At 63.2% G+C, this 56418-nt stretch carries 57 protein-coding genes (2 of these 57 only partly in view); 14 read left to right on the top strand and 43 right to left on the bottom strand.

Annotated features, from left to right (window positions below):
- From GEV02_RS33170 to GEV02_RS26365, 3 genes are all read right to left on the bottom strand, one after another.
- Positions 1 to 3076 carry part of the coding region annotated (locus GEV02_RS33170; RefSeq protein WP_217433162.1) for a two-partner secretion domain-containing protein on the bottom strand (this coding region is incomplete at its 3' end). Its footprint begins 2352 nt before the window's first position, so 3076 of the 5428 annotated nt are shown.
- Between the two features lie 253 nt (positions 3077 to 3329).
- Positions 3330 to 5609, bottom strand: coding sequence for a CHASE2 domain-containing protein (locus GEV02_RS26370; protein WP_328595920.1), 2280 nt, complete (start codon positions 5607 to 5609; stop codon positions 3330 to 3332).
- A gap of 18 nt (positions 5610 to 5627) precedes the next feature.
- Positions 5628 to 7253: an HD family phosphohydrolase gene (locus GEV02_RS26365; RefSeq protein ID WP_152840871.1), complete on the bottom strand. Its 1626-nt coding sequence runs from the start codon at positions 7251 to 7253 to the stop codon at positions 5628 to 5630.
- A 208-nt stretch (positions 7254 to 7461) separates the two neighbouring features.
- Between GEV02_RS26365 and GEV02_RS26360 the strand changes: the two genes are divergently transcribed.
- Together GEV02_RS26360 and GEV02_RS26355 are read left to right on the top strand one after the other, a co-directional pair.
- Positions 7462 to 8358 (top strand): MBL fold metallo-hydrolase, encoded by an 897-nt coding sequence (locus tag GEV02_RS26360; RefSeq protein ID WP_152840870.1) that lies wholly within the window; start codon positions 7462 to 7464, stop codon positions 8356 to 8358.
- An 11-nt stretch (positions 8359 to 8369) separates the two neighbouring features.
- Entirely contained in the window at positions 8370 to 10727 is a 2358-nt protein-coding gene (locus tag GEV02_RS26355; protein WP_152840869.1) for a GspE/PulE family protein, read from the top strand.
- On the opposite strand, the gene GEV02_RS26350 is transcribed toward GEV02_RS26355, so the two are convergent.
- The 3 genes from GEV02_RS26350 to GEV02_RS26340 all read right to left on the bottom strand — a co-directional run bounded on the left by GEV02_RS26350 (position 10610) and on the right by GEV02_RS26340 (position 12620).
- Positions 10610 to 11203, bottom strand: coding sequence for a hypothetical protein (locus GEV02_RS26350; RefSeq protein ID WP_152840868.1), 594 nt, complete (start codon positions 11201 to 11203; stop codon positions 10610 to 10612). The two genes, GEV02_RS26355 and GEV02_RS26350, sit on opposite strands and share 118 nt — an antisense overlap.
- Before the next feature lie 138 nt (positions 11204 to 11341).
- A complete protein-coding gene (locus GEV02_RS26345; protein ID WP_152802650.1) occupies positions 11342 to 11809 on the bottom strand; it encodes a GNAT family N-acetyltransferase in 468 nt (155 codons plus the stop codon).
- 10 nt (positions 11810 to 11819) lie between these two features.
- On the bottom strand, positions 11820 to 12620 hold the full coding sequence (locus GEV02_RS26340; RefSeq protein WP_328595919.1) for a metallophosphoesterase: 801 nt from the start codon (positions 12618 to 12620) through the stop codon (positions 11820 to 11822).
- Positions 12621 to 12751: 131 nt separating this feature from the next.
- On the opposite strand from GEV02_RS26340, the gene GEV02_RS26335 reads away from it, so the two are divergent.
- Together GEV02_RS26335 and GEV02_RS26330 are read left to right on the top strand one after the other, a co-directional pair.
- Entirely contained in the window at positions 12752 to 12988 is a 237-nt protein-coding gene (locus GEV02_RS26335; RefSeq protein ID WP_328595921.1) for an antitoxin, read from the top strand.
- A complete protein-coding gene (locus GEV02_RS26330; RefSeq protein ID WP_152840866.1) occupies positions 12988 to 13389 on the top strand; it encodes a type II toxin-antitoxin system VapC family toxin in 402 nt (133 codons plus the stop codon). Before GEV02_RS26335 ends, GEV02_RS26330 begins: the two co-directional genes overlap by 1 nt.
- Before the next feature lie 12 nt (positions 13390 to 13401).
- Here the strand turns inward: GEV02_RS26330 and GEV02_RS26325 are convergent, their stop codons facing one another.
- Positions 13402 to 13857: a nuclear transport factor 2 family protein gene (locus tag GEV02_RS26325; RefSeq protein WP_152840865.1), complete on the bottom strand. Its 456-nt coding sequence runs from the start codon at positions 13855 to 13857 to the stop codon at positions 13402 to 13404.
- Positions 13858 to 13929: 72 nt separating this feature from the next.
- Between GEV02_RS26325 and GEV02_RS26320 the strand changes: the two genes are divergently transcribed.
- A complete protein-coding gene (locus GEV02_RS26320; RefSeq protein WP_152840864.1) occupies positions 13930 to 14529 on the top strand; it encodes a TetR/AcrR family transcriptional regulator in 600 nt (199 codons plus the stop codon).
- Here the strand turns inward: GEV02_RS26320 and GEV02_RS26315 are convergent.
- Positions 14506 to 14892: a hypothetical protein gene (locus tag GEV02_RS26315; protein WP_174999350.1), complete on the bottom strand. Its 387-nt coding sequence runs from the start codon at positions 14890 to 14892 to the stop codon at positions 14506 to 14508. The two genes, GEV02_RS26320 and GEV02_RS26315, sit on opposite strands and share 24 nt — an antisense overlap.
- A 102-nt stretch (positions 14893 to 14994) precedes the next feature.
- Between GEV02_RS26315 and GEV02_RS26310 the strand changes: the two genes are divergently transcribed.
- Both GEV02_RS26310 and GEV02_RS26305 read left to right on the top strand, forming a co-directional pair.
- A complete protein-coding gene (locus GEV02_RS26310) occupies positions 14995 to 15405 on the top strand; it encodes a hypothetical protein (RefSeq protein WP_152840863.1) in 411 nt (136 codons plus the stop codon).
- Entirely contained in the window at positions 15402 to 15665 is a 264-nt protein-coding gene (locus GEV02_RS26305) for a hypothetical protein (protein WP_152840862.1), read from the top strand. The genes GEV02_RS26310 and GEV02_RS26305 overlap by 4 nt, the downstream gene beginning before the upstream one ends.
- A 69-nt stretch (positions 15666 to 15734) precedes the next feature.
- On the opposite strand, the gene GEV02_RS26300 is transcribed toward GEV02_RS26305, so the two are convergent.
- The 7 genes from GEV02_RS26300 to rpsF all read right to left on the bottom strand — a co-directional run bounded on the left by GEV02_RS26300 (position 15735) and on the right by rpsF (position 20464).
- The gene (locus tag GEV02_RS26300) at positions 15735 to 16745 is read right to left on the bottom strand and encodes an inorganic phosphate transporter (protein ID WP_152840861.1); all 1011 of its coding nucleotides are present in this window, start codon (positions 16743 to 16745) and stop codon (positions 15735 to 15737) included.
- A gap of 21 nt (positions 16746 to 16766) precedes the next feature.
- The gene (locus GEV02_RS26295; RefSeq protein WP_070272676.1) at positions 16767 to 17393 is read right to left on the bottom strand and encodes a DUF47 domain-containing protein; all 627 of its coding nucleotides are present in this window, start codon (positions 17391 to 17393) and stop codon (positions 16767 to 16769) included.
- A 60-nt stretch (positions 17394 to 17453) separates the two neighbouring features.
- Entirely contained in the window at positions 17454 to 18839 is a 1386-nt protein-coding gene (locus GEV02_RS26290; RefSeq protein ID WP_008450937.1) for a replicative DNA helicase, read from the bottom strand.
- Between the two features lie 121 nt (positions 18840 to 18960).
- Positions 18961 to 19413: a 50S ribosomal protein L9 gene (gene rplI, locus GEV02_RS26285; protein ID WP_008450939.1), complete on the bottom strand. Its 453-nt coding sequence runs from the start codon at positions 19411 to 19413 to the stop codon at positions 18961 to 18963.
- Between the two features lie 34 nt (positions 19414 to 19447).
- Positions 19448 to 19738: a 30S ribosomal protein S18 gene (gene rpsR / locus GEV02_RS26280; protein WP_008450941.1), complete on the bottom strand. Its 291-nt coding sequence runs from the start codon at positions 19736 to 19738 to the stop codon at positions 19448 to 19450.
- Between the two features lie 15 nt (positions 19739 to 19753).
- On the bottom strand, positions 19754 to 20059 hold the full coding sequence (gene priB, locus GEV02_RS26275) for a primosomal replication protein N (RefSeq protein ID WP_152840879.1): 306 nt from the start codon (positions 20057 to 20059) through the stop codon (positions 19754 to 19756).
- An 18-nt stretch (positions 20060 to 20077) separates the two neighbouring features.
- A complete protein-coding gene (gene rpsF / locus GEV02_RS26270) occupies positions 20078 to 20464 on the bottom strand; it encodes a 30S ribosomal protein S6 (protein ID WP_008450943.1) in 387 nt (128 codons plus the stop codon).
- A 290-nt stretch (positions 20465 to 20754) separates the two neighbouring features.
- Between rpsF and lexA the strand changes: the two genes are divergently transcribed.
- Positions 20755 to 21393 (top strand): transcriptional repressor LexA, encoded by a 639-nt coding sequence (lexA, locus tag GEV02_RS26265; protein WP_008450946.1) that lies wholly within the window; start codon positions 20755 to 20757, stop codon positions 21391 to 21393.
- 3 nt (positions 21394 to 21396) lie between these two features.
- Here the strand turns inward: lexA and GEV02_RS26260 are convergent, their stop codons facing one another.
- From GEV02_RS26260 to GEV02_RS26155, 22 genes are all read right to left on the bottom strand, one after another.
- Positions 21397 to 22512 carry a serine hydrolase domain-containing protein gene (locus tag GEV02_RS26260; RefSeq protein ID WP_152840860.1) on the bottom strand — a complete coding sequence of 372 codons (1116 nt, stop codon included), beginning with the start codon at positions 22510 to 22512 and terminating at the stop codon, positions 21397 to 21399.
- Positions 22513 to 22583: 71 nt separating this feature from the next.
- Entirely contained in the window at positions 22584 to 23078 is a 495-nt protein-coding gene (locus GEV02_RS26255) for a hypothetical protein (RefSeq protein WP_152840859.1), read from the bottom strand.
- Between the two features lie 60 nt (positions 23079 to 23138).
- A complete protein-coding gene (locus GEV02_RS26250; RefSeq protein ID WP_152840858.1) occupies positions 23139 to 24383 on the bottom strand; it encodes a cystathionine gamma-synthase family protein in 1245 nt (414 codons plus the stop codon).
- A gap of 97 nt (positions 24384 to 24480) precedes the next feature.
- Positions 24481 to 26004 (bottom strand): amidophosphoribosyltransferase, encoded by a 1524-nt coding sequence (gene purF / locus GEV02_RS26245; RefSeq protein WP_008450955.1) that lies wholly within the window; start codon positions 26002 to 26004, stop codon positions 24481 to 24483.
- Between the two features lie 39 nt (positions 26005 to 26043).
- Positions 26044 to 26532, bottom strand: coding sequence for a CvpA family protein (locus GEV02_RS26240; protein WP_008450958.1), 489 nt, complete (start codon positions 26530 to 26532; stop codon positions 26044 to 26046).
- 18 nt (positions 26533 to 26550) lie between these two features.
- A complete protein-coding gene (locus GEV02_RS26235) occupies positions 26551 to 27621 on the bottom strand; it encodes an SPOR domain-containing protein (RefSeq protein ID WP_152840857.1) in 1071 nt (356 codons plus the stop codon).
- A gap of 22 nt (positions 27622 to 27643) precedes the next feature.
- Positions 27644 to 28933, bottom strand: coding sequence for a bifunctional tetrahydrofolate synthase/dihydrofolate synthase (gene folC / locus GEV02_RS26230; RefSeq protein WP_152840856.1), 1290 nt, complete (start codon positions 28931 to 28933; stop codon positions 27644 to 27646).
- Between the two features lie 83 nt (positions 28934 to 29016).
- Positions 29017 to 29889: an acetyl-CoA carboxylase, carboxyltransferase subunit beta gene (gene accD, locus GEV02_RS26225; protein ID WP_008450964.1), complete on the bottom strand. Its 873-nt coding sequence runs from the start codon at positions 29887 to 29889 to the stop codon at positions 29017 to 29019.
- 122 nt (positions 29890 to 30011) lie between these two features.
- Positions 30012 to 30287 (bottom strand): antitoxin, encoded by a 276-nt coding sequence (locus GEV02_RS33030; RefSeq protein WP_174999349.1) that lies wholly within the window; start codon positions 30285 to 30287, stop codon positions 30012 to 30014.
- Positions 30288 to 30297: 10 nt separating this feature from the next.
- Positions 30298 to 30564 (bottom strand): BrnT family toxin, encoded by a 267-nt coding sequence (locus GEV02_RS26215; RefSeq protein ID WP_328595918.1) that lies wholly within the window; start codon positions 30562 to 30564, stop codon positions 30298 to 30300.
- A 69-nt stretch (positions 30565 to 30633) separates the two neighbouring features.
- Positions 30634 to 31431: a tryptophan synthase subunit alpha gene (trpA, locus tag GEV02_RS26210; RefSeq protein ID WP_152840855.1), complete on the bottom strand. Its 798-nt coding sequence runs from the start codon at positions 31429 to 31431 to the stop codon at positions 30634 to 30636.
- Positions 31432 to 31441: 10 nt separating this feature from the next.
- Entirely contained in the window at positions 31442 to 32677 is a 1236-nt protein-coding gene (gene trpB / locus GEV02_RS26205; RefSeq protein WP_152840854.1) for a tryptophan synthase subunit beta, read from the bottom strand.
- Complete coding sequence (locus GEV02_RS26200; RefSeq protein ID WP_152840853.1) at positions 32640 to 33353, bottom strand: phosphoribosylanthranilate isomerase; 714 nt, start codon at positions 33351 to 33353, stop codon at positions 32640 to 32642. The genes trpB and GEV02_RS26200 overlap by 38 nt, the downstream gene beginning before the upstream one ends.
- 9 nt (positions 33354 to 33362) lie before the next feature.
- A complete protein-coding gene (gene truA / locus GEV02_RS26195; RefSeq protein ID WP_152840852.1) occupies positions 33363 to 34166 on the bottom strand; it encodes a tRNA pseudouridine(38-40) synthase TruA in 804 nt (267 codons plus the stop codon).
- Positions 34167 to 34214: 48 nt separating this feature from the next.
- Positions 34215 to 37001 carry a FimV/HubP family polar landmark protein gene (locus GEV02_RS26190; RefSeq protein WP_152840851.1) on the bottom strand — a complete coding sequence of 929 codons (2787 nt, stop codon included), beginning with the start codon at positions 36999 to 37001 and terminating at the stop codon, positions 34215 to 34217.
- A 216-nt stretch (positions 37002 to 37217) separates the two neighbouring features.
- Complete coding sequence (asd, locus tag GEV02_RS26185; protein ID WP_152840850.1) at positions 37218 to 38345, bottom strand: aspartate-semialdehyde dehydrogenase; 1128 nt, start codon at positions 38343 to 38345, stop codon at positions 37218 to 37220.
- A gap of 43 nt (positions 38346 to 38388) precedes the next feature.
- Entirely contained in the window at positions 38389 to 39459 is a 1071-nt protein-coding gene (gene leuB, locus GEV02_RS26180; RefSeq protein WP_152840849.1) for a 3-isopropylmalate dehydrogenase, read from the bottom strand.
- A 13-nt stretch (positions 39460 to 39472) separates the two neighbouring features.
- Entirely contained in the window at positions 39473 to 40120 is a 648-nt protein-coding gene (leuD, locus tag GEV02_RS26175) for a 3-isopropylmalate dehydratase small subunit (protein ID WP_152840848.1), read from the bottom strand.
- A 54-nt stretch (positions 40121 to 40174) separates the two neighbouring features.
- On the bottom strand, positions 40175 to 40297 hold the full coding sequence (locus tag GEV02_RS26170) for an entericidin A/B family lipoprotein (RefSeq protein ID WP_152840847.1): 123 nt from the start codon (positions 40295 to 40297) through the stop codon (positions 40175 to 40177).
- Positions 40298 to 40329: 32 nt separating this feature from the next.
- Complete coding sequence (leuC, locus tag GEV02_RS26165; protein WP_152840846.1) at positions 40330 to 41733, bottom strand: 3-isopropylmalate dehydratase large subunit; 1404 nt, start codon at positions 41731 to 41733, stop codon at positions 40330 to 40332.
- Positions 41734 to 41974: 241 nt separating this feature from the next.
- Positions 41975 to 43873 (bottom strand): chemotaxis protein CheA, encoded by a 1899-nt coding sequence (locus tag GEV02_RS26160; protein ID WP_152840845.1) that lies wholly within the window; start codon positions 43871 to 43873, stop codon positions 41975 to 41977.
- Positions 43873 to 44700, bottom strand: coding sequence for a protein phosphatase CheZ (locus GEV02_RS26155; protein WP_152840844.1), 828 nt, complete (start codon positions 44698 to 44700; stop codon positions 43873 to 43875). The genes GEV02_RS26160 and GEV02_RS26155 overlap by 1 nt, the downstream gene beginning before the upstream one ends.
- A 390-nt stretch (positions 44701 to 45090) precedes the next feature.
- On the opposite strand from GEV02_RS26155, the gene GEV02_RS26150 reads away from it, so the two are divergent.
- The 6 genes from GEV02_RS26150 to GEV02_RS26125 all read left to right on the top strand — a co-directional run bounded on the left by GEV02_RS26150 (position 45091) and on the right by GEV02_RS26125 (position 49533).
- Positions 45091 to 45558: a universal stress protein gene (locus GEV02_RS26150; protein ID WP_152840843.1), complete on the top strand. Its 468-nt coding sequence runs from the start codon at positions 45091 to 45093 to the stop codon at positions 45556 to 45558.
- Between the two features lie 89 nt (positions 45559 to 45647).
- Positions 45648 to 46292: a response regulator gene (locus tag GEV02_RS26145; protein ID WP_008450985.1), complete on the top strand. Its 645-nt coding sequence runs from the start codon at positions 45648 to 45650 to the stop codon at positions 46290 to 46292.
- 302 nt (positions 46293 to 46594) lie between these two features.
- A complete protein-coding gene (locus tag GEV02_RS26140; protein WP_043482248.1) occupies positions 46595 to 47392 on the top strand; it encodes a Crp/Fnr family transcriptional regulator in 798 nt (265 codons plus the stop codon).
- 186 nt (positions 47393 to 47578) lie between these two features.
- A complete protein-coding gene (gene hemP / locus GEV02_RS26135; RefSeq protein WP_152840842.1) occupies positions 47579 to 47785 on the top strand; it encodes a hemin uptake protein HemP in 207 nt (68 codons plus the stop codon).
- A 106-nt stretch (positions 47786 to 47891) separates the two neighbouring features.
- Positions 47892 to 48224, top strand: a complete 333-nt coding sequence (locus GEV02_RS26130) for a hypothetical protein (protein ID WP_008450988.1) — start codon at positions 47892 to 47894, stop codon at positions 48222 to 48224.
- Between the two features lie 10 nt (positions 48225 to 48234).
- Complete coding sequence (locus GEV02_RS26125; protein ID WP_152840841.1) at positions 48235 to 49533, top strand: DUF2325 domain-containing protein; 1299 nt, start codon at positions 48235 to 48237, stop codon at positions 49531 to 49533.
- Positions 49534 to 49589: 56 nt separating this feature from the next.
- Here the strand turns inward: GEV02_RS26125 and GEV02_RS26120 are convergent, their stop codons facing one another.
- The 6 genes from GEV02_RS26120 to GEV02_RS26095 form a co-directional block, all read right to left on the bottom strand.
- On the bottom strand, positions 49590 to 52334 hold the full coding sequence (locus GEV02_RS26120) for a TonB-dependent receptor (RefSeq protein WP_152840840.1): 2745 nt from the start codon (positions 52332 to 52334) through the stop codon (positions 49590 to 49592).
- A gap of 270 nt (positions 52335 to 52604) precedes the next feature.
- Positions 52605 to 53969: a sulfite reductase subunit alpha gene (locus GEV02_RS26115; protein WP_152840839.1), complete on the bottom strand. Its 1365-nt coding sequence runs from the start codon at positions 53967 to 53969 to the stop codon at positions 52605 to 52607.
- Positions 53966 to 54976 carry an FAD:protein FMN transferase gene (locus GEV02_RS26110; RefSeq protein WP_152840878.1) on the bottom strand — a complete coding sequence of 337 codons (1011 nt, stop codon included), beginning with the start codon at positions 54974 to 54976 and terminating at the stop codon, positions 53966 to 53968. Before GEV02_RS26110 ends, GEV02_RS26115 begins: the two co-directional genes overlap by 4 nt.
- A 7-nt stretch (positions 54977 to 54983) precedes the next feature.
- On the bottom strand, positions 54984 to 55805 hold the full coding sequence (locus tag GEV02_RS26105) for a DUF4198 domain-containing protein (protein ID WP_152840838.1): 822 nt from the start codon (positions 55803 to 55805) through the stop codon (positions 54984 to 54986).
- A 9-nt stretch (positions 55806 to 55814) separates the two neighbouring features.
- Complete coding sequence (locus GEV02_RS26100; RefSeq protein WP_152840837.1) at positions 55815 to 56330, bottom strand: DUF2271 domain-containing protein; 516 nt, start codon at positions 56328 to 56330, stop codon at positions 55815 to 55817.
- A gap of 18 nt (positions 56331 to 56348) precedes the next feature.
- Positions 56349 to 56418, bottom strand: partial view of a PepSY-associated TM helix domain-containing protein gene (locus tag GEV02_RS26095; protein ID WP_235922953.1) — the 3' end only. Its footprint extends 578 nt past the window's final position; the window shows 70 of its 648 coding nt (coding positions 579-648); the start codon falls outside the window, past its right edge — the gene reads right to left on this strand; the stop codon is at positions 56349 to 56351.

Genomic DNA, 56418 nt, shown 5'->3' with positions numbered 1-56418 from the left:
AGAACAGGCCGACATGGTTGCTGGTCGGGCGATAAATGTTCAGGCCGCTGATGGTGTTGTGATTGCCGTTGAAGGTGCCGGAGTAAGAGTGGTCGAGGTCGCCGATCGGCTTGAAGCCGGAAAAGGCCGAGGGACCGGTCTGGTTCCAGTGCGCGGTCTCGCTGGCGTCGATATCGTTGTTCAGCACGTAGGACTGACTGGATCTCGACAGCGAGCCCATGCCCTGCAGGCCATACACGTCGACCAGCTGGAATGGCGAACCGCTGCTGCCGTCGCCGGCGGCCGCGCGCACGAAGTTGCCGCCGCTGCCGATGCGGAAATCGTAGGCGCTGAAGGCAGGCAGGCTGCCGATCTGCGACCAGTTGCCGGCGTCCAGGTTGAATACGCCGTTGACGGTGACGCCTCCGGTGGCGGTGACGTTGCTGCCAGCATGCAGCGTCAGGCCGCCCAGCGTAAGCGCCGCTTGCAGGTCGATGTTGCCGTTTGCAGTCAGCGTCAGCTTGTTGGCCGACGTCATCGGCTGGCTGACGACGATATTGCCGGCGGTGGAAGTGACCAGCAGCGCGCCGTCGCTGGCGTTCACGCTCGCCAGGTCGGCGCTGCTCAGTGCCAGCGTACTGGAGGGACCGTCGGCCAGACCCAGATTGACCGCGTTGGTGGTGTACAGGCTGACGGCAGTGCCGTTCAGTGAACCGTTCGCCAGCGTCATCCGGGCGCCGTTCAGATTGATGTTGGCGGCTGAGGTGACGCTGCCGTTATTGGTGATATGGTGATCGCCGCTGAACGGCGTCTGCAGGCTGATGACGCCGGTGTTGGCGATGGCGGCGCCGTTGTTGATGGTCAGGTCGCCGCCGCCGGTTTGCAGCGTCAGGCTGCCGGCATTCAGGCCGCCGGTCAGATCCAGATTGCCGACCACGGTCAGGCCGCTGGTGCCGTTGCCGGGGCCGCCGGAGCCGCCGCCTACGGTCAGCGAGCCGTTGACCGGCAGGCTGACATTCCTGAGTTCAGTCTGGCTCAGGCCCAGCACCCCGCTGGCATCGGCGGCGCCGACGCCGACTTGAATCTCGGTGGAGGGCGTGTACGGCGTCAGCAGCACACCATGTCCGGTAATGGCAGACAGCGTGCCGTTGAGCGCCATGTTGTCGGCCGTCACGGTGATATTGCCGGCGGAAGAACCCACCGCAACGCCGTTGTTCAGCGTAATCAGGCCGTTGGCCTTGGTCGACGTCAGCGTCATGTCGCCGCCGCTGCTGACGTTGCCGCTGACGGTGAGATCGCCGTTCTTGGCCTTGACCGCCAGCGTGCCGCCGATGTTGCTGTTGCCGAGGTTGACGTTGACCGCCGTCAGTGTCGCGTTGCCATTGGTCGCCTGCAGCGCAGCCGCTCCGCCGATGGTGTTGAATTCGTTGTCCATCTTGATGTCGGTGACGGCCATCGCGTTGAGGCTTTGGATGGTCAGCGCATCGATAGGCTGGGTGGACTGGTCGATGGTGCGGCCCGCGGTCAGCGCCAGGTTGACGCCGGTGCCGGTGATGGGCGCCTTCAGCTTGATATCGCGGTCGGCGTTCAACGACAGCGTGCCGCCGTTGGCGAAGACGAGCGCGCTCGCCACCGTGATATCGCCGCTGCCGGTGCCCTTGACGTTGGCCGTGCTGACCGTGACGGTATTGTTGTTCAACGCAGTTTGAAGCGTCCCCGTCAACAGCAAGGAATCCTGGAACAGACCGATCTCCAGGAAAGGCCCGCTGCCCGACAACGCACCGAAACCGGTCGACACCATCCCCTGGGTGATGGCGTCGCCGCTGCCGGATGCGATAAAGATGTTGGTAGGATCGAGCAGCAGATTGCCGGTGGCGCCCTTCGGCGCGCGGGTATCGACGTTGCCCTGCATGTCCAGGTAGTGGCCCGAGGTTTCGACGAAGCCGCCATTGCCGCCGGCCGCGCCGCCGCGCGCGGAAATGCTGCCGAACATCTGCGTCGCCTTGTCGCTCCAGACGATGACCTTGCCGCCGTCGCCGTAGCCCGTGGCGTCCGCCTTGATGACAGCCTCCTTGCCCACATACGATTGCTGCGCATTCTGCACCGCCGCGTTCTTGCCCTGGTAATCGCCGCCGACCAGCACCGAACCGCCGCCCGCCGCGCCGCTGGCGTCGACCGTGGCATTGCCGGTCAAGCCCACCTGCGCGCCCAGCAGCTGGATATCGCCGCCCGTGTTCAGATTGCTGCCGGTGGCGGTGGTCGTGCTGCCCGCCTCCAGCAGCGTGGTGCCGCTGGACTTCAGGATGATCTGGCCGTTGGCGCCGCGCACCGCGCTGTTGGCGCTGATGCCGCCGCGCTGGCTGACCAGCGCGCCGTACACGCCGACGCGGCCGCCCTGCGCCACGATCTGCCCCAGGTTCAGCGCCATGTCGGCCGGCGCCGACACCACCACCTGCACGTTCGGATCCTTCGAATCGAACAGCTGCACGCTATGTCCCGCCGCCAGCACCACTTCGCCGTTCGGCGACGAGATCACGCCGCTGTTTTCCACCGCCGGCGCAACCAGGAAGATCTGGCCGCCGGACGGCGTGGTGATCGCGCCGGCGTTGCTGACCTTGCCCGCCGTGGCGCTGCCGCTGAAGTTGTTTTTACCGGCCAGGAAATCGGCGTTCGAAATCGCCAGGCTGGACGCGACCAGGCCGTTGACATCCACCCGCGAGCCGGCGCCGAAGATCACGCCGTTCGGATTAATCAGGAACACCTTGCCGTTCGATTGCAGCGAGCCGAGGATGCGCGTCGGATCCTGGCCGGTGATGCGGTTGAGCACCTTGCTGTCGGCGCTCTGCTGGATGAAGCGCGCCATCTCGTCCGAGGCCAGCGAGAAGCTCTGCCAGTTGATGATGGTGTTGGGCGTGTTGGTGATCGAGTAAGTCTTGCCCGTGAGGTTGAAACTGGCCTGCCCCGCCACCACCGATGGGTTGACCGGACCAGCCTGCGCCGTGGAGTAGCACGTGGCCACCAGCACGGCGATCAGTTTGCGGCGCAGCGGCGCGGCGGCGGCGCGGCGTTGTGGGGAGCGGCTGGTCTGGGCTTTCATAACGACATCCTCTATCCGGTGTGGATTCGTGCCCGTGGGCGCCATGATGCCCCGCAGGCGAGTTTTCAGGTTGGTTGTGCAGGAGGGATAAAAGCACCCCGCAAAGTATAGCCACTGGGAAACTAATGTTCCTACCAGTGTAGTCTTCTTTGTCGTGGCCGCCACTTTTTTTGCTGTCCGGAAGACAGTTTTTTTCCCAGCTTGTGGCTAGATTGCGTTTTCTTATTTCGCCATCATCTTTGAGCTTTTTTTACTATTTGGTTTCGAACGTGGTGACGCCGTCCCAGTCCACGCCGGGAGGATGTGCTCGGTAGTAAGTGATGCGCTCAGTATAGAGGGAATAAAGGCTGCGCTCTGGAAATGTTGCCGACAAATCAATGATAATCTGCATTGCCTGATCCCATTGTTGCAAGCGCACCGCAGCGAGGGCCGTATGCCAGCGTTCCAGCTCGCCGCGGGTGGCGGCATCGAGGTCTTTTTCCAGCACAATCGGTTCGAAAATCGCCACCGGTTCGTTCTTGCCTTTGACCCGCACCAGGTCCAGCTCGCGATAAGCGAACTCCGGCGCGGCGGCGCGGGTCGCCTCGCCCACCGCGATGCCGACGCCGTAGACCTTGGTGATGCCTTCCAGCCGCGAGCCCAGGTTCACGGCGTCGCCCATGACGGTGTAGGCGCGGCGGATTTTCGAGCCCATGTCGCCCACGTGCATCAGGCCGGAGTTCAGGCCTATGCCTATCTTCAGCGGCGGCCAGCCGCGCGCCACGAAGTCGTCGTTGAGGCGGTGGGCGGACGCCTGCATCAGCAGCGAGGTGGCCACCGCGCGGCTGGCGTGGTCGGCAAACGCCACCGGCGCGCCCCAGAAGGCCATGACGGCGTCGCCGATGTACTTGTCGAGCGTGCCGCGATGGCTGTCGCGTATGTCTTCCGACATCGCCGTCAGGTAGAGGTTGATGTATTCGCGCAGCTGCTTGGGCGTCAGCCCTTCGGAGATGGTGGTGAAACCGCGCACGTCGACGAACAGCACGGTCAGCTCGCGGCTCTCGCCGTCCATATTGTATTTTTCGGGATCGTCGGCCATCTCGGCCACCAGCTCGGGCGCGACGTATTCGCCGAAGCGCGACACCAGCGCCTGCCCCTTGCGCACCTCGAAGAAATAGCCCCAGGCGACGTTGAGCACGAACACGGCGAAGATCACGATCAGCGGCATGGCCAGGTTGAAGATCAGGTTCAGTTCGCTGTAGGCGTAGTAGTTGACGCCGACCGCCGCGCCCAGCACCAGCGCGCCCAGCAGGATGGAGCGCAGCGGCGACAGCGCCGCCAGCGCCAGGCTCAGCGCCAGCCCCACCAGCAGGATGATGATGCCCTCGATCGCGCCGGCCCAGTCGGGGCGCGACTTGAAGCGCATGTCGAGGATGGACTTGATGATGTTGGCATGGATTTCCACCCCCGGATATTCCGGGTTGACGGGCGTGGCGCGCAAGTCGACCAGGCCGGGCGCGGTGGTGCCGACCAGCACGATGGTCCCCTTGAGCAGCGCTTCCGGCACCCGTCCGGCCAGCACGTCGGCCGCCGACACGTAGCGGAAGGCGCCGCCGCGCGGGCCGCCCTGGCCGCGGAACTGGACCACGGTGGTCATCGCCTCGCCGACCGGAATCACCCGCTGCCGCTTGCCGGGCAGCAGGATCGTGACCGAATCGAAGCCGCCGCTGGACAGCTGGTTTTGCGACAGCTGGTCGACCGTCTGCGACAGGAAGGGCTTGATCGCCAGCGCCTTCAGGTAGACGCCGGCCGTCGCCAAGGACAGCGCCGGGTAGTAGTTGTCGCCGACCTGCTGTATCAGGCCGGCGGTGCGGACGATGCCGTCCAGGTCGGTCACCACGCTGAAGCTGCCGGCGCCGGCGGCCGCGCTTTGCAGCACGCCGATGTTGGCCTCGTAGCCGGGCGCGGAATAGGCCAGCAGTTCGCGCCCGTTCAAATCCTGCTCGGTGATGATGGGGGCCGGCAGCTGGCCCTTGACCTGGTCGGCCGACATATTAAAGCCCAGCACCACCGGCTGCCCCTTGAGCGCGCCGGCGAACAGGCCGTCGTAGTCCATCGCCGGCTTCAGCGTTGCCAGCCGCTGCCTGAGCGCCGGCACATCCTTCAACTCGCCGTTGGACAGCTGCTCCAGCACGCCGTAGCCGGAACTGGTGTCCGGCTCGGGGAATGAGATATCGAAGCCGATGGCGCTGACCTGGTAGCGCTGGGTCAGCTGCGTGACCAGCCGCGCCTGGATGTTGCGGCTCCACGGAAAGCGCCCCACTTCGGTCAGGGCCTTGCCGTCGATGTCGACGATGACGATGCGGGGGTCGAGCACGGGCGCTTCGAGCTTCATGCGCTCGCCGGCCAGCAGGCTGTCGAGGCGGCGCACGGCGTCGATCTCGACCACGCCGGCCGTGTAGGCCACGCCGAACGCCGTCACCAGGATGCCCAGCAGCCAGCGCGGGCCGTACTTCAGCAGGGTCTTGGCCCACTTGGCGGGGAACAGGCGCACGCGCTCTCCTTGCCCGGCTTAAGGCGTGTAACCGGGGATCTGGGCTTCGTCGATGAAATCGATCTGTTTTTCGTCCATGTTCTTGTGGGCGAACTCCAGATAGATCTTGCTGCGGATGAAGATGTCGAACAGGTCGGGATCGATGTGGCCGTTGAGCGAGAAGTTGCCCAAGATGCGCAGCGATTCCGACAGCATCTTGCCCTTCTTGTACGGACGGTCGCGGGCGGTCAGCGCCTCGAAGATGTCGGCGATCGCCATCAACCGCGCCTGCACCGACATCTGCTCCTTGGTCAGGCCGCGCGGATAGCCCTTGCCGTCCATGCGCTCGTGGTGGCCGCCGGCGTATTCCGGCACGTTCTTCAGATGCTTGGGCCACGGCAGCGCCTCCAGCATGCGGATCGACATCGAGATGTGGTTGTTGATGACCTTGCGCTCGGGCTCGGTCAGCGTGCCGAACTTGATGGTCAGGTTCATCACCTCGTCGGCATCGAGGAAGTCGCGTTCGACGCCGTCGGGGCCGGTCCAGCGGCGCTGGGCAATTGCGCGCACGCGCTCCTGGTCGGCCGCCTGCATGCCCTCGCCGCCGACGTTGGCGTCGCGGATGAAGTCGCGCTCGGCGCGCAGCGTGGCTTGCAGTTCAGCCAGCTCCTGGCCGATGGCAGCGACGGCGGCCTGATCACCGCCCGCCGCCAGTTGCCGCTTCAGCGCGGCGATCTCGGCGTCGCGCAGCAGCACTTCGAAGCGGGTGTCGATCAGGGCGATGCGGTCGAAGATGGTTTCCAGCTTGGTGGCCTTGTCGACCACGTGCACCGGCGTGGTGATCTTGCCGCAGTCGTGCAGCAGGCCGGCCAGCCACAGTTCCTTGCGGTCGGCGTCGGTCATGCGGAAATCGGCCATCGGGCCGGTCTCGGCGTTGTGCACGGCCTCGGCCAGCATCATCGTCAGCTCCGGCACGAACTGGCAATGGCGGCCCGTGTATGGCGATTTTTCATCGATGCCGATGTTGATCAGGTTGACCAGGGATTCCAGCAGCTCTTCCAACTGGGCGATCAGGCGCTGGTGCGTCAGCGCGACGGCGGCCTGCGCCGCCAGGGCTTCGATGAAACGCTGGTCGGTCTGGCTGAAGGCGCGGATGGCGCCGCTGTCGTCCTTGGCGTTGATCAGTTGCAGCACGCCGACCAGTTCGCCTTCGTGGTCGCTCATCGGCACCGTCAGGAACGATTGCGAATGATAGTGACGCAACTGGTCGAACTTGACCATGGCGGAGAAGTTGAACACGTCGGCCTTGTAGACATCCTCGATGTTGACCGACAGGCCGAAGTGCGCAGCGTAGGCCGCCACCGAGGCCAGGTTCTTCTCGCCGTTGTCGTCGAACAGCGGCACGCCGGGCGCCGTGATGGCCGCGCCGTTGACGCCGCCCTGGTGGGTCTGCAGCGTGTCGTTGATCAGAATCGTGAAATCGAGGTAACGTTTATCCTCGCTGGGCCGGTACAGCGTGCCGCCGTCGGCGTTGGTCATGCTTTTGGCAACGATCAGGATGCGCTCCAGCAGCGTCTCGGTATCGTGACTGCTGCCCAGCTGGACACTGAGTTCGGTCAGCTGGTCCAGCCGCTGGGCGATCTGCGTTTGATTCAACTCTTGCATGGTTGTTTTTTCAATACCTGTTGGGAAAGCGTTCGCTGCCGCAAGACGCGCAGGGTACTTTGGAAGTGTAGCTCCGGCGCAAGCTGTTGTACATCGGGAAATGGTCCATGACACAAAATTACCTCGGCCAGTGTCGGGTTTTTCCCTGTTACCGTGAAAAAAAGCTATCATCGGCCGTAGCATAGAGCGAAAAAAACAGGGACTTTGTATGAAATTTATTTTTTGGGGAGTGCGCGGTTCCATACCCTCCCCCGGCCCGCGCACTGCGCGTTATGGCGGCAACACCACTTGCATCGAAGTTCGCACCGACAACGACACCCTGATCGTCATCGATGGCGGCACCGGCATATTCTCGCTGGCCCAGTCCCTGCTGCAAAACAAAACAGCGCCCATCCACGCCAACATCTTCATCACCCACAGCCACTGGGACCACATCCACGGCCTGCCCTTCTTCACGCCGCTGTTCGTGCGCGACAGCCGCGTGCGCCTGCATGGCGTGACCGATCCCGTCACCGGCAACGGCATCGAGCATGTGATGGGTGTGCAGCTGCAGAACAGCTACTTCCCGGTCAGCGAAACCCAGATGGACGCCACCATCGAATACCAGACGCTCAACATCGACGAGCCGGTCCAGGTCGGCGACGCGACGGTGCACAACGTGGTGATGAACCATCCGGTGACCGACCTCGGCTATCGTATCGAATGCAACGGCAAGTCCGTGTTCTTCACCGGCGACCATGAGCCGCACTACAACATCCATCCGCCCGGCCACGCGGAGCACGCCGCCTACGAACTGTGGATGGCGGAACGCAACGCCGCCATCGACGCCGTGGTGCAAGGCGTCGACGCGCTGATCGTCGACTGTTCCTACACGCGCGAAGAGTACCCGGCCAAGCAGGGCTGGGGCCACGGCACCTTCGATTCCGCCTTCGCCATGGCGCTGCGCACCGGCGCCAAAGCGCTATACTGCACCCATCATGAACCGACCCGCAGCGACGACGAACTCGAAGCCGTGTTCGCCGATGTCATGGCGCGCCACGCGCCGCTGCTGGGCAACCTGAAGGTCTTCCTCGCTTATGAAGGCATGGAAGTTCTACTGACCTAGCGAAAGCGATCATGAACGACGCCGGCAACCCCAGTCCACGCCCCAGCGATGTCGACCTGCGGCTGGCGTTTTTCCAGAAACTGCAAACGGTAACGACCAAGATCCACGCCACCAGCAACCTGGACGAGATCATGCTCGACCTCGGCATGGAGTTCTGCGACCTGTTCAATTGCGACCGCTTCACGCTGTACGCGATGGACCATGAAAAGGACTACATCGTTTCCAAGGTCAAGACCGGACTGACCTCGTTCCGCGACCTCAAGCTGGCGGTGACGCCGGCCTCCATCGCCGGCTACGTCGCGCTGACCCGCAAGACCGTCAACATCGCCGACGTCTACGACCAGGCCGAGCTGTCGCGCTATTCGCCGGAGCTGCGCTTCCAGCAGGGCGTGGACCAGCGCACCGGCTACCGCACCAAGCAGATGCTGGTGGCGCCGCTGATCTCGGTGCAATCGCGCGAGCTGCTGGGCGTGGTCCAGTTCATCAACAACCGCGACCGCTGCCCCTTCTCCGCCATCGCCGAGGCCGGCGTGAAGGAGCTGTGCGATACGCTGTCGGTGGCCTTCAGCCAGCGCATGAAACCACCGCAGATGGTACGCACCAAATATGACGGACTGGTGACGGACGCGGTGCTGTCGCTGCCGGAGCTGGAACTGGCCACGCGTTCGGCCCGCAAGAAGGAGCTCGATGTCGAGGATGTGCTGATCGATGAATTCCAGGTCAAGCTGGCGGCCATCGGCGCCTCGCTGGAGCGGCACTTCAACGTGCCTTACGAGCATTTCCGGGCCGACCGCGTCAAGCCGGTGGAACTGCTGAAAAACCTCAAGCGCCAGTACGTCGAGGAATCCGGCTGGATGCCGCTGGAGGACAGCAAGGACGGCATGCTGGTGGTGGCGCTGGACCCGGACCGGGTGGCGCACACCCACATCGTCAACCAGATCTTCCCCAAGGCCAAGCCGGTGTACCGCGTCACCAGCAACCGCGAGTTCCGGCAGATGCTGGAGCACTTCTTCGGCGCCACCAGCGACATGGGCAGCGTCGGCGAACTGCTGTCGGGCATGGACGACGACGACGCCGACAGCGAAGGCGGCTCGGTCGAAGTGTCGGAGGCGGTGGAGAACGAGCTGGTCAAGCTGCTCAACAAGATCATCGTCGACGCCTACCGCCAGGGCGTGTCGGACATCCACATCGAGCCCTTGCCCGGCAAGGGCAAGACCGGCATCCGTTTCCGCAAGGATGGCACGCTGGTGCCCTACATCGAGATTCCGGCGTCCTACCGCAGCGCGCTGGTGGCGCGGGTCAAGATCATGTGCGACCTCGACATCTCCGAGCGGCGCAAGCCGCAGGACGGCAAGATCAAGTTCAAGAAGTACGGCCCGCTGGACATCGAGCTGCGGGTGGCGACGATACCGTCGGCCGGCGGCGTCGAGGACATCGTCATGCGGATACTGGCGGCCGGCGAACCGATCCCGCTCGACAAGCTGGGCGTGCTGCCGTTCAACCTGGAGCGCCTGCGCGCCACCATCGAGAAACCGTATGGTCTGTTTTTCGTCTGCGGCCCGACCGGCTCCGGCAAGACCACCACGCTGCACTCGGTGCTGAACTATCTGAACACGCCGGACACCAAGATCTGGACCGCCGAAGACCCGGTCGAGATCACGCAGAAAGGCTTGCGCCAGGTGCAGGTCAACCGCAAGGCGGGGCTGGACTTCGCCACCGTGATGCGGGCTTTCCTGCGCGCCGATCCGGACATCATCATGGTCGGCGAGATGCGCGACAAGGAAACCGTGGGCATGGGCATCGAAGCCTCGCTGACGGGCCACCTGGTATTCGCCACGCTGCACACCAACAGCGCGCCGGAATCCATCGTGCGGCTGCTGGACATGGGCATGGATCCGTTCAACTTCGCCGACGCGCTGCTGGGCATCCTGGCGCAGCGGCTGGCCAAGCGCCTGTGCGGCAAGTGCAAGCAGGCTTACCAGCCCAGCGAGGAAGAACTGAAGCTGCTGTTGACGGAGTTTTGCGAAGAGTTGCTCAACACCGACAGCTTCATCAAGGACGGCGCCGCCGGCCGCGCCGCCGTGCTGGACGGCTGGCGCCAGCGCTATGCCAAGGACGGCAAGTTCACGCTATACCGCGCGGTCGGCTGCGACGAGTGCAACAAGGGCTACAAGGGCCGCGTCGGCTTGCATGAGCTGATGATAGGCAGCGACAAGGTCAAGAAGCTGCTGCAGGAACATGCGCGCGTAGCTCAGCTGCTGGCGGCCGCGCTGGAAGACGGCATGCTGACCTTGAAGATGGACGGCATCGAGAAAGTCTTGTTGGGCATTACCGACATCAAGATGGTGCGCGCAGTCTGCATCAAGTAGCCGCGCTTGCCGTTGCGCGGCATGGTGCGGCGGTCGGCCAGCGCGCGCAGGCGCGTCAGGCCGGCTTGCAGATTGAAGGCGCGGCCGGCCAGTTGGCGGTCCACCAGCTGCGTGGCCATCGCCAGCGCCGGCGCGACGGCGGCCTTGGCCGAATACGGCAGCACCAGGCGGTAGCGTCCGCGCATGTGCGGCACCACGCCGACAAAACCCAGGGTCACTTCATTGAAGGCCAGGCGGCGCAATTCCATCGCCACCTGCTGCACCAGTTGCACCAGCGGCGGCACGTCGGCGCAGCGCTTGCCCACCAGGTTGCGCTGGCGGCGCAGGCCCGGCAGGATCGCTTGCAGACGGCGCTCCAGCGCGCTGATGGCGGCCGGCGTGGGCGTGTCGCGGTCCAGCTCCAGTATGCTGAGCAGGCAGGGTTGGGAGGAATAGCGGTTGTCGCTGGCGAGGTAGCGCTGATCGATGATTTTCATGATAGCCAATGTCTTCTTTAAAATTCAGGCAACATTGTCGCAAGCTTCAGGCCTGCACGTAAGCAGCGCACGGGCCATCTGCGTGTAAGACCAGGCTGACAGCTAACGTGTGCTTAAGGCCGGCGTGCTATCAAGCTGTTACGGCGTGGGCAATTGTTTTTCGAAGCAGACCGCCAGCGGATTGCCGATGTACTTGCCGTAATTGGCGATGCGCTGATAGCCGCGCGCTTCGTAGAAATCGACGGCGCGGCGGTTGACCAGCCGCGTCTCCAGCCACACGGCCTGGTAGCCCATGGCCAGCGCCTCGTCTTCCAGGAAGCGCAGCACGGCGCTGCCGACACCGCTGGTGCCGTGGCGCGCATACATGCGCTTGATCTCGGCCACGCCCGGCTCCAGCGGACGCAGCGCGCCGCAGCCGAGCGCGTGGCCGCTGGCGTCGCGCGCCACGACGAAGCAGCCGGCCGGGCCGTAGACATCGTTGGCGTCGAACGAAGCGTTGCCGCTGTCGCCGGTGATGGCTTCGAGCGCCGTCGACAACTCTTCCATCAACAGCAGCGAGTCGCGCGCGGCGGGATCTTCGGTTTGGAGTTGGATGTCGGTATGCATGGTGTGCAGATTATTGCACAGTACAGATGACCAGTTCCGGATCGGCGTTGATGCGTACCGGAATCCGGCTGCAACCCACGCCACGACTGACGATCAGCTCGCCATTGCCGCGCACCGGGAAGCGCCCATAATGAAAGGGACGCGACAGCGGGCCGGCCGGCAGCACCAGCGGCGTGCCGTCGCGCAGCGCGATCTGGCCGCCGTGCGTGTGGCCGGCGAAGGCGACGTCGTACTGCCGGCCTTCGAGCGACAGCAGGCCGTCCGGCGCGTGCATCAGCAGCACGCGCACGGCGGCGTCGGCGGCGCCGGCAAAGGCTGCTGCGGCGTCGGGCTCGCCGGTCCAGGGATCGTCCAGGCCGCAGATGGCGACGTTGTCGAACGGCGCCGGCAGCGCCAGCGCGCGGTTGACCAGCATCTGCACGCCGGCCGCTTCGAAGCGGCGGCAGATGTCGGCGTCGTCGGTCGACAGGTCGTGGTTGCCCAGCACCGCGAACTTGCCCAGCGGCGGCTGGCAGGCCGCCAATGGCGGGCACATCACGGCAACATTGGCGGACGGGCCGGAGACGTAGTCGCCGCCGAGCAGCAGCACGTCCGGCTGTTCGGTGGCGACGGCGGCAAACAAGTCATGGAAGATGCCCGGATGGGTGGGCGGGCCGGCATGGAAATCCGAGGCAAACGCGATCTTGAGCGGGCGCGGCAGGCGTTTGCCGGCCGGCAGCGCGATCGCATGGCGGGTCACACCGAGGCGGCCGTGCAGGCCGCAGCGGTAACTCAGCGCACTGACCACGCCCCCCATCAGGACGAGATTCACCAACGCCTCCAGCTTGCTCCGGCGCGGTGAAAAGTGCTTGCTGCGGGGAACTATCATGGGGAAAACGATCAAACGGGTAAAGAGGCGGCATGATAGCCTATATTTTGTGGCGGCTTTTTTCGGAGATGAAAATACGTACGACAAAAGCGTTCAAAAACGGGAACTCGCAAGCGGTTCGCATCCCCGCCGAGCTGGCATATGCGCGCACAGATATCACGTTGGAAATCGAACGAATAGGCGACGAACTTCGAATCAGGCCTGTGCGGCGGTCGCTGGCCGGCGTATTGAAAAAATTCGCCAGGTTCTCGCCCGACTTTATGGCTGAAGGTCGCGGGCCACAAGAACAAAGCGAACGCGAGGAGCTGTAATGGTTCTGTACATGTTGGATACCAATATGTGCATCTACCTGATGAAGAATCAACCAGCATCGATCGCGCAGCGCTTTGCCCAATGCTACGTGGGAGACGTGGTGATCTCCGCCATCACATTGGCTGAGCTTGAATATGGCGTACTGGCAAGCAGCGACAGCGTGAACCAGCAACGCCACCTGACTGCGCTCACCAGATCAATTCCTGTCGTGGCGTTTGACGTCACGGCGGCGTCAGCCTACGGGCCAATACGCCAGGCGACCAGAGAGCGCAAAAGAGATCAACTCGACAAGCTGATCGCCGCGCACGCCCGCGCGCTGGGCGTGGTGCTAGTCACGAATAACGTCAAGGATTTTGCTGCCTATCCCGGCATTACCATTCAAAATTGGTTGCTCGACTAAGGAGGCCATTTTTCAGACATCGCTGATCGGCGCTGCGGCGGCTTCGGCGATGCCGGCGGCGGCCATGTGGCGGCAATAGTTCTCCAGTTTCGCCGTATCGCAATGCACTTCCAGCTTGTGCACGCGGCCCCAGCGCAATTCGAATTCATGCACGCCCTGGTTGGCGCCGCTGCTGCCGTCGGGCAGCGTGAAGCGGTCCTTCCACGTCACGGTGGCGACCGTGCGCCACGGCCAGCCGGTGACGGCGATGGCGTCGATGTCGAAGCGCAGGCCGGGCAGCAGCCGCTTCAGGCGCGCATACCATTGCGTCGTCGACGCCATCGTGCGGCGCTCGCCGGCCAAGGGATGATGGCCGTGCATCAGGTGCCGGTGAGCGGCGGAGAACTGCGGCAGCACGCGCTCGTAGGCGCCCGCGTTGATGTCCCTGAACGCCTTCCTCAACTTGCGGCCAACGATGAAGTGGTACATGATCGCCTCCAATCTTTACACAAGAAAGATCTGTATAGTGCGACGATATCTTTCTCATGTCAAGATGACTTTATGAGCGCCAAACCCTACCACCACGGCAATCTGCGCGACAGCCTGCTCGACGCCGCCGCCCAGTTGCTGGCGCAGAACGGCGCGCAGGCGCTGACCTTGCGCGAGGTCGCCAAGGCGGCCGGCGTGTCGCATGCCGCGCCGTATCACCACTTCCCCAGCCGCGAGCATTTGCTGGCCGCCGTGGCGGCGCAAGCCTTCGCCGGGCTGGCCGCGGCGATGGCGGCGGCCGATGCCGATCACGCGCGCAGCCAGGGCGTGCGGCTGATGGATATCTGCGAGGTGTATGTGGAATTCGCCCGCGCGCGGCCGGCGCAGTTCCGGCTGATGTTCGGCCCCTTGCTGGCGCAGAAATCGCGCTACCCCGATTTGAAGCAGGCGGCGGAGGCGGCGTTCCATGTGCTGGTCATGGCGGCCACGGCCTTCGATGCGGAGCGCGGCCCGGAACTGGCGCTGACCGGCTGGAGCCTGGCGCACGGACTGGCGAACCTGGCGATCGACGAGGCGTTCACGGATCTGCCGGTAGCGGTGCCCGCGCCGGCGGTGCTGGCGCGCGCCATGGCGGCGCGCATGCTGGGCTTACAGGGCGGCGTCGACCAGTAAGCCGGGTTGCAGCGCGCGGATGCGCAGCTCGGTAAAGTAGCCGCCCGCCTCGTTGTAGCGCAGGTAGTGGCGGCCGCAGTCCAGGCAGCGGGCCAGCTGGCTGCGGTTGCACGGGTAGTAGCGCGGCGCGATGGGCGCGTCGTCGCTCTCGTAGCGCGTGCCGTGCGGATGGAATTCGGAGAAGGTCGGCTCATCGTACGGATCGTCCATCAGCGTGCCGATCTCTTCGAAGCGATCCAGCTCCAGCGAGGTCGGCAGCCGCTGCCAGGCCGCCAGCGACACCGCATTGCAGCTGCACGGCGCCGTGATGGCGGCGGAAGCCTGAGCCAGTTGCATCAACTCTGGAAAATCAATTTTCTTCATGCTGCGTCCGTCAAAGGGATATCCGATTTTACTGCAATCCAGATCAACTCACGGCAGCCAGAACGGACCTACAGTGGCAATTCCAATTCCCGCTGCGACAACATGGAAACTAGAATTCTTAGCTGGGCATTTCCATGGCTGATGGCCATTCTGGAATTTTTACTACGCCAGAGCATGCACGACGCCGGGGCAACTGCATTCATAGGGCCGACGGTCGGTGGCGCGGCTTTGGGAATGCTGCTCCCTTTTACGCGGGCCAGAGAGATTCAGGGTACAAAACGGCATGCGCCAGGCATCATCTCCTTCGATCGCGACGAAGACTGCTGGGCGCAAAGAGCTAACCTCGCCGTGTGGATAGGCTTAACAGTCTGGGCGGTGAGCCTGTATCTGAGCCTCGCTCGCCGCGACGATCTGTTTACCCAGGCGGATAACGAGCGAATCTCGAATTTAATCGGCGCTATACTTTGGCTGATCGCAGTGCTCTTTGACGTCTTGAGAGGGCTCAAAAAATGAACTGGCCAGTAGTCGTTGATGGATTACTGTACATCGGCTCATGGATGCTAGGTTCGATGACGGTCGCAATTTTCTGCGCCTGGGCAATTCCCCGATTCTTCCCTCGCAAACCTGAAGACGATTACACCTACGTACTCAAGAATAAACACGGTAAAAAAACCACCGTGGTGCTACCGCCGGACCTCCCGGATGCGGAACAACAACAGATTCTCGACGAAGCCTATCGGCGACTCGGCATTAACCCAGAATCAGGGCATTAAGACCGCCCGCCACTGAAGCCTGCCACTGCCTGAACAGGCAAAAAAAAGGGAGCCGAAGCTCCCTTTGTTTTACATGATGTGGTGTCCGACCCAGAACGCCAGCGCGGCGACAAACGCCGAGGCCGGTATCGTGAAGACCCAGGCCCAGACGATGTTGCCCGCCACGCCCCAGCGCACGGCCGACATCTTCTGCGACGAACCCACGCCGACGATGGCGCCGGTGATGGTGTGCGTCGTCGAGACCGGCACGCCGAAGTGCGAGGCGATCAGCAAGGTCATCGCGCCGCCGGTTTCGGCGCAGAAGCCGCCCACCGGTTTGAGCTTGGTGATCTTCTGGCCCATGGTCTTGACGATGCGCCAGCCGCCGAACAGCGTGCCGAACGAGATCGCGCCGTAGCACGAGATCACCACCCACAGCGGCGGCGCCGACGCGTCCACCGGCACCTGGCCGACGGCGATCAGCAGCATCCAGATGATGCCGATGGTTTTTTGCGCATCATTGCCGCCGTGGCCCAGGCTGTACGAAGCGGCCGACACCAGTTGCAGGCGGCGGAACCACTTGTCGACCCGGCGCGGCGTCGAACGCACGAACAGCCACGACACGATCAGCATGATGATGGAGCCGAACACAAAGCCCATCAGCGGCGAAATGATGATCCACTTGACGGTCTTCAGCAGGCCGTCGCCCATCAGCGCGCTGGTGCCGGACTTGGCCACCGCGGCGCCGACCAGGCCGCCGATCAGCGCGTGCGACGACGACGATGGAATGCCGTAGTACCAGGTGAACAGGTTCCACGCGATGGCGCCGACCAGCGCGCCGAAGATCACATACTGATCGACGACGCCGGGATCGATGGTGCCCTTGCCCACCGTGGACGCCACGTGCAGGCCGACCACGAAGATGGCGATGAAGTTGAACAGCGCGGCCATGGCCACCGCCGTCTGCGGCTTGAGCACGCCGGTCGACACCACGGTGGCGATCGCATTGGCGGCGTCATGGAAGCCGTTCATGAAGTCAAACACCAGCGCCAGGGCAATCAACAGGCCCAGCACGTAGATGCTGATTTGTAGGGTATGCATATTGGACGATTCTTTTTGTAGTTATGCGTTTTCGACGATGATGCCTTCGATGATGTTGGCCACATCTTCGCAACGGTCGGTCACGGTTTCCAGGATTTCGTAGATGGCTTTCATCTTGATCAGGTTGCGCACGTCCGGTTCGTCGCGGAACAGCTTGGACATGGCGGCGCGCATCACGTGGTCGGCGTCCGACTCCAGGCGGTCGATCTCTTCGCAGATGGCGACGATCTGGCGCGAGTTGTCCATGTTATGCAGCAGGGCCACGGCTTGCTGGACCTTCTCGGTGCAGGCCAGCACCAGTTCGGCCAGGCGCTTGGCTTCCGGCGTCACCGAATGCAGGTCGTACAGCGACACGGTCTGGCCGGCGTCTTCCAGCAGGTCGAGGATGTCATCCATGCGGGTGATCAGCTTGTGGATGTCGTCGCGGTCGATCGGCGTGATGAAGGTCTTGTGCAGCAGGTCGACGGTGGCGTAGGTGATCTTGTCGGCTTGCTTCTCGATCGATTCGATGGCGTGCACGCGGTTTTCCAGATCGTCGAAATTGGACATCAGGCCCAGCATCTCTTTTGCACCTTTGACGCACAGGTCGGCGTGCTGGTTAAACAGGTCAAAAAATTTGCCCTCGGTGGGCATCAAACGTCCAAACATTTTATTCTCCGTAAATGTGTACTGCAGATCGCCGCCCCGGGGTACGGGACGGCGTAAAGATTAGTCGCCTTGGTACAGCGCCAGATTACCGGCGTAGTTGCCAAACTTCGTGTATTGGCCGATCCAGGTCAGGCGCACCGAGCCGATCGGGCCGTTACGCTGCTTACCGATAATGATCTCGGCCGTTCCCTTATCGGGCGAGTCCGGGTTGTAGACCTCGTCGCGATACAAGAAGATGATGACGTCCGCGTCCTGCTCGATAGCGCCGGATTCGCGCAAGTCGGACATGACGGGACGTTTATTGGGGCGTTGCTCCAGAGAGCGGTTCAGCTGCGACAGCGCGATCACCGGGCACTGCAGCTCTTTGGCTAGGCCTTTGAGCGAGCGCGAGATTTCCGAGATTTCCGAGGCGCGGTTGTCGCCCTGGGTCGAGCCTGTCATCAGCTGCAAGTAGTCGACCACGATCAGGCCGAGCTTGCCGCATTGGCGCGACAGGCGGCGCGCGCGGGCGCGCATTTCGATCGGATTCAGTGCCGGGGTCTCGTCGATGTAGACCTGGGCGTCGTTCATTTTCTGGATGGCGTGCGTCAGGCGCGGCCAATCCTCGTCGTTCAGCTTACCGGTACGCAGGCGGTGCTGGTCCAGCTGGCCGACCGAGCCCAGCATACGCATGGCCAGCTGCACGCCGCCCATCTCCATCGAGAACACGGCGACCGGCAGGCCCTCTTCCACCGCGACGTTCTCGGCGATGTTCATCGAGAACGCGGTCTTGCCCATCGACGGACGGCCGGCGACGACCACCATGTCGCCCGGCTGCAGGCCGGAAGTCATGCGGTCGAGGTCGATCCAGCCGGTCGGCACGCCGGTGATTTCGGACTGGCTTTCGCGCGAGTACAGCTCGTCGATACGCTCGACCACCTGGGTCAGCAGCGGCTGCACCGGTATCCAGCCGGCGGCGCCACGGGCGCCCTGCTCGGCGATGGCGAAGATCTTCGACTCGGCCTCGTCCAGCATCTGCTTGACTTCCTTGCCCTGCGGGCTGAAAGCCTGGCCGGAGATTTCGTCGGCCACCGTGATCAGCTGGCGCAGGATGGAACGATCGCGGACGATCTCGGCATAGCGGCGGATGTTGGCGGCCGATGGCGTGTTTTGCGCCATCGCGTTCAGGTAGGTCAGGCCGCCCACGTCTTCCGCCTTGCCCAGCTGGGACAGGGTTTCAAACACGGTGATGACGTCGGCCGGACGCGAACCGTTGATCATCTTGACGATCTGCTCGAAGATGATGCGGTGGTCGTAGCGGTAGAAGTCCTCGGGGTTCATCATATCCGCAATGCGGTCGAACGCCGCATTATCGCGCAGCAGGCCGCCGATGACGGACTGTTCTGCTTCGATGGAATGCGGCGGGACGCGGAGTGAATCTACTTGCGGATCGGAGGGGGCGTTCATGGCGCGAATTATACCTGCTTGCTTGAGCCGTATTACAAATTTATGACGAGAAAAAAGCCGGGCAAGCCCGGCTTTTTCAATGTGTTGCTATACCGACCAGACGTTGCCGTCCGGTCGAATATCAGGCAGCTTCGCCTACGACAGCAACGGTCACTTCTACCACCACGTCGGTGTGCAGAGCAACGCTTACTGGGTGCTCGCCAACGGTCTTCAGAGGACCGGTAGGCATACGCACAGCAGCTTTTTCAACAGCGAAACCAGCTTTGGTCAGGGCTTCAGCGATGTCGAAGTTGGTGACGGAGCCGAACAGACGGCCGTCAACACCAGCTTTTTGCGAAACGTTCACGGTCATGCCGTTCAGTTTCTCGCCTTGAGCTTGAGCAGCGGCCAGCTTTTCAGCAGCAGCTTTTTCCAGTTCAGCGCGCTTGACTTCGAATTCAGCAACGGCGGACGCGGTAGCGCGGCGGGCCATTTTTTGCGGAATCAGGAAGTTACGTGCGTAACCGTCTTTAACTTTAACGACTTCACCCAGGTTGCCCAGGTTGACGACTTTTTCTAACAGAATGATTTGCATAGTTCTTCTCCAGGATCTTATCTAGACGACGCGATTAAGCGTGGTGCAGATCGGTGTAAGGCAGCAGCGCGAGGTAGCGAGCGCGCTTGATTGCGGTGTCAACTTGGCGCTGGTAGTGCGCTTTGGTACCGGTCAGACGTGCTGGCATGATTTTGCCGTTTTCCTGGACGAAGTCTTTCAGGGTGTCGACGTCTTTGTAGTCAACCTGTTCAACGTTTGCTGCGGTGAAGCGGCAGAACTTCTTACGCTTGAACAGTGGGTTTTGTTGCTTGCGCTTTTCTTTCAGCTTGAGCTTGTTTTTGTCGAACTTTTTACCGAATGCCATTTTAGGCTCCTGTATCTAAATTGAGCTGTCTGGGACAGCACTAAAATCAATGATGTGAAACACCAGGCTTTTGCTATTGCGATTCTTCTTGTTCAGGAACCCGGTGAACTGATACATGCCGGCCAGTGGCGCCTGACTGAAGCGGCCTGAAATCTCGCCCGCGGCAACCGCGGAAATTTCAAACTCGCTCAATCGGGCAATGCCTGCCTCGGTCTGCTGGGATCGGTGCTGGAGTACAGCATTCACGATCGGCATGCCGGCCGGGGTGTAGCGCAAGGCGTCCCGTTCGGCGATCAAGGCAATAAACTGGAGCTGGTTCAGCTCGGTTCCTGGCAACAATTAGGCCGCAGGAGCAGCAGCAACTGCTGGAGCTTCGGTGCGATGCGATTTCGCTGCATCTTCACGTTGTACCGACTTCATCATCGGCGAAGGAGCGGTTTCCGCTTTCTTCATCTTGACGGTCAGGTGACGCAGCACGGCATCATTGAATTTGAAGGCGGTTTCCAGCTCGACCAGGGTCTCGTTGTCGCATTCGATGTTCAGGCAGATGTAGTGTGCTTTAGCCAGTTTCTGGATCGAGTAAGCCATCTGACGACGACCCCAATCTTCAACACGGTGCACGGCGCCGCCGCGGGTGGTAACCGAGGTCTTGTAACGCTCGATCATGGCGGGCACTTGCTCGCTCTGGTCCGGGTGGACGATAAATACTATTTCATAGTGACGCATACAAACTCCCTTAAGGACTGTGAATATAGCCCACCCTGGCGTCAAGACAGGTGTGGGAAGAGGTAAGCCCGCGACTATATCAGCTTTTCCGGCAAAAGACAATCCGGGGTCAAGTCTGACATTTGGACACGAGCTCGACCGCAACGCGGCGCTACGGTCGAGGCCGTGTCCAAATGTCAGACTTGACCCCACCATGAATTTATTTCGCGCAAAGCAACAAATTCCCTTGCATTTCGCTTCACACTGTACAAAAATACAGACTGTCTATATACACAGGCCCAAAGCACTCTATGATCAAGCTCACCGCAAGACAAGAACAAATTCTCAATCTGATCAAGGATGCCATCGAGAACACCGGCTTCCCGCCAACCCGCGCCGAAATCGCCAACGAACTGGGCTTCAAATCCGCCAACGCGGCCGAGGAGCATCTGCAGGCGCTGGCGCGCAAGGGCGCGATCGAGATCGCCGCCGGCACGTCGCGCGGCATCCGCCTGCTGGGCGTGCACGCCGAACCGGCCACGCCGAAAGTACCGGTGTCGCTGATGATGTCGCTGCCGCTGATCGGCCGCGTGGCCGCCGGCTCGCCCATCCTGGCGCAGGAAAACCTGGAAACCAGCTACAGCGTCGACCCGGCCATGTTCTCTTCCCGCCCGGACTACCTGCTCAAGGTGCGCGGCGAGTCGATGCGCGACGCCGGCATCATGGACGGCGACCTGCTGGCCGTGAAAAAGGTGGACAGCGCCAAGAACGGCCAGATCGTCGTGGCCCGCATCGGCAACGACGTCACCGTCAAGCGCTACCGCAAGACCGGCTCCACCGTGGAGCTGCTGCCGGAAAACCCGGACTTCAAGATCATCAAGGTCGATCCTGAAGCGGACGAGTTCGCGCTGGAAGGCCTGGCTGTCGGCCTGATGCGTAGCTGGCACTAAGCTTTACATAGCCATCGGCTTCGGCACGATGAGCGGGAAGGCGCTGTTGAGCGCCCGCCTGGCGATATCGTCCGAGCCCATGTGCGAATTCGACATCAGCACCACGCCCCGCTGCGTGCTGGTGTCGAAGCCGATATACGTACGGTAGCCGCCCGTGCCGCCGTTGTGCCAGACGATGTGCGAGCCATGCTGCTCCAGCACATGCCATCCCAGCGCCACCGACGCGCCTTCCCTGCCCTCGATCGCGTGACGCGGCTGATGCGCGGCCTGCATCGCGCCGTACAGCGGCGTCTTCTGCAATCCCATATTAGCTCCAACAAACTTCAGCATGTCCGCCGTCGACGAGCGCAGCGCGCCCATGCCCGCCAGCGCAGGCATATCCCAGTTGGCCGCCACCACGCCCGGCATGCCGTAGCCGATGGCCAGATGCTGGCGCATGGCCGGCGTCAGCGCGATGGCCGTGCTGTTCATACCCAGCGTGCCGGTGATGCGCCGGCGCACCAGCGCCTCGTAATCGACGCCTGCGCGCAACGTCAGCGCATGACCCAGCAGGCCGACGCCCGTGTTCGAATACTCGTAGCGCTCGCCCGCCGCACGCGTGGGCGCAAAGCCGTGCACAAACTCGTACAACTGCGGCACCGTGTAGTCGGCGAAGGGATTATCGTCATCCTTGGGCGCCAGGTTGGCGGGGATGCTTGGGATGCCGGACACCTGCGACGACAGGTCGCCCAGCGTGATCTGCCGCCCGCCGAACGCCGGCGGCGCGGCAGCCGCCGGCAGGTAGCGCGCCACAGGATCGGCAAGCCCCACTTCGCCGCGCAGGACCATATCGCTCAGGATGGTGGCGGTGAACACCTTGGTGATGGAACCGATCTCGTAGACCGAGTCCGCATCGACAGGCGCCCCGCCCTCGCTCAGGCTGCCGTAGGCCAGCACATGGCCGCCCTTGGCCTCGATGATGCCGATCACCATGCCGGTGCCGGCATGGTCGACATCGACACGGGTTTTCATCATGGCGAGCAGCTCGGCGTCGCTGGCCGGGGTCGCTTGCGCAGCGGCGGCCAACAGCGCGCCGGCAGCCAGCACCAGCAGTTGTTTCAAAGGGAGTGGGGTAGTCATGCCGCGCAGACTAGCAAACTTCCAGTCACGACGAACAGACAATATTGCGTCAATTCCTGCCAGGCGGCCGTTCAGCGCTTGCCGGCCGTCGTCGGCTGATGGGACAACTCGCGCGCGCTCAGCTCGATATCGCCGCGCCGGCCTTCCCACGCGGCCTCCGCCACCGTGACCGCGTCCGCCTGACGCTTGGCGTCATCGGCCACTTGCACGAACACCTGGCTCATCAGCGTTTGCGCGGCGCTCATCTCATCGTCGGTCATCAGGTCAGCAAGGTCGGCAGGGATGCTCTTGCCGACCGGCAGCGCTGCGTTGTAATTGGCAAGGAACCTGTCGTAGCAGGCGCGCCACGCGGCCAGCGCCTGCGCCACCGCTGCGCGGCCGGCCGTGGCCGGGCGCATCGGAATGTAAGGCGGCTGGCAGTCGAAACGGGCCAGGGAAATATCGGCGCCGTCGTAGTGGCTGGTGTAGTACTCGATCTCGGCTTGCCGAGCGAGCCGGCGGGACGGCTCTTCGGCAAAGGCGTTACTCGACAGCACGGTCAAAGCCAGAACCCATGCTGCTCTCATGACGCCTCCCCCGCGCTTAGTAAAATTGAAAGCTTAGATTATCACAACTGGCCGCAGGGATCAGCAAGCTTCCAGTGCGCAGGTGAAATCGTCCAACAGATCGTCGGTATCCTCGATGCCGACCGACACCCGTATCAGCGATTCGGCGATACCCATCGAAGCACGGCGCTCGGCGCCCATCTCGAAGAAGATGGTGTGCGCCACCGGGATGATCAGCGTGCGCGTATCACCCAGGTTGGAGGCCGGGATCGCCAGCTTCAGGCGATTCAGGAAATCGAAGCAGTCGATGCCATCCTTCAGCTCAAAGCTCAGCAGCGAGCCGAAGCTGCGGAACAGTTCGCTGGAGATGGCGTGCTGCGGGTGCGAGGCCAGGCCGGGATAGTAGACAGCCGCCACGCGCTCGTCCGATTCCAGCAGTCGCGCCAGTGCCAGCGCATTGGCGCTGGTGCGTTCCATGCGCAGCGCCAGCGTCTCGGCGCCGACGGCGATGTGGTGGGCCGCTTCCGGCGCCAGCGAGGAGCCGAAGTCGCGCAAGGCCTTGGCGCGGATCTGCGCCAGGCCCCATTGCAGCGGCACGGCTTTCTTGTAGTTCTCGTAGATGTTCGGGAAGCGGGTCCAGTCGTAGGCGCCGGTATCGGTCAGGCTGCCGCCCAGCGCGTTGCCGTGGCCGCCGATCGACTTGGTCAGCGCGTTGACCACCAGCCCGGCACCAACCGACTTCGGACGGAACAGGTAAGGCGTGGTCATCGTGTTGTCGACAATGTAGAGGATGCCGCGTTGCTGGCACAGCTCGCCGATGCGCTTCAGGTCCGCCACTTGCGTGCGCGGGTTGGCGATGGTTTCGACAAACACCACGCGGGTCTGCTCGGTGATGGCGGCGGCGACGTTGGCGACATCGGTGGCGTCGACAAAGGACACGCCCACGCCCTGCGCCATGGTGGTCTGCCACAGGCTGTTGGTGTTACCGAACAAGAACGACGACGACACCACATGATCGCCCGCGCGCAGCAGCGACTGGAACACGGCGCCGATCGCGCCCATGCCGGTGGCGAAGCAGATCGTGCCGACGCCCTGCTCCATCTTGTTGACCTTGTCTTCCAGCGCGGAGATGGTCGGATTGCCCTGGCGGCCGTAGCGGAAGCCCGGCTCCTTGCCCTGGAATACCGAGGCCAGCTGGCGCGCGTCGGCGTAACCGAAGGCGACCGAGGTGTGGATGGGCTTGTGCAGCGAACCGTGCTCGATGCCCTTCTGGCGATCGTTGTGCAGGATGGTGGTGGTGAAGCCGTAGTTTTTCTTGTCGTTCATGTGAGTTCCTGCGTGTCGTTCCCGCGCAGGCGGGAACCCATAGAACGCAAGCACGCAGGCTCAGCATGGATTCCCGCGTGCGCGGGAATGACGAGAGTTAGGCCTCGGTGGCGGCCAGATTCAGATTCAGTTGCGAACGGCCCGCATCTTCGGGGCCGGCGGCCTTCGGATGATGACGCGCATATTCCAGCTTGTCCAGGTAGTCCTTGGAGATGTCGCCGGTGACGTAGACGCCGTCGAAGCACGAAGCCTCGAAGTTCTTCAACGCCGGATTCACGTCCGAGATGGCGCGCTTCAACGCGTCGATATCCTGGTAGACCAGGTGATCGGCGGTGATCTCGCGGCAGACTTCCTCGGTGCTGCGGCCATAGGCGATCAGCTCGTCGCGGGTAGGCATGTCGATGCCGTACACGTTAGGGAAGATCACCGGTGGCGCCGCCGAAGCGAAGATCACTTTCTTGGCGCCGGCTTCGCGCGCCATCTGCACGATCTCGCGGCTGGTGGTGCCGCGCACGATGGAGTCATCCACCAGCAGCACGACCTTGTCCTTGAACTCGGAAGCGATGGCGTTCAGCTTCTGGCGCACCGACTTCTTGCGCGCAGCCTGGCCCGGCATGATGAAGGTACGGCCGATGTAGCGGTTCTTGATGAAGCCTTCGCGGTATTCCACGTTCAGCGCCAGCGCCAGCTGGATCGCCGCAGGACGCGACGAATCCGGAATCGGCATGACGACATCGATCTCGCCATCCTTGAATTCGCGCTTGATCTTCTCGGCCAGGTACTCGCCCATTTTCAGGCGGGTGGCGTAGACGGAAGCGCCATCGATCACCGAATCAGGACGAGCCAGGTAGACGAACTCGAACACGCAAGGGTTGAGCGACGGATTGTCCGCGCACTGGCGCGAATGCAGCTGCTTGTCGGCGTCGATGAAGACGGCCTCGCCCGGCGCGATGTCGCGCACGAAGCGGAATCCCATGCCTTCCAGCGCCACGGACTCGGAAGCGATCAGGTACTCGGCGCCCTGCTCGGTTTCGTTGATGCCCAGGCACAGCGGACGGATGCCGAACGGATCGCGGAAGGCCAGCAGGCCGACGCCGGCGATCTGCGCCACGGCAGCGTAGCCGCCACGCACGCGGCGATGCAGCACGGTCACGGCTTCGAAGATGGTGTCAGCGTCGATCGAGATGCCGGTGGTGGCTTTCTGGATTTCGTGGGCCAGCACGTTCAGCAACACTTCCGAATCGGAATCGGTGTTGATGTGGCGGCGATCGTTCTGGAACATTTCTTTTTTGAGCTGTTCCCAGTTGGTCAGGTTGCCGTTGTGCGCCAGCGTGATGCCGAACGGGGCGTTGACGTAGAACGGTTGCGCTTCTTCCTCGCTCGACGAGCCGGCGGTTGGATAGCGGCAGTGACCGATGCCGGAATTGCCTTGCAGCGTACGCATGTTACGGGTACGGAAAACGTCACGAACGAGGCCATTGGCCTTGTGCATGGCGAACATGCTGCTGTGATTGGTCGCGATACCTGCCGCATCCTGGCCGCGGTGCTGCAGCAGCAGCAATGCGTCATACAGCAGTTGATTGACAGGTTGATGGGATACGACGCCGACGATGCCACACATGATGTTGCTCCTGGACTTGGTGCTACAGATTTAAAGAATTCAAAAATTCACATGCTGCGCCATGGCAGCGGGAAGAAAGGCTTTCACCGTATGCGCTCCGGTCTCCGCAAGCGGACTCAATAGCGCATCCTTCCAGAATGCTTGTTGCGGTATCGACGTCATCCCACACAGGATGACACCGGCCAGCACAATGACAAGGCCGCGGCCGAAGCCGAACACCATGCCCAGCGCGCGATCCACCAGGCTGAGGCCGCCGGCATCGAGCAAGGCGCCCAGCGCCATGGCCAGCAGGCCCATCAAAATCCGTACGCCGATGAACAGCGCGATAAAAGCCAGGATCAGGCGCAACACCTCGCCCGGCACCACCGGCGGCAGCATCTGCGCCAGCGCGGCGGCGTAAGCGTTGGCGACCACGAAGGCCACCACCCAGCTTGCCAATGACAACACTTCCTTCACCAGGCCGCGCATCATGCTGATGATGACCGACGCGACCAATACAAAAATCACCAGGTAATCAAAGATCGTCACGTCGGGCAGCCTGCTGGATCAGACGGTTTCGAGACGGCCGCTCAGGCCCATCGCGGTCAGCTTGGCCCGTACTTTTTCCGCTTCATCCTTGTTGGTGAACGGCCCCACACGCACGCGGGTGATGTCGCCGGACGGCGTCTTCTGCGTGAAGGAGCTGATGCCGGCTTTCTTGAGCTTGTCGCGCAGCTCGTCCACCTTGCCCTGGTCGCTCAGCGCGGCCACTTGCAGTACGAATTTCTGCCCCGCTTCGGCGGCGGCCGCAGGCTTGGCGGCGGCCTTGCCTTCCAGGATGGCCAGCGCGCGCGCATCTTCCGAGCTGCCGGCGGCCGGCTTGACGCTGTCGGCCTGCTTGGCGGCCTTGGCTTCGGCCAGCTTGCGTTCGGTTTCCCTGGCGTCGGCCTTGGCCTTGGCTTCGGCTTTCACCTCAGCCTGCTTGCGTTCGATTTCCGCCTTGTAGTCGGCGTCCTGGCGGGCTTTGGCTTCGTTGTCGGCCTTGTTCCTGGCGATGGCTTCCGCCTTGGCTTCGGCTTTCAGCTTGGCTTCGGCCTTTTGCTCGGCTTCGCGCTTGAGGGCGTCGGCCTTGCTCGTGTCGACCTTGACGGGGGCGATGGCGGGCGGCGTGGCCGGCGCGGCGGCGGCCAGCGCGGCTACCGGAGCGGCGGCGGCCGGCTTGGCCGGTTTGACGTCTTCGACGATTTCTTCCCTGCTGTCCAGCGCGGCGCTCTGGGCTACCGGTGCGGCGGCAGGCGCGGCATCGGCCGGCTTGTCCTTGGCAGGGATTTTGATTTCGATGTCGGACGACAGCGGCTTAGGTTCGGAATCGAGCACCATCGGCAGGCCGATGGCGACGCCCAGCGCCAGCGCGATGGCGCCGACCAGGCGGCGGCGTGCGCGTTTCTTTTCCGGCAACACCGGGTCGTCCGCTTCGCGGTCTTTGCTGCGGCGGGATTTGGCGGAACCATCCGCCGACGAGGCGCGCTTGGAGCGTGCGCGCTCCGTCGCGTCCTGGTCATCTGCGCTGGTGTAATAGCCGCTGTCTTGACCAGCGGTCTCTTGCTTGTTTTTACCGAGTTTCGAGAACAAGCCCATGCGTGATTTCAGTCCTGTGCGTTCAATGGAATGCGGATTTTCGCGCCGCCATGACGCCGGCGACCGTGAGGAAAGATCCAAAGACCACAATTCTATCATTCTCCCCGGCTCGGCTGATCGCATTTGCATATGCAGAGCCCGGATCGTCGAAGATATTGATGGTGCGCTCAGCCTTTTCTTCCTGCACGATCTGCACCTTGGCCGCCAGTTCCGAGGCGCTGGCAGAGCGCGGCGACGGCAGCGTGGCCAGGCACCAGTGGTCCACATGCTCGGACATGGCGGCGATCACGCCGTCGATATCCTTGTCGTGCATGGAGCCGAACACGGCGTAGGTGTACGGGTGGAAGCCCATGTTGCCGAGGTTCTGGTTCAGCGCCGAGGCCGCGTGCGGATTGTGCGCCACGTCCAGGATCACGGTCGGGCGGCCAGGCAGCACCTGGAAGCGGCCCGGCAGTTCCACCGTCACCAGGCCGGTACGCACTTCCTGCGCGCCCACCGGCAATTCCAGCTTCAGCGCTTCCAGCGCGGCCAGCACGGCCGAGGCGTTGAGGATCTGGTTGGCGCCGCGCAGGCTAGGGTAAGCCAGCGAATTGCGGCGCTGCGAACGGCCGCCGTAGTTCCACTGCTGCTTGTCGCCGGAATAGTTGAAATCGCGACCCATCAGCCACAGGTCGGCGCCGATGGCGTTGGCGTGGTCGATCAGCGATTGCGGCGGCACCGGGTCCGAGCAGATCGCGGTTTTACCGGCGCGGAAGATGCCGGCCTTCTCGAAGCCGATCGCTTCGCGGGTATCGCCCAGGTAATCGGTATGGTCGATATCGACGCTGGTGACGATGGCGACGTCGGCATCGACGATGTTGACCGCGTCCAGGCGGCCGCCCAGGCCCACTTCCAGGATCGCGACATCCATGCCGGCGCCCGCGATCAGGTGCATGATGGCCAGCGTGGTGAATTCGAAATAGGTCAGCGGGGTATCGCCGCGCACGGCCTCGACCGCGTTGAAGGCGGCCACCAGCACGTCGTCGCTGGCCAGCTCGCCGTTGATGCGGGCGCGCTCGTTAAAGTCCAGGAAGTGCGGCTTGATGTACAGGCCGACCTTGTAGCCGGCGCGCATCAGCACCGATTCCAGCATGGCGCAGGTCGAACCCTTGCCGTTGGTGCCGGCCACCATGATGACGGGGCAGCTAAAGCTCAGCTGCAGACGCTCCTTGACGGCGAGTACGCGGTCCAGGCCCATGTTGATGACGGTTTCGGCATGGCGCGATTCAAGCAGCGCAAGCCAGGCAGGCAAAGTAGTTGGGAGGTTCGACATGATGATGGCTCAGAAATGAAAAACGGCGCGCAGGCCGGCATGATAGCCGATTGCGCGCCGTTGCGTGGGAAACTGGCCGATTCTTAGGCCAGTACCTCGACAGCTTGATTTTGCAGCAATGCCATCAGACGGGCGATTTCTTCGCGCATCTTGCGGCGGTCGACGATCATGTCGACGGCGCCCTTGGTGACGAGGAACTCGGCACGCTGGAAGCCTTCCGGCAGTTTTTCGCGCACGGTGTTTTCGATCACGCGCGGGCCGGCGAAGCCGATCAGCGCTTTCGGCTCGGCGATGACGACGTCGCCCATGAAGGCGAACGAGGCGGACACGCCGCCCATAGTCGGGTCGGTCAGCACGCTGATGAATGGCAGCTTCTTGTCGGCCAGCTTGGTCAGCATGGCGGTGGTTTTCGCCATTTGCATCAGCGACAGCAGACCTTCTTGCATACGGGCGCCACCGGTGGCGGTGATGCAGATGAACGGCACTTTCTGTTCCAGGGCCACTTGCGCGCCGCGCACGAAGCGCTCGCCGACCACGGAGCCCATGGAGCCGCCCATGAATTCGAATTCGAAGCAAGCCACCACGCACGGCAGGCTCATGATGGCGCCGCCCATGACGATCAGCGCATCGGTCTCGCCGGTGGCTTCCATGGCTTGTTTGAGGCGGTCGGGGTATTTCTTGCTGTCTTTGAATTTCAGCGTATCGACCGGCAGGGTGTCCATGCCGACTTCATAGCGGCCGCCGGCGTCGAGCAGGCTGTCGAGGCGTTCACGGGCGCGGATGCGCATGTGATGGTCGCATTTCGGGCAAACGTGCAGGTTCGATTCCAGATCGGTGCGGTACAGGACGGCTTCGCAGGACGGGCATTTGACCCACAGGCCCTCGGGCATGGTCTTACGTGCGGCAGCGTCGGAACGCTGGATACGTGGGGGCAGCAGTTTTTCCAACCAACTCATAAATTCTCCTTGCAGCTAACTTGTGGCCGAAGTGTAGCCGTTTCTTGCCCCCCTGTCGAACTTTGCTGTACAACAATTTTTAAGGTTCGTCATGAAATTGACGGATTTTTAGAGGTAAACCACTACGTCTTCCGGGGAAGCTTACCCTCTCTTTCCAGCGTTGCCCGCAGCCGATCGCGCTCCTCCAAGGTCAAAATGCCAAGATCCGCTTTATAGCCCGAGCCTGCAATATGCCGTAAATACATCCGTATCATCTCTTCCGCCGGCAAACCGTATGGCTTACCCAGCTCCTCGAAATATGCCAGCGACCGCAAGTCCTGACGAAATGTTATCTCCTTGCTCAGACTCTCAAAGTAAGGATTGGGGACGGCCTTAGAAAAATCATACTCTTTTCTCATATCCCACCTCTCAATAGTCAGCCCGCTCGGTCCGCGACGCCTTGTATGCAGAAATAACTCGAATTGCTTCTCCACCTCGATAACAGTGGACTACAACTAGCATTCTTCCTGCTGTACTGTGACCGAACAGCCTATATCTGTCCTCAATAGCAGAGTGAGCGCCATCGAACTGCAACTTTTCGCGCCGATCATCGAACACTGTGCAAGCTTCTTCAAAGCTCACTCCGTGCTGGCGTAAATTGGCATTGGCTTTGCGGGCATCCCACTCGAAGCGCACGACCGCTCCCCTTCAACATAGTCAGTTCTTAACTATGTATCAAGGTGAGCGGCCGGGATTTGCGGGAGGTCAGGCGTCCAGGGCGGTGCGGATGCCGGTGACGAAGGTTTGTACAGCGGCCACGGCCTTGTCTTTGCCGGCGCTTTCGATTTCCTGGATGATGCGGCTGCCGATGACGACCGCGTCAGCCACCTCGGCCACGGCGCGCGCGGTGGCGCCGTCGCGGATGCCGAAGCCTACGCCGATCGGCAACTGCACGTGCCGGCGGATCGCCGTCAGACGTTCAGCCACTTCCACCGTGTCGATATTGCCTGCGCCCGTCACGCCCTTCAGCGAGACGTAATAGCTGAAGCCGCCGCCAACCTTGGCCACCTGCGCGATGCGCTCTTCGGTCGAGGTCGGCGCAAGCAGGAAGATCAGGTCCAGCTCGGCAGCGCGCATGGCGGCCGCGAACTCTTCGCACTCTTCCGGCGGGTAATCGACCACGATGGCGCCATCCGCCCCCACCGCCTTCGACTTGGCGATGAACGTCGCCGCGCCGATTCGCTCGATCGGATTGGCATAGCCCATCAGCACCACCGGCGTGGTCTGATTGGTCTTGCGGAATTCCGCCACGTAGCCGAACACGTCATGGATGCCAACGCCGTGAGCCAGCGCCCGCTCGCAGGCGCGCTGGATCACCGGGCCTTCGGCCATCGGATCGGAGAACGGCACGCCGAGCTCCAGGATGTCGGCGCCGCCGGCCACCATGGCGTGCATCAGCGGCACGGTCAGCTCGGGCGAAGGATCGCCGGCCGTGATGAAGGTGACGAGCGCTGTTTTTTTATGCGCCTTCAGGGCGCTGAAAGTTGCTGCGATTTTGGACATGTCGTTTTCCTTAGTTGAAGTTCAAACCCATACGTTCTGCTACCGTATGCATGTCCTTGTCGCCCCGGCCCGACAGGTTGGCCAAAATGATTTTATCTTTCGGCATGGTCGCCGCCAGCTTGGCCGCGTAGGCCAGCGCGTGCGACGATTCCAATGCCGGGATGATGCCTTCGATATGGCAGCAGTCGTGGAAGGCCTTCAACGCTTCCTCGTCCGTGATCGATACATACTCGGCGCGGCCGCTGTCCTTCAGGTAAGCGTGCTCCGGCCCCACGCCCGGATAATCCAGGCCGGCCGATACCGAATGCGTCTCGATGATCTGCCCGTTCTCATCCTGAAGCAGATAGGTGCGGTTGCCGTGCAACACGCCCGGATAGCCCTTGGTCAGCGAAGCGGCGTGCTTGTCGCCGTCCAGCCCCTCCCCCGCCGCCTCGACGCCGATCAGGCGCACCTGTTTCTGGTCGATGTACGGATAGAAGATGCCCATGGCGTTGGAGCCGCCGCCGATGCAGGCGACCACGCAATCGGGCTGGCGGCCGGTCATTTCCGGCATCTGCACCAGGCACTCTTCGCCGATCACCGACTGGAAGTCGCGCACCAGCATCGGGTAAGGATGCGGACCGGCCACGGTGCCGATGATGTAGAAGGTGTTTTCAATGTTCGTGACCCAGTCGCGCATCGCTTCGTTGAGCGCGTCCTTCAGGGTCTTGGAGCCGGACTCCACCGGCACCACGGTCGCGCCCAGCAGCTTCATGCGGTAGACGTTCTGCGCCTGGCGCTTGACGTCCTCGCTGCCCATGTAGACCACGCACTCCAGCCCGAAACGGGCGCAGATGGTGGCCGTGGCGACGCCGTGCTGGCCGGCGCCGGTCTCGGCGATGATGCGCGGCTTGCCCATGCGCTTGGCCAGCAAGGCCTGGCCGATGACGTTGTTGATCTTGTGGGCGCCGGTGTGGTTCAAGTCTTCGCGCTTGAAGTAGATCTGCGCGCCGCCGGCCAGTTCGGACCAGCGCTTGGCGTGATAGATCGGCGACGGCCGGCCGACAAAGTGCTTGAGCTCGTAGCGGAACTCGTCGAGGAACTCGGGATCCTTGCTGTAGCGCTCATAGGCTTCGTTGAGCTCGGCAAGCGCGTAGGTCAGGGTTTCGGCGACGAAGGAGCCGCCGTAGGGGCCGAAATGGCCCTTGGTGTCGGGCAGGTGGTAGTCTTTAGCGTGGAACAGCGGCTTTGGTGGGGTGTTCATCATGATGGGCTTCGCTTTCTTTCATGGCATCTCCGGCCCGCACCGCCGCGACAAAGTCGGCGATCTTGCGGGCATCCTTGATCCCCTTGGACGCTTCGACACCACTGCTGATGTCGACGGCGTAGGGGCGTACACGTACCACCGCGTCAGTCGCGTTGTGTACGCTCAAGCCACCACTTAAAACGACCCGAGGCGCGAGATCTTTTGGAATGAGAGACCAATCAAAACCCTTTCCTGCGCCACCATAGGCATCCACATAGGTATCCAGCAACAGGCTGGTGAACAAGGGACTGGCGGCGCGGCATAGCTGCTCGTATTCTAGCAAATCGGACGGCTGTGTGTCAGGTTTGACGCGGAACACCCGCATGAACTGTCGCCCGGCCGCCGCGGCGATGGCGGCCGACTGCTCCACCGTCTCGTCGCCATGCAGCTGGATCAGCGAGATCGGCGCCACCTTGCAGGTAGCGGCCACCTCTTCCGGTGTGGCGTTGACGAACAGGCCGGTGCAGGTGATGAAGGGCGGCACGGCGCGTATCAGTTCGGCGGCCTGCTCGGGCGTGACGTAGCGCGGGCTCTTCGGGTAGAACACGAAGCCGATCGCATCGGCGCCGGCATCCACCACGGCTTGCACATCTTCCACGCGGGTCAGGCCGCAGATTTTGATACGGGTACGTGGCATGCTGATCCTTTAGAACCAGGGCAAGGCGCTGGTGGTCTCCAGCGGCAATTCCCATTTGGGGTCGTAGTCGATTTTCGCCAGGTAGAGGCCGTCGGGCATGAAGGTCGGCGCGGCGGCGTGGCGGTCCTTGGTTTCCAGCAGCTGGCCCAGCCATTCCGGCTTCTCGCGCCCGGTGCCGATGTAGACCAGCGAGCCGACCAGGTTGCGCACCATGTGGTGCAGGAAGGCGTTGGCGGTGATGGTGAACACCACCAGCTCGCCGTGGCGCTTGATCTGGATGTCATGCATCAGCTTGACCGGCGACTTGGCCTGGCACTGCGCGGCGCGGAAGGCTGTAAAGTCATGCCAGCCCAGCAGCGGCGGGATGGCTTGCCGCATCAGCTCCACGTCCAGCGGGCGGAAGCAGAAACCGGCCCGCCCTTCCAGCAGCGGCGAGCGGGTCGGATTGTTGTACAGCACGTAGTGATAGGTGCGGGCGCGGGCGCTGAAGCGGGCGTGGAAGAAGTCGTTGACGCTCGGGTCGCCGTCCAGCTGCTTGGCCCAGCGCACGGCGATCGACGGCGGCAGGAAGGCGTTGACGCCGCGCACCCAGGAATGGGTGTCGCGGACCAGCTCGGTGTCGAAGTGAACCACCTGCTCCAGCGCGTGCACGCCGGTATCGGTGCGGCCGGCACAGGTGGTGGCCAGCGGCACCCTGGCGAATTTCTCCAGCGCCTGTTCCAGTTTATCCTGGACCGTGTGGCCGTCCGCCTGTTTCTGGTAGCCGTTCCACGCGGTTCCGTCGTACTGGACGCCGATTGCTATCCGTTTCAATTGCTGCCCGATGTAATGTCTGAGTCAGCCATTATATACGGAGCCGCATTACCCCAATTGGGCGCGCATGGCGTTGGCCTTGGCGATCTGCTCGTCGCTGCCGCCGCGCAGCACTTCGTCCAGCAGTTCGCGCGCGCCTTCCTTGTCGCCGATCTCCTGATAGGCGATCGCCAGGTCCAGCTTGGTGTCCATTTCCATGTGGTGGGCCGACAGGTTGTCGTCGCGCACATGGCCTGGGGCGGCATCGGCTGCGGCCGCAGTGCCGGCGCCGCCGAGCGCGCTGTCCAGGTCGAGGTCGATGCCGGACAGGTCGAACTCCTGCGCCGACGGTGCGGGCGCAGGGGCCACCTCTTCCGCCTCAGGCAGCGCGAAGTCGTCGATCTCCGCTTCGGCGGCGGGCGCCGGTGCGGGCATGGCCGGCACTTCGGGAATTTCAAAGTTCATCAAGTCCAGGTCCAGCGGATCGCTGCTGGCGGACGGCAGGCTGGATGCGGCCGGAGCCGGTGCGGCTTCGACCGGCAGGTCCAGGCCGAAGTCCATGCTCAGGTCTTCCTCGGGCGCGGGCGCGGGTGCAGGTGCTGGCGCGGCCGGGGCGTCGAAGGCCAGGTTGAAGGCGTCTTCCGGCAGCGCTTCCGGTTCGGCGGCAGGAGCCTCGGCTGGCGCAGGCGCGGCGGCGGTCGGCTCGAAGCTCAGGCCGCCCAGGTCGAAGTCCATCAGGTTGTCGGATTCCGCCGCCACCGAGGCTGGCGATACGGAGGCGTCGGCGGCTTGCGGCAAGGCGGTATCCATGTCGCTGCCGAAGTCCATCGAATTGTCGCCGGCGGCAGGCGGGGCGTCGAAGCCCAGGTCCAGGTCCAGGCCGCCGGCGGCAGGCACCGGAGCAGGCGCCGGCGCGTTGAAGTCGCTGGCGAAGTCGGCGGCGCTGAAGGCTGCGGCGCCGGCTGCAGCGGCGGCCGGCGCGGCGAACATGGAGGAACCGTCGTCGCCGGATGCTGCGGCGCCTTCGGAGTACAGCGGATTGCTCGGGTCCAGCGCCTGGCCCATGGCGGCAGCCTGCGCCCACTCGTCGCCCTGGCCGCGCGTCAGCGAATACAGTTCGGAAGCCTGGGTTTCAAACGAACGCGGGTCTTTGCGGGTGACGTAGATTTCCAGCAGCTTCAGGCGCACAGCGTGGCGCTCTGGATGGCTGCGCAGCGCTTCCTTCAGGATTTCCTCCGCCTGGGCGTCGCGGCCGTAGGCGATGTAGACATCCGCCTCCGCCACCGGATCGACCTCATTGGTGTCGAGCTGGCTGGCCGATGGCGCGAAGTTGGAATTGAAGACGCTGTTGTTGGTGTCGACGCTCTGGCCGCCGGCTTCGGCGATCAGCGCCTGCGACGGCATCGCGGTATCGCCGAGGATGCTGGCTTCTTCCTTCGGCACTTCGAATTTCTTGCGGCGGCGCGAAGCGACGAACGCGCCCGCGGCGGCCAGCAAACCGGCGCCGGCCAGGCCCACGTACTCCAGGTTGTCCATCAGCGTTTCGAACAGGCTAGGCTCCAGCTTTTTCGGCGGGATCACCAGCGTGCGCTTGGGCTTGGGCGGCGCCGATGCTTCGGCCGAAACCGAAGCCGATGCCGGCATCGATGCCGCCGCCGAGGCGGATGCAGACGCGGACGGCTTGACGGTTTCCGCGCCGGCCTTGTTCTTGACCGACATCAGGTTTTCCAGGTCGCGGACGTTCTTTTCCAGTTCCTTGGTGCGCGCGGCGGCCTCGTCCATTTCCTTCTGGCGGGCGACCTTGTCTTCCAAGGCCAGGCCGGTCTTGCCTTCGACCGGCGCGCTGGAGGTGGCTTTCGACAGCGTCAGCTTGTCCTTGGCGGTGTTGACGGCGCTGGGCTTTTCTTCCACCTTGGCGGTGATCTTGCCCGAAACGTTCTGGGTGGTGTCCGGCTCCTTGGCCGGCGTGCTGTTGGCGACCTGCCCCGCCAGCTTGGCGCGATAAGCGTTGAAGTCCGCCGCATGGGCCACCACCACGCCGCGCGCCTCGCCTTCCGGCGCGCTGTTGCGGATCGTGTCGGCATCCGGCACGGCCAGGATCTGGCCCGACTTCAGGCGGTTCATATTGTTGCCGGAGAAGGCTTCCGGATTGGCGCGATACAGTGCCACCAGCATCATGTCCAGCGACACGTCGACCGGCTTGACCTGGTTGGCGATACGGGTCAGGTTGTCGCCGGATTTGACGGTGTATTCGTTGACGGCAGGCTTGGCGGCCGGCTGGCGCGCCGGTGCCGGTGCAGGCGTGCTCGGCGCGACAGGCGCAACCGATGCGGCGGCCGGAGCCGAAGCAGCAGGCACGGCCGGCGCAGCGGCAGGCGCGGCATTGCGGCTCAGGTCCACCGGCGGCGCCACTTGCGGCGATTGCGTCGCGCGCATGTCGGCCGGATCCAGCAGGAAGGTGTATTCGCGGACCATGCGGCCGCCGGTCCAGTTCAGCTCCAGCAGCATGTCGACGAAAGGTTCGTTGACCGGCTGGGTGGACGTTACGCGTATCACCTGGCGGCCATTGCGCTGCTCGACTTCGAAGCGCAGCGACAGCAGGGTCGGATTGAAATCGATATTCGCGGTGCGGAAGGCATCGGCCGGCGCCAGCTTGGCGACCAGTGCGCCCGCCTCGTCCGCCGACACGGCCGTCAGTTCGATCTCCGCCCGCAGCGGCTGCCCCAGCGACGACAGGACGGTCAGCTTGCCGAGCCCGGCTGCGTTGGCCGAAGCCACCAAGACCGCGCTGGCGACGGCCCCGGTGAGCGTCTTCAACGCGAAGGAAACAATGCTGGAGCGAGTTGGTACGTGCATAGTGGGCGGCATCTGGTTGTCAGAGGGAAAATGTTACTTTCCCAGATATATCAACATATCATCATGCTCCAGAGCATGCAAGCTTTGCACGATGTTTCTCTAGTGATACATGAGGATGTGTAACGTCTATGCCTACTTTAAACTAAAAAAAGGGGTTTCCCCTATGAGAGCTCATAGAGAAAACCCCTTCTGCTTTAACAATTGCCCGAGGGCTGCTTATTTTTCCAGCACGATGCGCAGCATGCGGCGCAGCGGTTCGGCCGCGCCCCACAGCAGCTGGTCGCCAACGGTGAAGGCGGACAGGTAGTCGTCGCCCATGCTCATCTTGCGCAGACGGCCGACCGGTATCGTCAGGCTGCCGGTAGCGGCGGCCGGCGACAGGTCCTTGACCGACGCTTCACGCGTGTTCGGCACCACTTTGACCCACTGGTTGTTGGCGGCGATGATGTCGTGGATCTCGTCGATCGGCACGTCTTTTTTCAGCTTGATGGTCAGTGCCTGCGAGTGGCTGCGCATGGCGCCGATGCGCACGCACAGGCCGTCGACCGGGATGGCTTTCGAACCGAAGTCCGCGCCCAGGCCCAGGATCTTGTTGGTCTCGGCGCCGCCCTTCCACTCTTCCTTCGACTGGCCGTTGCCCAGGTCCTTGTCGATCCACGGGATCAGGTTGCCGGCCAGCGGCGCGCCGAACTGCTTGGTCTCTTCGGCGCTCAGGCCGTGCTGGGTAGCCAGCACCTGGCGGTCGATTTCCAGGATGGCCGCGGCCGGATTGTCCAGCAGCGATTTCACCGACGCGTTGATGGTGCCGAACTGGGTCAGCAGCTCGCGCATGTGCTGGGCGCCGCCGCCCGATGCCGCCTGGTAGGTCATGGAGGTCATCCACTCGACCAGGTTGTGCTGGAACAGGCCGCCCAGGCCCATCAGCATGCACGACACGGTGCAATTGCCGCCGATGTAGTTCTTCACGCCCTTGCCCAGCGCGTCCTTGATGACGTGCAGGTTGACCGGGTCCAGCACGATGACGGCGTCTTTCTCCATGCGCAGCGTGGAGGCGGCGTCGATCCAGTAACCGTTCCAGCCGGCGGCGCGCAGCTTGGGGAACACTTCGGTGGTGTAGTCGCCGCCCTGGCACGAGATGATGATCTCGCACTTTTTCAGTTCGTCGATGTCGGTCGCGCTTTTCAGTTTGGTTTCATTCTTCGCCATCGCCGGCGCGTCGCCGCCCGGATTCGAGGTGGTGAAAAACACCGGTTCGATGTGGGCGAAATCGCCCTCTTCCTGCATGCGCTGCATCAGGACCGAACCAACCATGCCGCGCCAACCTACCAAGCCTACGAGTTTCATTTTGCTTTCCTTGTGATGAATTCTTTTATACCGTTTATATCGTTTACGACAGCGCCTTGACCACCGCGTTGCCCATCTCTTCCGTGCCCACCTTGGTGGTGCCGGCTTCGAAGATGTCGGCGGTGCGCAGGCCTTGCGACAGCACGTGCTTGACGGCGTTTTCGATGCGGTCGGCCTGTTCGGCCTTGTTCAGCGAGTAGCGCAGCATCATCGCGGCCGACAGAATCGTCGCCAGCGGATTGGCGATGCCCTTGCCGGCGATGTCAGGCGCGGAACCGTGCGACGGCTCGTACAGGCCCTTGTTGTTGGCGTCCAGCGAGGCCGATGGCAACATGCCGATCGAACCGGTCAGCATCGCCGCCTGGTCGGACAGGATGTCGCCGAACATATTGCCGGTGACGATGACGTCGAACTTCTTCGGCGCGCGCACCAGCTGCATCGCGGCGTTGTCGACGTACATATGCTCCAGCGCCACGTCAGGGTATTCCTTGTGCACGTCGGTGACGATGTCTTTCCAGAACTGGAAGGTCTCCAGCACATTGGCCTTGTCCACGCTGGTCAGGCGCTTGCCGCGCTTCTGCGCAGCCTGGAACGCCACATGGGCGATGCGGCGGATTTCGCCTTCGGCATAGCGCATGGTGTCGTAGCCTTCGCGCTGGCCCTTGAAGGCGCCGTCCGGGCATTCGCGCACGCCGCGCGGCTGGCCGAAGTAAATGTCGCCGGTCAGTTCGCGGATGATCAGGATGTCCAGGCCGGACACCACTTCAGGCTTCAGCGTCGAGGCATTGGCCAGGTCCGGATACAGGATGGCCGGACGCAGATTGGCGAACAGGCCCAGCTGCTTGCGCAGGCCCAGGATCGCCTGCTCGGGACGCAGTGCGCGTTCCAGCGTGTCGTACTGGTAATCGCCGACGGCGCCGAACAGCACCGCGTCGGCCGCTTTCGCCAGCGCCAGCGTGCCTTCCGGCAGAGGATGGCCGTGGGCCGCGTAGCCGGCGCCGCCGACCGGCGCGCTTTCCAGCTCAAATTTTTCGCCCAGCACGTTCAGGACTTTGACAGCTTGCGCGACGATTTCCGGGCCGATACCATCGCCCGGGAGGATAGCGATTTTCATAGTTCTTCTTCGATTAGATGACGTTGGCCAACCAAGGTTGGGTTGCCAGATGGCGCTCTTCAAAGCCGCGGATAGCGTCGGCGTGACGCAGCGTCAGGCCGATATCGTCGAGCCCGTTCATCAGGCAGTATTTGCGGAAGGCGTCGATCTCGAAGGGATAGGAGACGCTGCCATTGCTGGTGGAGATGCGCTGCTGTTCAAGGTCGACCACCAGGCGATAACCGGGGAAGGCCTTGACTTCATTGAACAGGTGATCGACCTGCGCTTCAGGCAATACGATGGGCAACAAGCCGCTCTTGTAGCAGTTGTTAAAGAAGATGTCGGCGAACGAAGGCGCGATGATGGCGCGGAAGCCGTACTGGTCCAGCGCCCACGGCGCGTGCTCGCGCGAGGAGCCGCAGCCGAAGTTCTTGCGCGCCAGCAGGATCGATGCGCCCTGGTAGCGTGCCTCGTTGAGCACGAAGTCGGGATTGAGCGGACGCTTGCTGTTGTCCTGGCCCGGTTCGCCGTGGTCCAGGTAGCGCCACTCGTCGAACAGGTTCGGGCCGAAGCCGGTGCGGTGGATGGACTTCAGGAATTGCTTCGGAATGATGGCGTCGGTGTCGACATTGGCGCGGTCCAGCGGTGCAACCAGTCCTTCGTAGATCGTAAATTTATCCATGATGCTCACTCAATTGACGGCGGCGCACCCTGGCGCCGGCCGTCGGGGTCGGGTTTAATGGCCCGCGGCGCCCTGCACCGCCTGGCCGGCTTTCTGTACATCTTTGCCGACGCCGGCAATGGTGTTGCAGCCGGTGATAGTCAGAGCGAAGAGGGTCAGTGCGATCAGTTTTTTCATGATGTTGTTCTCGGTGGGTAGGAGAGTAAAAATTAACGTAGTGCGCGTACGTCGACGAAGTGGCCGGCGATACCGGCTGCCGCCGCCATGGCTGGAGACACCAGATGGGTGCGTCCGCCCTGACCTTGGCGTCCTTCAAAATTGCGGTTCGAGGTGGAGGCGCAGCGCTCGCCCGGTTCCAGGCGGTCGGCGTTCATCGCCAGGCACATCGAGCAGCCCGGCTCGCGCCATTCGAAACCGGCGTCGCGGAACACGCGGTCCAGGCCTTCCTTCTCGGCTTGCGCCTTGACCAGGCCGGAGCCCGGCACCACCAGCGCCAGCTTGACGTTGGAGGCGCGGTGCTTGCCGCGCACCACATCGGCGGCGGCGCGCAAATCCTCGATGCGCGAGTTGGTGCAGGAGCCGATGAAAACCTTGTCGATGCGGATGTCCTCGATCGCGGTGTTCGGCTTCAGGTTCATGTAGACCAGCGCCTTCTCGATGGCGTCGCGCTTGACGCTATCCTTTTCCTGGTCCGGATCCGGCACGCGGCCGTCGATCGACGTTACCATTTCCGGCGAGGTGCCCCAGGTCACTTGCGGCTTGATCTCGGCGGCGTTGAGCGTGACGACCAGGTCGAACCTGGCGCCGGCGTCGCTGTGCAGCGTGCGCCAGTAATCAACCGCGCGGTCCCAGTGCGGCCCTGCCGGCGAGAATGGACGGCCCTTGACGTAGTCGATGGTGGTGTCGTCGACGCCGATGATGCCGGCGCGCGCGCCCGCTTCGATCGCCATATTACAGACCGTCATCCGGCCTTCCATCGACAGCGCGCGGATGGTCGAACCGCCGAACTCGATACAGTAGCCGGTGCCGCCGGCGGTGCCGATCTTGCCGATGATGGCCAGCACCACGTCCTTGGCGGTGACGCCGGCCGGCAGCGCGCCGTCGACCTGCACCAGCATGGCTTTGGATTTCTTTTGCAGCAGCGTCTGGGTGGCCAGCACGTGTTCCACTTCGGAGGTGCCGATGCCGTGCGCCAGCGCGCCGAACGCGCCGTGGGTGGAGGTGTGCGAGTCGCCGCACACCACCGTCATGCCAGGCAAGGTCGCGCCCTGCTCAGGTCCGATCACGTGGACGATGCCCTGGCGCTTGTCGTTCATGTTGAAATACGTCAGGCCGTAGGACTTGGCGTTGTTGTCCAGCGTTTCCACCTGCAGGCGCGAGACCGGATCGGCGATGCCTTCGGCGCGCGAGGTGGTCGGCACGTTGTGGTCGGCCACGGCCAGATTGGCCGAGATGCGCCACGGCTGGCGGCCGGCGGCGCGCAGGCCGTCGAAGGCCTGAGGGCTGGTGACTTCGTGTACCAGGTGACGGTCGATGTACAAGATCGTGGTGCCGTCTTCCTCGGCCTTGACCACGTGGGATTCCCAGAGTTTGTCGTAAAGCGTCTTCATCATGATTTATGAGTACCCAATCAAGGGAACTACTGCTGCCTGTGTGAGTGATCCACTTCGATTATGCCATATTGTGCAATGCGGTAGCGGCCGCCGCTGGCCGGCCTCGTGAGCCGATGCAGTTCCGCCTACCGATACACTTTTTATGACTCCTTTTGCAAAATTCGGTATTGAAAATAAAACTACGAATAAAAAAAAGCCTGCGTGAACGCAGGCTTTTGGTCTATCTGGCCCTGTCCTCAGACTAGGCCGCCATGCGTACACTACCTCGACATCCGTCCATTAGGAACGATAGGCCCACCACTAGCACCAGTTCGCCTTCGGCCGAACGCGCGGTGCCGGTAATGCCCTCGACGGTAATCGCGGTCATCGGTTTAATTACGAGGTCGGCAGTACCGTCGACCGCTTCCACCGCCAGAATGTACGGCTGTGGTGCAGCGACAACAATACCCACCTTCTCGCGGCAGCTCTCGTAGCCCAGCGAATCGGCCAGCGAGCGCACCGGCAGCGGACGGCCCTGGTCTTTCAGCACCGGCGCGCCGCCCACTTCCATGAACACTTCCGGCAGCTCGACCACGCGCTGTACCACGGCCATCGGCAGCGCCAGCGCGGCGCCCGAGGTCGAGACCAGCATGGTCGGCACGATCGACAGCTCGATCGGCAGGCGGATGGCGAACTTGGTGCCCTTGCCCAGCGCGGATTCGATGTGGATGGCGCCGCGGTTTTTCTCCACGGCGGTCTTCACCACGTCCATGCCGACGCCGCGGCCGGACACGCTGGAGGCGACTTCCTTGGTCGAGAAGCCCGGCAAGAATACCAGCTGGAAGCATTCGTCGTTGGTCAGCTGCACCGATTCCGAGATCAAGCCTTTTTGCTGGGCCTTGGTGCGCAGCACCACCGGATCCATGCCCTTGCCGTCGTCCTGAAGCACAATCATAACGCTATTTGCTTCTTGCCATGCTTTGAGCGAAATATAGGACTTGGCCGGCTTGCCTGCGGCCAGGCGGTCTTCCGGCGATTCGACGCCGTGGTCCAGCGAGTTGCGCAGCATGTGCACCAGCGGATCGTACAGGCTGTCCACCACCACGCGGTCGACTTCGGTCTCCGCGCCTTCGATGGTCAGTTCGACGTCCTTGCCCAGGTCTTTCGCCAGTTCGCGCACCAGGCGCGGGAACTTCTGGAACAGGCGGCCGACCGGCTGCATGCGGGTCGCCAGCGTGGCGCGCTGCAGTTCGGTGGAGTAGCGCGAGGCGCGTTCCAGCGTTTCCGCCAGCGTCGCCATCAGGGTCTGGGCCTGGCCTTCGAACTTGAATTGCAGCAGGCGTTCCAGCAGCACGGCGGCCTGGTTGGCGGCCTGCACCGATTCGCCGGCCACTTCCAGCAGCGCATCCAGCTTGACGGCGTCGACGCGGATCGATTCTTCCTTGGCCGGCGCGGCGTGCGGACGCTCTTCGCGTTTCTCGGCGGCTTCGCGCTTGGCTGGCGAAGATGCAGGCGCGGCGGCGTGCACGGCGGCCACGACGGCAGCCAGTTCGGCGGCAGGGATGGGCGCGGACGGCGCCTGTGCCGCCGGCGCCGCGGCGGAGGCCGCAGGCTTGGTGTAGCTACCGGCCGGCATCACGGCTTCGTACATGCCTTCCCAGTCCAGGCCGTCGGCCGACGGCGCCGACGCTTGCGCGGCGACCGGAGCGGCGGCGGCGGCCGGCGCAGCCGCAGGGGCTGGCGCCGGCGCGGCGGCCTTGGCCGGAGCAGCGGTGGTCTTGCCTTCGATGGCGTCGGTCAGGATGACTTCCAGATCCTTCGGCATGGCCGGCAGGCTGTCCGGCTCGGCGCCGTTGTTCAGTTCGGCCAGCTGGTCGGCCACGAAGCCCGACGCTTGCAGCGCCGCCTCGATCGCGATCGGCGTGACCGGCGCGGCGCCGGTGCGCAGCGCGTCGAACAGATTCTCGGTCAGGTGGCAGGCCGCCACCAGTGCAGGCAAGCCCATGAAACCGGCGCCGCCCTTGATGGTGTGGAAGGAACGGAACACCGCATTGAGCGTCTCTTTATTGTCCGGGTCGCGTTCGAGCCGCAGCAGATGCTCTTCAACGTTGACCGCAAGATCCATCGCCTCGACGACGAAATCCTTGAGCATATCGTCCATTAGAATCCCAGGTCAGCAAGCAGGTCGTCGACATTGTCCTGGTTCAGCGCGACGGCAGGAGCCGACGGGCCGGACATCAGGGACACTTCTTTTTGCGCGATTTTCTCGCGTACCGCCGGCGGCGCATTGTCGCGCAGCAGTTCTGCCAGTTCGTGTTCCACCGTCTTGGTGATGGTCACGACTTTCTTGATCAGCTGGCCGGTGATGTCCTGGAAGTCCTGGGCCATCATGATTTCCAGCAGACGGGCTTTCTCCGCTTCGGTGGCGGCCGACACGGCCACGGCGAAGGCTTGCGAGTCGCCGGCCAGTTGCTTGAACTGGTCCAGGCTCAGCTTGCCTGCGAACAGGTCGGCCCAGCGGTTTTCCATGTCCTTGGATTTTTTCGACAGCGTGTCCTGCTCCGGCATGCCTTCGTCCAGGGTGTTGAGCACCTTGTTGGCGGCTTGTTCGGTCAGGGTGGCGACGTATTCGAGGCGATCCTGGGCGTCGTTGATCTGCGACGACGCTTCGGTCAGCGCCTTGTCGTAGCCCAGTTCGCGCAGCGAATCGTGCAGCAGGCGCACGATGCCGCCCAGGCGTTCGAACATCGGCTTGTCTTCGCCCTCGGCGCCTTCAGCCGGCGCGGCGGCGGTGGCCGCAGGAGCTGGAGCAGGCGCGGCAGCCACGGCATCCGCGGGCCGGGCCGACGAGACTTCGTCGAACAGGCTTTCCAGGTCGTCTTCCGCCGAAGCTGGTGCGGGAGCAGGCGCTGGAGCGGGCGCTGCGGTCTTGCTCTGAGCAGACACTTCATCAAATAATGCGTCGAAATCGTCAGCGGCGTTGGTCATAATCCCTGCTTCTCCATAATTTGTAAAATTGCTGCCCTAAACTTGCTTGTCTGTGATGACGCTCGGCAATATAACGCACTTACCCGAGTGTAGCAGGGCGCAGCCAGATTATTCAATCCCGGAGTAGGGTCGCCTGCCCTGCGCTCCGGGTCCAAGCCAAGTTTCGTTGTATTTGGAGATACTAACATTGGTTAGATCGACAAAACACGCCTTGAGACACAAAAGTAGTGCTCGGGTGCAAAAAAAGCAGGTAAAAAGTATGAAAGCCAACACGAGCGCTACGGGATAAACTGCTTTTATTTGATAATCATCAAGTCTTTCCATACTAACAATAATGTAAATCGGGACTACAATTAAGAGCAGCCAGCTGGTTTTAAAAGGAGGTTCGTCATGTACCGCAAAATCTTGATTACCACCGACGGCTCCGCCGTTTCCAGTAAAACCGCCTGCGCCGGCGTGGCCTTTGCCGAACAGATGAAGGCCGAGGTGCTGGTGCTGTTCGTGGCGCCCGAGTACCAGTATCCGATCTACGTCGAGATCATCCCGCCCAGTTACCCCAGCGAGGACGAATACCGCGCCGCCATGCTGCGCGCTGGCCAGGAACACACGCAGGACGTGGTCGATTCCTGCGCCAGGCGCGGCGTGCCCTGCGAGGCGGTGACGGCGTTCGCGGAAAGCGCGGCGCTGAAGATCGTCGATGTGGCGGAAAAACACCGTTGCGACCTGATCTTCATGGGTTCGCACGGCCGCAGCGGCTGGGGCCAGCTGCTGCTGGGCAGCGTGACCAACAAGGTGTTGTCGCACGCCAAAACGCCGGTGCTGGTGCACCGGCTGATCAAGGAACCCGGCAGCAAATAAAGCGCGGGTCCGCTACATTTTTGTAGTAAGATCACAAGATTAGCTCAAAAATAATAATACTTACTTTTAATCACTTTTCAAGCACCACTATGATTCGTATTGTCATTGCCGACGACCACACCATCATGCGCGAAGGCCTCAAGCGCATACTCGACGGCGCACCCGACATCGATATCGTAGGCGAGGCCATCGACGGCTTCGAAGTCCTGGGCCATGTGCGCCAGGGCGGTTTCGACCTGCTGCTGCTGGACCTGTCCATGCCCGGCCGCAGCGGGGTCGACCTGATCCGCCAGATCAAGGCGGAAGCGCCCAAGCTCGCCATCCTGATCCTCACCATGCACGAAGAGGAACAGTACGCGGTGCGCGCCATCCGCGCCGGCGCCCAGGGTTACCTGACCAAGGAAAGCGCCGGCACCCAGCTGGTCGGCGCGATCCGCAAGGTGGCCTCCGGCCGCCCCTACATTAGCACCGAGGTGGCCGAGCAACTGGCGCTCAACATCATGATGCCCAACGAAAGCCTGTTGCATAAACAGCTGTCGGACCGCGAATTCGAAGTATTTTCGCTGCTGGTGGCCGGCAAGTCCATCACCGAAATCGCCAACAGCCTGCACCTGAGCGTCAAGACGGTCAGCACCCACAAGACCCGCATCATGCAGAAGATGGGCATGAGTTCGCTCTCGGAGATGGTGCAATATGCCGTGGCTCATCGTTTGTTATCCCCCTTCAAGACCTGATTCCCCCGTCCTTCGTTAGGACAACTCCTACAAGCCTGCGCTGGCTCCTACGCGCATATTCAGCCATTGCTGATATCTATCTCCCCATCGCGTTGGCATACTGAAACCATACGATTCATGCTGCACGGCACCAGACAGGCAGCACGATGCCGTGCGACACCACAACAGGAAACCAAGCAGCGCGGCACAGCCCAGTTCCCGTCCTTTCGAAAAGCAATACCTGTACACAGGAGATCACCATGCTGTCTACGCAAACGTCTGAAATTCGCCCGGCCACCACCGCGACCATGCAGTCCTCGTCGATGGAGGCGGGCCGTCAGCGTCAGGGGCGGCTCTGGTCCAACCTGAAGGAAGTCTGCGACCTGCTGCACATCCCGGCGGCGTGCTCGATCACCACCGAGGAACTGCTGTTCCAGCATGTGCAGTTCAAGACCGGCCAGCGCATCCACACCATCGGCCAGCCCTTCGACACGCTGTACATCGTCAACTCCGGCTTCCTGAAGACGGTGCTGATCGACGAATTCGGCAACGAGCAGGTGCTGAGCTTCCCGATGAAGGGCGACATGCTGGGCGTGGACGGCATCCACACCCGCCACTATTCGTCCGAGGCCGTGGCATTGTCCGACTGCGACCTGATACTGCTGCCGTTCAAAAAGCTGACGGCGCTGGGACGCGTCCACCTGGAACTGGAGAACATGATGTACGGCGTCATGAGCCGCGAGCTGGTGCGTGAGCAAGCGATGATCGGCATGCTGGGCGCGCTGAGCGCCGAGGCGCGCGTGGCGCGCTTCCTGGTGTCGCTGGCCGAGCGCTTCGCCCAGATGGGCTATTCCAGCAAGCTGTTCAACCTGCGCATGACGCGTCATGAGATCGGCAGCTACCTGGGCCTGACACTGGAAACGGTCAGCCGCACGCTGTCGGCCTTCAACGAGATCGGCCTGATCAGCGTCGACCAGCGCACCATCGGCATCAAGGATCCGGAAGCGCTGAAAACCCTGCGCCGCCTGCCGCCGTCGCGCACCCGCGCCAAGCAGCTGGCGGCCGCCAAAACCAAGGGCGGAGACAGCGTCACGCCGGGACAATTACTGGCTGCGCTGTAAGCTCCGTGCGGCCTCGCCGCCTTACCCAGCTTGGGCCCGGTCTCTCCAGCCGGGCCTTTTTTTATGCTCCCTCCGCACCTCCGTCAAATAACCTTTAAATAACGTTGAAATAACCCTTGCATTCCTTCCGCGCTTCTACAATAATGAATGCAAATACGAATCATTCTTATTTAAGGAGCCCAGAAGATGACTACGACCATGCCCGCCACCCCACCCGCCATCACCGCCCACGCCCACGCCGCCACCCTCGCGGCCGCGCCGGCTGTCGTGCCGACCAAGCGCATCACCAGCGCCAGCCTGATGGGCGACGGCCGCGAAGTCGAGATCGAACATTCGGGCCGTATTTACCGTCTGCGCATCACCCAGCTCAACAAGCTGATCCTGACCGCATGACGTACACCGTTCACTGTGCGTGAACCCGGGCGCTTGCCGCGCCCACTCTCCCCTTGAGCAAGCCAGCCATCGCCAGCCAGACTCCCACCGTATCCAGGAGCGTTTGATGGCCATAGACCGTAGCAATCCGATTTTTCTCGCCCCCTCCCACGGCGGGCACAATCCAGAACTGATGCTGTCCGCAGTGCTGCATCTGATGTCGCACTACACGGCCGGCAGCGACGACGCCGGCGGCTGTGTAAAGCTGGCCTCGGTCATCGAACGCCACCTGAAAGCGCTGGCCAGCCTGCCGGACCTGGCGCCGGTGCTCAGCGCCACCTGCCAGCAACTGTCCGAGCAGTGGGCCACCGAGGTGGAGCGCAATATGCACCTGCAGGAAAAGACCAACTTCCTCAGCCGCATCATGGCCCGCGCGCGCACCGCGCCGGCCACCGCCTGAGGAGCGCCCCATGTGCGAGAAACACGATCCGCTGGCGGCCATCATCGCCGCCGCCATGCCGCAGGTGGCCGGCACGCTGGCGCCCGCCGCCGCTGCCCCGCCCCGCCCCGCCGAACAGCAAGTGCTCAAGCCGGTGATCGGCAATGTCATGGACGCGCTGCAGCAGGAAGACACGCACGCCTCGCGCCGCCGTCGGCTGTGGGAGCTGAGCCATGCCTGCCACTGCCCGCTGGTCGGCGTCGGTTTCCCGCTGGGCGTGCTGCGCAAGCTGGTCGACAAAGTCACATCCGGCAAGGTGCTGGCCGACGATTATGAAGTGCACGTCGGCGCCGTCACCGAGTGCGGCAACCGCAACCGCCTGTCGGAGGCGCTGCAAAAGGAACTGGAGCGCCGCTACGCCGCCGTGCTGCTGCGCTTCCGCGCCGCCAAGACCACCGAACAGGTCGCCGCCATGTGGCGCACCGCCGTGGCCAACGGCGACGTCGCCGGCGCCTTCTGGGCCGGCCTGACGCATCCGCGCTGCAACGCCGAGCTGGAAGAACAGATGTGCCGCGACCTGCACATGGTGCAGCACCAGGCCGGCGCCTGCGTGCGCGCCGACATCACCAAATTCAACGCCACGCTGGCCGAGAATGCGCGCCTGACGCATGACCTGGCCAAGGCGCAGCAGCGCAGCGCGGCCCTGCTGGCCGACAAGAGCGGCGACGCCGAACGCCACGCGGCCCAGCTGATGCAGCTGCGCGCGCAATCGGTCGGCAAGGACAGCCTGATCGATTCGCTGAAGGTCGAGCTGGAGCAGTTGCGCGAGTCCATCCCCGGCCTGGAAAGCCGCGCCAAGCTGGCCGAGCGCCTGGGCCAGATGGAAGAACGCGAACGCGCCATGCGCAACCAGATCAACGAGCTCAAGCTCGAACTGGCCAAGCTGCAGACGGCGGCCGAACCGGTGCAGGTGCAGGAAGAGACGCGCCAGATCGTCGAGCACGTCATGAAGATGCCGCTCAGCCTGAACGACCGCGCAGTGCTGTGCGTGGGCGGACGCAGCGGCAACGTCGCCACCTACCGCGAGTTGATCGAGCGCGAAGGCGCACAGTTCGCCCACCACGACGGCGGCCTGGAAGACAACGCCAACCGCCTCGAAGCGAGCCTGGCGGCGGCCGACCTGGTGATCTGCCAGACCGGCTGCATCAGCCACAGCGCTTACTGGCGGGTCAAGGACTACTGCAAGCGCACCGGCAAGCGCTGCGTGTTCATCGACAACCCCAGCATCTCCAGCCTCGCGCGCGGCCTCGAACAAGCCGGCGCAGAATAAAAAAAGCCCTGACCAGAACAACCGGTCAGGGCTTTTTTACTTACAGGCCCAGCAGCTTAGAACGCCATGGTGCCGGTCAGGTAGACCGAGCGGCCCAGCTGGTCCGTGTAGCGCGGGTCAAAGCCGACCTGGTGGCCCGACGAAGCGCGCAGCGACAGCGGCGGCTCGCGGTCCAGCAAGTTCTTCACGCCCATGCGGATCGACGCGGTCTTGCTCAGCGCCAGCTTGCCCTGCCAATCGATCGTCAGGTACGACGGCACCCACAGACGGATGCTCTCGTCCTTGCCGGTGTCGACGTTACGCACGATGGCCTGTGCATCCTGGTAGCCGTTGCGGTAGTTGGCGCTCAGCGTGTTGCTGACCTTGCCGGTATCCAGGGTCAGCGCGGCGCGCACGATGTGGCGGAACGCTACCTTGTTGTCGATGCCGAAGAAGTTCATATCGCTGGTCCAGTCGCCATCGGTGCCCGGACGGGTGTAGTCCGACTTCATCAGGTAGGTGCCGTTCAGGTTGGCGGTCAGCTGACCGAACGAGAACTTCTGGCGGCCAACCATGTCGTAGTCGATACCCTGGTTGTGCGTCTTGCCGATGTTGATCGACAGGCTCTTCATCGCCCAGTAGGTGTTGCCGGTCGACGGTTCGGTGAAGGTGGTGAACAGGTCGCGGAACTTGCCCGGCGCGGCAAAGATCTGCTGCTCGCTGATCGACGACACGGCGTCGCTGATCTTCACATCCCACAGGTCGGCGCCGAACGAGAACGACGCGTTAGGCTCGACGCGGAAACCGATCGAGTACTGCTTGGAGCGCTCGGGCTTCAGGTTCTCGTTACCACCGGACAGCAGGTTGTACTGCACATTGCCTGGACGGCACAGGTCGGTGTTAGGGAATGGGCAAGCGTAGCTGTTCTGGGTCACGCCGGCGCTGACCAGCGGCTGGCCGATGTCCAGCATGCTAGGCGCCTTGAAGCCGGTGCCGTAGGAACCGCGCACCAGCACGGTCTTGACCGGCTGCCAGCGTGCCGACACCTTGTAGGTGCTGGCCGACTGGGTCTCGCCCATCTTGCGGTGAGCCAGCAGGTTGTCGACGCCGGCGATGCTGTCGTAACGGCCGGCCAGGCTCACTTCCAGTTCCTTGGTCACAGGCGCCAGCAGCTCGCCGAACACGCCGTACGACGCGCGCTTCATGTCGTAGGCAGGCTGGGCGGTCAGGTTGTAGATCTTGCCGCCGACAGCGTCAGCCGATGGCGTCTGCTGGTAAGCGTACTCGCGGTAGTCGGCGCCGATACCCAGGTTGGCGGCGCCGCCAGGCAGCGTGAACACTTCACGCGAACCGTGCGCGTCCACGCCCTTGAGCGTGGTCGATGCTTCGCGTACCGAACCGTGGAAGATCGAGTTGGCGATCTGCGCCTTGGTGGCGTCGCTCTGGGCGCCGATCGGTGCGAACGGATTGAAGGCGTTGGTGGCCAACATGTCCTTGAATTCCTTGGTCAGCGCATAGCCGCCCACATAACGCTCGTCGAGCTTGTTGCGCGACCAGGTCAGGCCGGTGCCGAAGCTCCAGGCGCCGATCTCGCCGTCCGCGCCCACCACCAGGTGCTGGGAGTCGGTCACGGTCTGGCTGTTGCGGGTGCCCCAGTCGTAGGTGCGGTAGCTGCCCGACACTTGCTTGACGTTGGCGGCCTGCTCAGGAGTCAGGTAAGGCAGCACGTAGGTGTTGTAGCGGTCCGAACCCGGCGTGATGGTGAACGGCGCGATGTTCTGGGCGATGCGCGCGGTCAGGTCCAGGCGCGACAGGGCCACTTCGGCGAACACGGTGATGTCGTCGCTGGCCTTGTACTGGGCTTTGGAGAAGAAGCTGTCACGCTTGTTCTGCGGCGAGATTTCCACGGCCGGGGTCGAGTCGAACGAGCAGTTGCGGGTATCGGCCGTGTTGTTCAGGCTCAGATAGGTCTGCTGCGGGCAGCTGCCGTTCTTCATCAGGTAAGGGCTGAAGCCGATCGGCGCCATGCCGTTGCCGAAGGTGACGCCGACGTTGGCCGGTGCCGCCGCAGGGCTGGTGCGGTCGTAGATGTAGTTGTGGCCGTTGTAGTTGAACGGGATGTACGAGGTCGACGCGAACGAACGGTCGGTCGCCTTGACCGGGCTCTGTTCGTCATGGCGGTAGGTCGCCAGGATGTTGAAGCGGTCTTCCTGCAGATCGCCGAAGCCATAGGTCAGGTTGGTGTTGTACGACTGGCCTGGACGGCCGGCGGTCGGCTGCGACCAGGTGGCGTCGACGGTGCCGCCCTGGGCGTTTTTCTTCAGGATGAAGTTGATGACGCCGGCGATCGCGTCCGAACCGTACAGGGCGGAGGCGCCGTCGGTCAGGATCTCGACGCGCTCAACCGCGCTCATCGGGATGGAGTTCAGGTTGATGGTGCTGCCCGAGCCGGTCGGCGCGATGCGGCGGCCGTCCAGCAGGACCAGGGTGTAGCTCTCGCCGATGTTGTGGATCGAGGCCGAGACGATACCGCCCGAGTTCGAACCAGCGGCGGTGGCGGCGATGCTGAAACCCTGCATAGCCGGCAGCGACTGGATCAGGTCGGCAACGGTGGTGGCGCCGGTCTTGGCGATTTGTTCCTGCGACAGGCGCTGCACAGGCAGTGCACCTTCAACGGCGATACGCTTGATGCTCGAACCGGTGATTTCAACTTTCTGGATAGCCTCGTCTGCAAAGGCCTGGCCAGCGATCAGTACCGTGCCGGTCAGCACGCTCAGGGCGATGCGCACGGAGCGTACGCCGATTTTTTCTTGCAATACCATTCAAACTCCCGAATAAAAACATAGAAATCGAGGGCAATACCATCAACATTGCTCTTCGATAACAGAATTATCGGGGCTGGGCCTACAATTTGATACATTATTGAAGCAAATAAAGCACAAACCTCACAAGTTCGAAATTTACGCCAAATTACAAAATTTAATTTCAATATGCGGAAATTTTATAATGGATAAAACGTAGTATTTTAATACGATCAGAACATATGAATTTGCACCGCATTGGTGCGTTGTAATAAAACATCAATAAAGGCATCAATAAACATCGCGCCGGTAGCGGCCGACCACGGCCAGCTGGTCCAGCGCATCGCGGCCCAGCGCGGCGGCCAGCGCGGCGTCGACGCCGGCCGCCATGCCGTCCAGGCTGCCGCAAACATAGATGGCGGCGCCGGCCGCAACCCAGGCGCGCACCTCGTCCGCCTGCTCGGCCAGCCGGTCCTGCACGTAGCGGCGCTGCGGCTGGTCGCGCGAGAACACCATGTCCAGATTTTCCAGCTTGCCGTGCAGCTGCCAGGTCGCCAGTTCTTCGCGATAGTGGTAGTCGTGGGCCTCGTTGCGCTCGCCGAACAGCAGCCAGTTGCGCGCCCTGCCCGCCGCCGCGCGCGCCTTCAGATGGCCGCGCAGGCCGGCGATGCCGCTGCCGTTGCCGATCAGGATCAGCGGCCGTTGCAGATTGTCTTCCAGCCGGAAACGGCGGTGCTGGCGCAGCCGCAGCTGCACCGTCTGGCCGATCCCGGCCTGCTGCGTCAGCCAGCCCGAGGCGGCGCCGTGGCTGCCGTCGGCATGCGTATGCAGGCGCACCAGCAGGTGCACGCGGCCGTCGGCCGGTATCGAAGCGATCGAGTATTCACGGGCGCGCTCGGGATCGGACGGCGCGGCGGCCTGCACCAGGTCGCCCGATTCCCAGGCCGGCAGCACGCCGTCCTGCGGTTCCAGTTCCAGGTGGTAGACCGGCGCGCCGGCGCTGCCGGGATTGAGCAGCACGCGCGCGGCCAGGCGCCACGGCGCGAAGGCCGGCGCGCCCCAGTCCGGCGCATCGCTGGTGCCGGCCAGATGGCTGAGCTGCTGGCGCCAGGCGCCAATGGCCTCAGCCGAGCTGCGGTTCACTTCGACGCGGGGGAACAGGCTTTGCGCGCCCTGCTCCTGCAACCAGGCATCCAGTGCGCGGCCGAAGCCGCAGAACTGGGCGTAGGCGCGGTCGCCCAGCGCCAGCACGGCGTAATGCAATTGCGGCAGCGCCAGGCCCTTGGTCATCAAGCGGCCTGCAAAGGCGGCGGCGCCGTCGGGCGCGTCGCCCTCGCCGTAGGTGCTGACCAGGAACAGGATGCGCTCGGCGCGTTGCAGATCCTCGGCCTGCAACGCCGACAGTTCGCTCAACTGCGCCGGGATGCCGGCCAGCCGCAGCGTCGCCAGCGTTTGTTCGGCCAGCTCTTCAGCGTTGCCGGTCTGGCTGGCGTAGGCGACGATCCAGCCTGGGTTCGCGGCCGCCTCGGCCTTGGCGCGCTGCGCGGCCAGGTGCTTGCGGCGCGTGCGCAGATACGGCGCCAGGCAGACCAGCGCATAGCTCATCGCCAGGCTGGCTACCAGCATCAATCGGGTGGGGTCGTTGGTCCAGATCATTCGTCGAGCATGCTGCGTAAATGGGTACTCATGTGTTCGGTAAAGCCGCCGTCGCGATGGCGGGCGACAAAGCGCGCCGCCAGGCCTTGTTGTTCGGCCAGGCGCAGGCCGTGCTCGCAACCCAGCACCGTCAAGGCGGTGGACCAGGCGTCGGCGGCCATGCATTGTGGATGGACCACGGTGACGGAGGCGAGATCGTTGGCGATCGGCATGCCGTTGCGCGGGTCGATGGTGTGGGAATAGCGCTGTCCATTCAGCTGGAAGTAGCGGCGGTAGTCGCCCGAGGTCGCTACCGACAGGCCGTGCAGGGCAAGCACGAGTTCATCCAGCTGCGCACCGTCCACCTGCTCCAGCGCCACCCACCACGGCTGGCCGTCGGGCTTGACGCCAGCGCCGCGCAGCTCGCCGCCGACTTCGACCAGGTAGTGCGCATAACCCTGCGACTTCAAAAAATACGCGAGACGGTCGACGCTGTAGCCCTTGGCCACCGCCGACAAATCCAGCTGCACGCCGCCCGGCTGCAAGGCGCGGCGGCCGTCGCGTTCCAGCACCACCGGATGCGCGGCCAGCGCAGCGCGCACGGCGGCGATCTGCGCGTCGGCGGGCGGCACGAAATCAGGCTGGTCGAACCTGCCGTGCGGGCCGAAGCCCCACAGGTTCACCAGTTCGCCGGCGCAGGGATCGTAGGCGCCGCCCGAAGCACGGGACACCTCCATCGCAAACGCCAGCACATCGAAAAACGCCGGCGGCAGCTGATGCCAGCTGCCCGCTCCGGCGCGGTTGAAACGGCCCAGATCGGAGTCCTGTTCCCAGTGGCTCATCTCGGCCACCACGGCGTCCAGCTGCTGCTGCAGACCTTGCTGCAACTGGGCGCAGGCGTCGTCCGGCGCGGCCACCAGCCGCACCGACCAGCTGGTGCCCATGCTGCGGCCGCCGAAATCGCGGATCACGCCACCGGCGGGCGCCGGCTCGTCGGAGACCACATGCGGCAACAGGACACGACGCATCACCAACTTACTGCGGCAGGATTTCTACCGTCGCCGCGTAGGTCACGCGACGTGGCGCCATCTGCGGCGGCTGGCCCGGCACCTGCGGCGCGGCGGCCGGCCAGGCGCTGCTGACCAGGTACATGCCCGCTGCCGGCAGCTCGAACGTCGCTTCGCCGTTGGCGTCGGTGTTCTTGCGGATCTCGCCCAGCGTGCCGCGATAGCGCACGCCGCCCGGAATCAGGCTGAAGCCCTGGTTGGCCGCAGGCTTGCCGTCCAACAGGAAGCGCCAGGTGGCCTTCTCGCCCGCACGCATATCGTTCGGATGCGTCACCGGCACCAGCTCCAGGCCGACGCCGGTCGGCTTGAACACCGCCATGTCCGGCGTGCCGGTCGAGACGAAAGTCTCCAGGCGGCCTTGCGTGCGCGTCAGCTTGACCTCGGTGGCGTCGGCCGGCACATCCTTGGCCAGCGATTCCTCGGTGCCGCGGAAGCGCTTCATCTCGCCGGCCTTGTCCTTGTAGCTGCCCATCACGCTCTGCGACACCAGCGCGATGCGGTAAGTACCCGGCTTCGGCAGCTTGACGTCGAAGGTGTTGCGCAGCTTGCCGTTGCCGACGTTTTCCATGGCCAGCTTGCCGCCGTCCGGGCCGGTGATGACGATGCCGTCCAGCTTGAGCGGCTGGTGGTCGATATCGAACAAGCCTTCGGAAATGGCGGCGTCCACGGTCACCCAGGCTTCCTTGCCTTCGACGATGGTCGACGACGGCAGCAGCCACGGCTTGTGCGCCTGCGCGCTCAGGGACAGGCCGGCCAGCGCCAAGGCGATAAACGATTTATACAGTTTCATGGACAGGCCTTAAGGTTTGAGTTGGACTACCACGGCGCCCAGCTCTTCCTTGCCCTGGCCGCTCACGTTCTGCGCCGACTTCGGCGGCCATTGCAGCGGCACCTTGACCGCTTCGCGGCCACCGGCTTCGCGCGCGGCTTCCACCACCAGCGTGTACTGGCCGGCCGGCAGCTTGTCCAGCGCGGCTTTCGCGCCCGGGAAGCTCAGCGACTGTTCGCCCGGCGCCTTGGTTGCGCCGCTGACGCCGTCCATCGGCATCTCCAGGTCGCGGCCGCTCTTGCGCCACCACTGACGGATGTCCTTGAGCCACTTGGTACCGGCGTTGTCCTTCTTCTTGGTGTCATACAGCACGGCCAGATTGGCCACTACTTTTTGATCGGCGTTTTCCAGCCAGGCCGCGATGTAGGGACGGTGATACTCCGCCACGTTCAGTTGCGGCACTTCGAGTTTGAGGGCCAGATCGGCGCCCATGGCCGAGGCGCTGGCCAGAGGCAGGCTGAGTGCGATGGAATAGCGTAGTTTCATGGAGTACCTGTCGTGAGATTAATGAATGAACAGCAGTGCGATGACAAAAGGAATCAGGACGCCCAGGCCCACCATCGGCCAGGTGAAC

The organism is Rugamonas aquatica, assembly GCF_009380215.1.
Classification (GTDB): Bacteria; Pseudomonadota; Gammaproteobacteria; order Burkholderiales; family Burkholderiaceae_D; genus Rugamonas; species Rugamonas aquatica_B.
Note: the sequence above shows the minus strand (reverse complement) of the source record. Positions and strands in the feature narration are given on the sequence as shown.

Coding starts and splice junctions, on each gene's coding strand:
- GEV02_RS26365 (WP_152840871.1), bottom strand. CDS start 7,253: ATGCAAGAGTTGAATCAAACGCAGATCGCCCAGCGGCTGGACCAGCTG.
- GEV02_RS26360 (WP_152840870.1), top strand. CDS start 7,462: ATGAAATTTATTTTTTGGGGAGTGCGCGGTTCCATACCCTCCCCCGGC.
- GEV02_RS26355 (WP_152840869.1), top strand. CDS start 8,370: ATGAACGACGCCGGCAACCCCAGTCCACGCCCCAGCGATGTCGACCTG.
- GEV02_RS26350 (WP_152840868.1), bottom strand. CDS start 11,203: ATGAAAATCATCGATCAGCGCTACCTCGCCAGCGACAACCGCTATTCC.
- GEV02_RS26345 (WP_152802650.1), bottom strand. CDS start 11,809: ATGCATACCGACATCCAACTCCAAACCGAAGATCCCGCCGCGCGCGAC.
- GEV02_RS26330 (WP_152840866.1), top strand. CDS start 12,988: ATGGTTCTGTACATGTTGGATACCAATATGTGCATCTACCTGATGAAG.
- GEV02_RS26325 (WP_152840865.1), bottom strand. CDS start 13,857: ATGTACCACTTCATCGTTGGCCGCAAGTTGAGGAAGGCGTTCAGGGAC.
- GEV02_RS26320 (WP_152840864.1), top strand. CDS start 13,930: ATGAGCGCCAAACCCTACCACCACGGCAATCTGCGCGACAGCCTGCTC.
- GEV02_RS26315 (WP_174999350.1), bottom strand. CDS start 14,892: ATGAAGAAAATTGATTTTCCAGAGTTGATGCAACTGGCTCAGGCTTCC.
- GEV02_RS26310 (WP_152840863.1), top strand. CDS start 14,995: ATGGAAACTAGAATTCTTAGCTGGGCATTTCCATGGCTGATGGCCATT.
- GEV02_RS26305 (WP_152840862.1), top strand. CDS start 15,402: ATGAACTGGCCAGTAGTCGTTGATGGATTACTGTACATCGGCTCATGG.
- GEV02_RS26300 (WP_152840861.1), bottom strand. CDS start 16,745: ATGCATACCCTACAAATCAGCATCTACGTGCTGGGCCTGTTGATTGCC.
- GEV02_RS26295 (WP_070272676.1), bottom strand. CDS start 17,393: ATGTTTGGACGTTTGATGCCCACCGAGGGCAAATTTTTTGACCTGTTT.
- GEV02_RS26290 (WP_008450937.1), bottom strand. CDS start 18,839: ATGAACGCCCCCTCCGATCCGCAAGTAGATTCACTCCGCGTCCCGCCG.
- rplI (WP_008450939.1), bottom strand. CDS start 19,413: ATGCAAATCATTCTGTTAGAAAAAGTCGTCAACCTGGGCAACCTGGGT.
- rpsR (WP_008450941.1), bottom strand. CDS start 19,738: ATGGCATTCGGTAAAAAGTTCGACAAAAACAAGCTCAAGCTGAAAGAA.
- rpsF (WP_008450943.1), bottom strand. CDS start 20,464: ATGCGTCACTATGAAATAGTATTTATCGTCCACCCGGACCAGAGCGAG.
- lexA (WP_008450946.1), top strand. CDS start 20,755: ATGATCAAGCTCACCGCAAGACAAGAACAAATTCTCAATCTGATCAAG.
- GEV02_RS26260 (WP_152840860.1), bottom strand. CDS start 22,512: ATGACTACCCCACTCCCTTTGAAACAACTGCTGGTGCTGGCTGCCGGC.
- GEV02_RS26255 (WP_152840859.1), bottom strand. CDS start 23,078: ATGAGAGCAGCATGGGTTCTGGCTTTGACCGTGCTGTCGAGTAACGCC.
- GEV02_RS26250 (WP_152840858.1), bottom strand. CDS start 24,383: ATGAACGACAAGAAAAACTACGGCTTCACCACCACCATCCTGCACAAC.
- purF (WP_008450955.1), bottom strand. CDS start 26,004: ATGTGTGGCATCGTCGGCGTCGTATCCCATCAACCTGTCAATCAACTG.
- GEV02_RS26235 (WP_152840857.1), bottom strand. CDS start 27,621: ATGGGCTTGTTCTCGAAACTCGGTAAAAACAAGCAAGAGACCGCTGGT.
- folC (WP_152840856.1), bottom strand. CDS start 28,933: ATGTCGAACCTCCCAACTACTTTGCCTGCCTGGCTTGCGCTGCTTGAA.
- accD (WP_008450964.1), bottom strand. CDS start 29,889: ATGAGTTGGTTGGAAAAACTGCTGCCCCCACGTATCCAGCGTTCCGAC.
- GEV02_RS33030 (WP_174999349.1), bottom strand. CDS start 30,287: ATGAGAAAAGAGTATGATTTTTCTAAGGCCGTCCCCAATCCTTACTTT.
- trpA (WP_152840855.1), bottom strand. CDS start 31,431: ATGTCCAAAATCGCAGCAACTTTCAGCGCCCTGAAGGCGCATAAAAAA.
- trpB (WP_152840854.1), bottom strand. CDS start 32,677: ATGATGAACACCCCACCAAAGCCGCTGTTCCACGCTAAAGACTACCAC.
- GEV02_RS26200 (WP_152840853.1), bottom strand. CDS start 33,353: ATGCCACGTACCCGTATCAAAATCTGCGGCCTGACCCGCGTGGAAGAT.
- GEV02_RS26190 (WP_152840851.1), bottom strand. CDS start 37,001: ATGCACGTACCAACTCGCTCCAGCATTGTTTCCTTCGCGTTGAAGACG.
- asd (WP_152840850.1), bottom strand. CDS start 38,345: ATGAAACTCGTAGGCTTGGTAGGTTGGCGCGGCATGGTTGGTTCGGTC.
- leuB (WP_152840849.1), bottom strand. CDS start 39,459: ATGAAAATCGCTATCCTCCCGGGCGATGGTATCGGCCCGGAAATCGTC.
- leuD (WP_152840848.1), bottom strand. CDS start 40,120: ATGGATAAATTTACGATCTACGAAGGACTGGTTGCACCGCTGGACCGC.
- GEV02_RS26170 (WP_152840847.1), bottom strand. CDS start 40,297: ATGAAAAAACTGATCGCACTGACCCTCTTCGCTCTGACTATCACCGGC.
- leuC (WP_152840846.1), bottom strand. CDS start 41,733: ATGATGAAGACGCTTTACGACAAACTCTGGGAATCCCACGTGGTCAAG.
- GEV02_RS26160 (WP_152840845.1), bottom strand. CDS start 43,873: ATGGACGATATGCTCAAGGATTTCGTCGTCGAGGCGATGGATCTTGCG.
- GEV02_RS26155 (WP_152840844.1), bottom strand. CDS start 44,700: ATGACCAACGCCGCTGACGATTTCGACGCATTATTTGATGAAGTGTCT.
- GEV02_RS26150 (WP_152840843.1), top strand. CDS start 45,091: ATGTACCGCAAAATCTTGATTACCACCGACGGCTCCGCCGTTTCCAGT.
- GEV02_RS26145 (WP_008450985.1), top strand. CDS start 45,648: ATGATTCGTATTGTCATTGCCGACGACCACACCATCATGCGCGAAGGC.
- GEV02_RS26140 (WP_043482248.1), top strand. CDS start 46,595: ATGGAGGCGGGCCGTCAGCGTCAGGGGCGGCTCTGGTCCAACCTGAAG.
- hemP (WP_152840842.1), top strand. CDS start 47,579: ATGACTACGACCATGCCCGCCACCCCACCCGCCATCACCGCCCACGCC.
- GEV02_RS26130 (WP_008450988.1), top strand. CDS start 47,892: ATGGCCATAGACCGTAGCAATCCGATTTTTCTCGCCCCCTCCCACGGC.
- GEV02_RS26125 (WP_152840841.1), top strand. CDS start 48,235: ATGTGCGAGAAACACGATCCGCTGGCGGCCATCATCGCCGCCGCCATG.
- GEV02_RS26120 (WP_152840840.1), bottom strand. CDS start 52,334: ATGGTATTGCAAGAAAAAATCGGCGTACGCTCCGTGCGCATCGCCCTG.
- GEV02_RS26115 (WP_152840839.1), bottom strand. CDS start 53,969: ATGATCTGGACCAACGACCCCACCCGATTGATGCTGGTAGCCAGCCTG.
- GEV02_RS26110 (WP_152840878.1), bottom strand. CDS start 54,976: ATGCGTCGTGTCCTGTTGCCGCATGTGGTCTCCGACGAGCCGGCGCCC.
- GEV02_RS26105 (WP_152840838.1), bottom strand. CDS start 55,805: ATGAAACTGTATAAATCGTTTATCGCCTTGGCGCTGGCCGGCCTGTCC.
- GEV02_RS26100 (WP_152840837.1), bottom strand. CDS start 56,330: ATGAAACTACGCTATTCCATCGCACTCAGCCTGCCTCTGGCCAGCGCC.